This is a genomic window from Pseudomonas mercuritolerans, from assembly GCF_025706525.1.
Classification (GTDB): Bacteria; Pseudomonadota; Gammaproteobacteria; order Pseudomonadales; family Pseudomonadaceae; genus Aquipseudomonas; species Aquipseudomonas mercuritolerans.
Map to the genome: position 1 here is coordinate 972,637 of NZ_JAMSHA010000001.1, position 47,364 is coordinate 1,020,000.

Here is a 47,364-nt window from a genome sequence, read left to right on the forward strand (position 1 = left end):
AGCTGGAAGGCCTGCTCAAGTCCCTGACGACTTGCCTGCTCTACGGACGAGGGTTGCCCCACGATATTGGAGGCAGAAGAGATCTGGGCGGCTTGGGGCATTGGGCTCTCTCGCTTGGCTGACCGTCAGTGAAACGGAACGTTGCGAGGGCTATAGCAATACCCGTGCCTAAAAAAAACCGCTTATAAATGAAGCGCTTGAAAAACAGGCGTCAATCATCCGCCTGTTCGTCTCCTCCGGCCCGGCTCATGCCGTACTTGCGCATCTTCTCGACCAGGGTGGTGCGACGGATGCGCAGACGCTCAGCGGCACGAGCAACAATGCCATTGGCATCGTCCAGCGCTTGCTGAATCAGGCCCTGCTCCAGACCACCGAGGTAGTCCTTGAGGTCGAGGCCTTCCGGCGGCAGCAGTGCACTGGCGCTGAAGTCAGGCGTATGGCCGTTGATGGCCACGCGCTCTTCCAGATCGCTGCGCAGGCTGTCGACCATCTGCTCGTCTTCGTCGTCGACATAGCGGAATTTCTTCGGCAACTCGACCACGCCGATCACCCCGTACGGGTGCATGATCGCCATGCGCTCGACCAGGTTGGCGAGCTCGCGGACGTTGCCCGGCCAGCCGTGACGGCACAGCGACATGATCGCCGCCGAGTTGAAACGGATCGAACCGCGCTTCTCGTGCTCCATGCGCGAGATCAGTTCGTTCATCAACAACGGGATGTCTTCGACGCGCTCCCGCAGCGGCGCCATCTCGATCGGGAACACGTTCAGGCGATAGTAGAGGTCTTCGCGGAACGAGCCGATCTCGATCATGCTTTCGAGATTCTTGTGCGTTGCGGCAATGATGCGCACGTCGACGCTCTGGGTCTTGTTGCTGCCCACGCGTTCGAAGGTGCGCTCTTGCAACACGCGCAGCAGCTTGACCTGCATCGGCAGCGGCATGTCGCCGATTTCATCGAGGAACAGCGTGCCGCCGTTGGCCAGCTCAAAGCGCCCTGCACGGCTGGTGATCGCGCCAGTGAAGGCGCCCTTCTCGTGGCCGAACAGTTCGCTTTCCAGCAACTCGGCCGGAATAGCTCCGCAATTGACCGGCACGAACGGCGCGTCGCGGCGCTTGGAGTGATAATGCAGGTTGCGCGCGACCACTTCCTTGCCGGTGCCGGACTCGCCAAGGATCAGCACGCTGGCGTCGGTGTCGGCAACCTGCTGCATCATCTGCCGCACGTGCTGAATCGCACGGCTGGTGCCGACGAGGCTGCGGAACAGATTGGGTTCGCGATGACGGCCGCGCTCGCGAGCCTGGTCGTACATTTCGCGATAGACCTGGGCGCGGTGCAGCGAATCGAGCAATTTGCTGTAGCTGGGCGGCATTTCCAGGGTCGACAGCACCCGGCGACGCTGGTCTTCAGGCAGGTCAACGGAAGAATTATCGCCCATTAACAAAACCGGAAGGAACTCATCCCAGGTTGCGAGTGTCTTTAGCAAGCCCAAAAGCGCGCCAGGAGCATTAACCGTCCCGATCAGTACGCAAATGACCTCACGACTAGACGACAAAGAGCCGACAGCCTGCTGCCAGTCATGGCTGCCGCAGGGTAAATTTTCTTCGCCAAGAAAATTCAGAATCACCGCCAGGTCGCGGCGGCGGACGCTATCGTCATCGATCAGCAGAATTTTGGTTTCACGCCACATGCAATAGCAACTTCCCTAGTCAACTCAATGCCCGAAAAATGGGGCAAGCGAGACGCTTGCAGGACACCTTGTGCCTGTAGACGCCCTAAACCTGATAATAGCCACTAGTTAAGTCAAAAAACCGTGCACAGTCAAATTTATGGCGCACATCTCTGGTTCAACTGACGGTTAATCAACCAAACAGATGGTAAACCTTTGCAGCCTTTTGCGCTTGGGTGATCTGCGACATCTCGTTGGCTATCGCCTGCCGCTCGCCCATTGCCACCTCAAGAAGCTCCTTGTAGACGAATAGCAGCTCCTCAAGGTTGTCGCGCAGCGCAACTTCGTCCAGCGAAGCTTCCGCCATGACGTCTTCCATGCAGGAACGGCAAGCCAGATCCAACTCACCAATGGCTTCCCAGTTTCGTTCGGCCAATGCTCCGACCAACGCTTCGCGGGTATCGGCAATTCGCTGCAATACAAGACTCATGGTGCTCTCCTTCAGAACTGCGGAGCCGGCACAGGCGCGATGGCGTCCCAGCCTTCTTTTACCGTTGTCAGCAGGCCGGCCACTTCATCGAGGACACGCGGATCACTGCTGATGTTGGCCTCGGCGAGGCGCTTCATCATGTAGATATACAGGCCATCCAGATCGGCCAGTGCCTCTGCATTGTTTTCAAGATCGAGACCTTCACGCAGGCCACTGACAATGCCGATGGCCTTGCTGATCGCCGTGCACTTGCCGGGAATGTCCTTGCGCTCGATGGCGCCCTTGGCCTGCGCAATCCGGGCCAGACCACCTTCCATCAACATTTGCACCAGGCGGTGCGGGCTCGCTTCGGACGTCTGCGCATGGGCGCCGACTTTCTGGTACTGCCGAAGGGCTAACATCGGGTTCATGTTCTACCTCATTGCCACGTTGACTCGTATAACCAGTGTATCGCCAACCGGTCCGAAAACTTTAGATCAAAAGACAAAAACCCGGCGCACGCCGATAAAGCGTAGCCGGGTTTTTGTCGTTACTGACTGTTACTTCGCGGACTGCTGAGCGTTAAGCGAGCTGAAGAACGACGTGATGCTGCTCGCCGTGGCCTTCATCTGCCCTACCAGCAAGTCCATGGCGTTGTACTTGGCCGTCAATGTCGACGTCAGGTTGGCAACGCGCAAGTCCAGTGCCGTCTGCTGCTTTTGCAGGCTCGAAGCCAGATTGGTCAGGTTCGAGCTGCGCTGGTCGAGCAACCCGCCGGTTTTCACATAAGGGTCCACCGAAGCGCTCATGCGCGCCAACAGACCGTTCTTGGAATCGGTACCGGTGAACATCTGCTGAACCTGACCGGCCATGCCGGGGGTTTCCATACGCTTGTTGAAGACCGAAGCATCAAGCGCCAGCAAACCGGTCTTGCTGTCGGTCATGACACCCAACTGCGACAGCACCGCCAACTGGCCGCCTGCACCGGTCTCGGTCAGCTGTTCACGGATATCGGCCATCAACGAGCGTGGCAGCGAGTCACCGGTGAACGCAGCGGAAACGGTGAGGTTGCCATCCGCGTCCGGGGTCGCCTTGGACAGCGCGTCGATGGTTTTCTTCAACGTGTTGTAGGAGTCGACGAACGTCTGCAGCGACGTCTGGATGCCTGCGGTGTTGGTCGCCACAGTCACAACCGCCGCGGTTTGCGCCCCGGGAGCGCCCGGGCTGACGGCGGTCAGGTTCAGCGTCATACCGCTGATAGCGCCGGTTACCGTGTTGGTCTTGCTGGTAACAGGCAGCCCATCGATGGTAATCGTCGCGTCGCTGGCCAGTTCGCCAACCGTACCGGATGCGCCGGCCGCCGGGTTGTCACCCATTTTCTGCGAGCCGTCGATTTCGAGGCCGGCGATGCCGCTGACGCTCAGGTCCATGCCCGCGCCAGTCTTGCTGGAGCTCAGCACCAGGCGCGACGCACCGGAACTGTCGGTCACGATGTTGGCGGAAATACCGTTGCTGGCCTGCGCGGTGTTGATCGCGTCACGGGTACTTTGCAAAGTGGCATTGGCCGGAATCGCGACATTGTAATCAATGCCATTCTGACTGATTTTCAGAGTACCACTCGGAATGGCACTGGCGGCACCGCCGGCAAAGGCGGCACTGGCTACTTTCGAGCCGGTGGCCAGGTTCTTCACGACCACGTTGTAAGTGCCCGGAACAGCAGTGCTGTCGGAGGTTGCACCGAGAATCGTCGGAGAGTTGGAAGTAGCGGTGTAACCGGCGAAAGCCGGGCTCGATGCCTTGTTCAGGTCAGCCATCGATTTTTGAAAGGCAGCCAGGGCGCTCTTCAGCGAACCAACGCCGGAGATCTTCAGCGAGTTGGTTTTGGTCTGCGTATCGATCTGTGTCTGCTTGGCAGACTTGTCGGCGTTGACCAGCGCGGTCACGATCGCGCCGATGTCCAGGCCGGAACCCAGTCCGGAACCCGGTAGAATTGGACTTGCCATGTGCATCTCCCTTCAGATTGTTGCCATTCTTTTGACCGTTACCCGCGTCCTGAGAACGAACAAACACTATTCATGCCATTTATCAGACTTTGGCGTCGAACAACACATGACTTGCGTTGGCGAGGCTGTCAGCCAGCTTGAGGGCTTCGGCGGAGGGAATCTGTCGAACCACTTCACCTGTCTCGCTTGCGATCACCTTGACGATGACTTTGCCGGAATGCTCGTCAATCGAGAACTCCAGATTACGCTTGATCGACTGGACGAACTTTTCGATCTCTTGCACCGCCAGTTTCAACTTGGCGCTGTCCGAATCCTGATCCTTGACAGCGACCGGTGCTTCAGTCTTTTGGACTTTAGGCAGCTCTGACGGTTTGTCAGCAACCGGTGGCACTGGTTTGGGAGCCGGATAAGACACGTTAAGCTTTACGCTCATGTCCATGCCCATCACCTCTTAACGTAAAAAAGCGAGAGAGCACGACCAGCGCACTCCCCCGCTCAAACTTGTTCCGAATTACTGAAGCAGTTTCAGTACAGCGGAAGGCAGTTGGTTGGCCTGGGCCAGAACCGAAGTGGAAGCTTGCTGCAGAGTTTGCTGCTTGGTCAGGTTAGCAGTTTCTGCGGCGAAGTCGGTGTCCTGTACACGACCCTGGGCAGCGGTGGTGTTTTCAGTGATGTTCTGCAGGTTGGAGATGGTGCTGGTCAGACGGTTCTGCGAAGCACCGAGGCTGGCACGAGTTGCACCGATTGCAGCGATTGCCGCGTCGATTGCAGTGATCGCGCTGTCGATGTTCTGAGCAGCACCAGTAACGGTAGCGCCAGTCAGGGACAGAGTGCCGCTACCAACCGACAGGCTGACGGCGTCGAACTTGGAGCTCAGTACCAGGTCGATGTGGTTGGCCGAACCGGTGTTTGCGCCAACTTGCAGGGTCACAGTACCAGCCGAACCGTCCAGCAGGTTCTTGCCGTTCAGGTTGGTCGAAGCGGAGATACGGGTGATCTCGTCCGACATCTGAGCGAATTCAGAGTTGGTAGCGGTCTGGTCAGCAGTACCGTTGGTGCCGTTACGGGCTTTAACAGCCAGTTCACGCATACGCTGCAGGATGTCGGTAGTAGCTTGCAGAGCGCCTTCAGCGGTCTGGGCAACGGAGATACCGTCGTTGGCGTTCTGGATGGCCTGGGTGTTACCGCGGATCTGCGAAGACATACGGTTGGAGATCTGCAGGCCAGCGGCGTCGTCTTTGGCGCTGTTGATTTTCAGGCCGGAAGACAGGCGCTGCATCGAAGTGGACAGAGCGTCGGAAGCGCGGTTCAGGTTTTTCTGAACGTTCAACGATGTGGTGTTGGTGTTTACTGTTAAAGCCATGACGAATTCCTCGTTGGTTGGGTACTGCGGCTTCCGGCCCTGGCAACCGCCGGGTATGGCCTAGAGAACCTTCGTAATAGTTATCGTCGGGTTTGCAGGTTGCTTGAGGGCTTTTTGAAAAAATTTTGCCATCACCACGCCACCCCCGAGAAAACAAAGACTTAGCAGCACATCCAGCGCGAAAAAATGACGCCATAAAACCGCCTGTAACGCGAAGCCGCGGGCCAGTGCTGCGCAGCGGTTCAGCGCCGGACACTTTCCAGCAATTCAACCAGTTCGTATTCCATATAGTCAGCCAGGCCCAACCAGTCCTGGCGCTCCTGACAATCGAGCATTTGCGTGAGCACCTGTGCCCACGCCTGCTGGATATCCACTGAGGCAGACGCCAGACATTGCTGGGCCTGTTCGAACACATCGACCATGGTCAGCGCCGCCTCGACGTCACGCCCCAGGCGAAACAACGCCGCGCATCGGCGACACTGATCCTGACTCTGACTCAGCGCACTCATTGCACGAACTCCGGATTGAATGCGGTACCGGCGATCAGCGCACCGGCGCGACTGCTGTTGAGAAATTCGACCTGCGGATGCGCGGCGATATAACGCTCGAGCACACACAGATAGCCGCGAAAATTCAGCTGCGTGCTGACGCGCTGACCGTGACCATCGCGCACCCAGTGCCGCGCCTGGGCCAGCGGCGGGCCCAGATCGCCGTCGCCCCAACCCGCGTGGGTCTTGTTCATCGGGAAGGCGAAATCAGCACCAAACAGGGTGATTTGCCCGGCGCCCATTTTCACTGCGAGATCCACCGCCGGATGAATCACGCTGCCGCCGACGTGCAGCTCACCGCGTGGATACTGTTCTCGCAGGTCGCTGTAGATCGGGCTGGCCGAGTAGCCGCCATAGCGCTTGCCCTTCCATGCCTTCAATACCTGCGGGTCGCTCATCGGCAGGTACACCAGCGTAATGCCGTCAGACGTCTCGAAGGGCAGATGCCGAAAGCCGATGCGCTGATCAATACTTACCACCACGTCAGGCACGATGCCGTGTTCACGCAACGGCCGATAGGCTGTATCAACGCAGATGAACAACGGCCGCTCGGTACGCTGACGGATCGCCGCCAGACGCTCGAAATGCTGTTCAAGCGTCGGCCCGGTGGCGATCACATAGACTTCCCGCCCAGCGCAACTGCCGAATAATTGCGCCACATCGGCATCGCCAAGCAACACCGGCAGGCATTGCTGCAAGCGCTGCCGGATTTCCGGTGACTGCGGATCGAAATCGCGATTGTTGAACGTCAGGTGTACTTCATTGATCAGCCGGTCGCGAATCTTCGCATTGAAGTCGTCGGCCAATAGCATCTCGGCCGGCAGGGCAAAAAACGGCGTGAAAAAGTCCGGGTGATCACCGGCGTAAAACAGTTCGACCCGAGGATCCTCCAGCCACTGGCGCTGATCGAGCAGTTGCAGCACCAGCGCGAACAGCGCGCCGTTGAGAATGTGCACGTACAGACGCTCCAGCCCCGCGCGCTTAAGCAGCACAACGGGCAAGTCGCCCAGGCCAGTGCCATAGACGTGCAGATGCGGTTTTTCCGGCAGGCTCGCCGCCTGGATCTGCGCCTCGTGCAGACGGTCATGGCGGCTGGTCAACTGAATGCCCTCAACGCTCAGCGTCGAGCCCAGCCCTTGCACGAGTTCGGCCTGTACGGACGCGCTGTCTTCGGCCATCAATCGCTCGAACAGCGCCGGCCAGCGCCGTTGCAACACCTCGGCATTGGCTTGGAAAAACTCGCTCATGGCGCCTCGCGCTCCTTCTCGGGCAAAAAAATAGCGTTCAAGGTTAACCTTGAACGCTATTTTTGTATCAGTGCTTTTTGCTCGGGCTTACGGACGATAGATGATCGCCGAGCCCCATGACAGGCCGACGCCGAAACCGCTCAGCGCAACGCGCTGCCAGTCGGAATCGAGCACGTGTTTTTCCAGCAGCAGCGGAATGCTCGACGACACGGTATTGCCGGTCTCGACCATGTCCTTGATGAATTTCTCCGGCTCGCCTTCGAAGCGTCGCGCCACGGCGTCGACGATCGCCGCGCTGCCCTGGTGAATGCAGAATGCGTCGATGTCATCGGCCTTGAGGTTGGAATCGTCGAGCAACTCGTGCAAGTGCGCCGGGACTTTCAGCAGAGCGAAGTTGAACACCTGACGACCGTTCATGAAGAACACGCCGTTGCTGACTTTCAAGTGCGGTGCGCCGGATCCGTCGGTGCCGAACTTGGCCTTGCCCAGCGCCCAGGTCGGGTTTTCGCCCATCCACGTAGCGGTGGCGGCATCGCCGAACAGCATGGTGGTGTTACGGTCTTCCGGGTCAACGATTTTCGAATACGGGTCAGCAGTGATCAGCAGGCCATTCTTCAGGCCGGCGGCTTCCATGAAGCCCTTGATCGCGTAGATGCCGTAGACGTAACCGGAGCAGCCCAGAGAAATGTCGAACGCTGCGACATTGGTCGGCAGGCCGAGTTTGTCCTGGACGATTGCCGCAGTGTGCGGCAAGCCTTCCTCGTCACCGTTCTGGGTGACGACAATCAGTGCATCGATCGATTCACGCTTCAGTTCCGGGTTGCTGGCAAACAGCGCATTGGCCGCTTCCACGCACAGATCGGAGGTTTCCTGCTCAGCGTCTTTGCGCGGCAGGAACGCCGAGCCGATCTTGCCAAGGATGAACTCTTCATCCTTTTCGAATTTTGCACCTTGTGCGTAATTGTCCACGCCGGCTACAGGAACGTAGCTCGCAATGCTTTTTATGCCAATCATTACGGCTTCCCAATAAAAAACAGCCCAAAACCACCGCTCGCAAGGATTCGAGGGGCGCCGACAAACAGAAAACGGCCGCCACAACGGGCAGCCACGGGAAGCGCAAAGGGCTATCACTGGAACCGCAAAACGGGCCAGGCGCCATCTCCCCGGTCAATACAATACAGTGAAGATGCGCGTTATGACTCGCAGGTCACGCTATTTTGCCGAATCGATGGCAGATTGGCCTATTCGACCAGCGACCAATCCAACGGCGTGCCACGCTTGATTGCGGTGCGCGCGCGGCGTCCGAGGACGGCATCGGTGTGCTTGGGCGGCAGACCGAGGCCGGGACGGATGGCGCGCAGATTGTCCCCGGTAAAGGCTTCACCGGCGGCCATGTCAGCGGTGACATACAGCGAGCGACGATAAACCAGCGACTTGCGCTCGGCCTCGGTCGGCCCGTACTGAACACGCCCCAGCGCCTGCCAGGCACGCTCGGTCTCGACCACCAGACTGGCCAGCTCCGCCGGTTCCAGGGAAAAACTCGCGTCGACGCCACCGGCCGAACGGTCGAGGGTGAAATGCTTTTCCACCACCGTCGCGCCCAGCGCCACCGCCGCCACCGACACGCCAACGCCCATTGAATGATCCGACAGACCGACCTCGCAACCAAACAGCTCGCGCAGATGCGGAATCGTGCGCACGTTGCTGTTGAGTGGCGTCGCTGGATAAGTGCTGGTGCACTTGAGCAAGACCAGATCCTTGCACCCGGCCTCGCGTGCGGCACGCACGGTTTCATCCAGTTCGGCGATGCTGGCCATGCCGGTGGAGATGATCAGCGGTTTACCGGTCGCTGCCACTCGACGGATCAGCGGCAGATCGGTGTTTTCGAAACTGGCGATCTTGTACGCCGGCACCTCGAGGCTTTCGAGAAAATCCACCGCGCTGTCATCGAACGGCGTCGAGAAGGCGAGCATCCCCAGTTCCTTGGCCCGAGCAAAAATCGGCGCGTGCCATTCCCACGGTGTGTGGGCTTTTTCGTAGAGATCGTAGAGCGACGTGCCGGCCCACAGACTGCCCGGATCCTTGATGAAGAATTCACCCTCGGCCAAATCCAGGGTCATGGTCTCGGCGGTGTAGGTTTGCAGCTTCAAGGCATGCGCCCCGGCCATGGCCGCCGCCTCGACGATTTGCAGAGCGACGTCGAGGGACTGGTTATGGTTGCCGCTCATCTCGGCAATGATGAACGGCGGCGCATCGGCACCGATGCTGTGGTGACCAATCTTGAAACTAGACATGCGGGTGATCCTTCAGAACACGGCTGAACGCGCAGGTCTCTTGAGTGAACCCGGCGTCGCGAAAGACTTTCAATGAGGACTGGTTGGCGGGCATGACCCGCGCAGTGATGCGTGTTAATTGCGGCCAGTGCGCAGCAACAAACGCCTCGCCACGGCTGAGCACTGCCCTGCCCCAACCGAGGCCGAAACGCCCCTCCAGCAGATAGATCGACACTTCGGCTTCGAACCCGCGCAAGTCGTAGCGCAGCACCCCGACCGGGCCGTCATCCGCCGCGGCGATCAACAGCAGCCGTTGCGGATTGCGCAGGGTCGCTGTCAGCCAGTTCAGATGCTGCGCCCAATCGATCACGCCGGTTTCCAGCGACCAGCGCCGCACTGCTTCGGCATTGCGCCCATCGAAAAGCAACTGCGCATCGTCCAGCGTCGCCGGGCGCAGCTTGAGCACCGCACCGGCCAGCGCCGCCGCCACGCGCTCGGCACCACGGCCGTCGACCAGTTGCCGCGAACGCTCGGCGAGGCTCTGGCGCAGAAAATAATTGTCCACGACAAAGCCAACCGCATCGCGCAGCTGCTCGACGCTGACCTGCTCGCGGGCGCCCATGAATACATGCGCGCCGGCGGCGGCCATGACTTCGCCGTTGGCCTGCTGATTGTTCGCCACGGCGATGCAGATCGTCGGCAAACCCAGCGCCGCGCGTTCCCAACTGGTGCCACCGCCGGCGCCGATAAACAGATCCGCTTCAGTCATGCGCTGATGAAAATCGCTGACGAAACTGTGCAGGCGCCAGTTCGGCCGCATCTCGGCCAACGCCTGCATCTGCGTCCATGCCGGGTTGTCGGCGCCAGCGACGAAATCCACCTGCAATTGAGTGAAATCAGCGAGGGCGAGCATCGCGCGATGCGTCTGCATCGCCGCGTCGAACCCGCCGAAATTCACCAGCACCCGGCGCGCCTTCGGTCTGATCTCGATGGCCTCGCAGTTGAATTCTTCACGCAGCATGGCGTAGCGCGGGCCGAGCAAGGTGCGACAGCCTGGCGGCAGCAGCGGCGCGTAGTTTTCACTCAAGCCAGAGAGGTTCTGATTGAGCAACAGATCGACGCTGTAGCGCCGCGTGGCCAGATCATCCACGGCGGCGATTCGGTGCGCCCAGCGCCGGGCAGCGGTTTGCCAGTGATGATCAAGGCCATAATGGTCGACGATGATCCAGTCGAACGGTGCCTGCCCGTCCAGCAGCAGGCCCAGTGCATCAATATCGAACTGCCACGGCAACATCGATTCGATGGCCTGCAGCGGGTCTTCATCGCGATAGCGCTCGGGCAGCGCTAAGGTCTCGAAGCCTTCGGCATTCAAGGCTTCGAGTCGATGCCCCGGCAAACGCCGACAGGCAAACGCAACATGACTGCCCTGCCTGCGCAACACTCGCGCCAGTGTCAGGCAGCGGGCGATATGGCCGCTGCCGATGGTCGGCGAGGCGTCGGCGCGAATCAGCACTCTCATTGCAGTTCTCCGCCGGCCTTGAGCGCGGCGTACAGGTATTCGGCGCGTTGCCAGTCCTCGGGCGTGTCGATGTCCTGGACCAGATGACGCGGCAGGATCACCGGCAGGCTGGCTGGCGAGAACAGCGTCTCGCCACGCAACCAGGCTTCGCTGCGGCCCCAGTAAAACTGCCCGGCGTCCTGAAACGCTTCGGGCAGATCCTGCGAACGGGTCGTACGAAATTCGGGGTACAAAGACGTCAACGCGCCCTCCTCGTCGAGGGTCAGTGCGCGCTGCACCGGGAAGCCGAAGCCGCACACCGAAAAGGCAAAAGACTTGTGCGGATGCTGCTTGAGCAAATCCAGACCCTGACGCAGATAACGCGCCTGTAACAACGGTGCAGTCGCGTATACACAACAGGCGTAATCGAACGTCGGCAATTGCTGCAAGGCATGCACGATCACCGCAGCGGTGCCGGTGAAATCATCGGCAAGATCGACCGGTCGCATGAACGGCACCTCGGCGCCATTTGCCCGCGCGACGTCGGCAATTTCATCATCGTCGGTGCTGACCACCACGGCGTCGAACAGCCCTGACTCCAGCGCCGTGCGAATCGAACGCACGATCATCGGCACGCCATCGAACGGCTTGAGGTTCTTGCGCGGGATGCGCTTGCTGCCACCACGGGCGGGGATGATCGCGACGCAGCTCACGGTGCCTTACTCCTCAAGCAGCAGCAGCCGCAGTTGCTCGACCACCTGATCCTGTTGTGCCTCGCTGAGCAAAGGGAACAGCGGCAAGCTGATCGCCTCGGCGTAATAGCGCTCGGCCTCGGGGAAATCGCCCTCGGCGAAACCCAGCTCGCGATAGTACGGCTGCAGATGCACCGGAATATAGTGCAGATTCACGCCGATACCAGCGGCGCGCAGACCTTCGAACACCTGGCGATGGCTGAGATTGCAGCGCTCGGCCTGCACGCGCACGACGTACAAATGCCACGCTGATTCGGCTTCTGGCTGCGCACTTGGCAAGGTCAGTGGCAGGTAAGCGAGGAGTTGATCGTAACGCGCGGCCAGTTCCCGGCGACGTGCGACAAACTCATCCAGTTTGCCCAGTTGCGACAGGCCCAGCGCCGCTTGCAGATCGGTGATCCGGTAATTGAACCCCAGCTCGATCTGCTGGTAATACCACGGCCCGTGGCTGGGTTCGGTCATGTGCTCTGGATCGCGGGTCATGCCATGGCTGCGCAGGCGTCGCAGGCGTTCGGCCAGCGCCGGGCGATTGGTCAGGACCATGCCGCCCTCGGCGCTGGTGATGATTTTCACCGGGTGAAAACTGAACACCGTCATCGCCGCAAATTCGCCACAACCGACCGGGCGGCCGGCGTAGCTCGCGCCCACTGCGTGGGAGGCGTCTTCAATCACGGTGAAGTTGTAGCGCACCGCCAGGTCGGCAATCTTGCGCATATCGCAGCTCTGCCCGGAGAACGCGACGGCGACGAGGACTTTGGGCAGCGTGCCGTCGCGCTCGGCCTGTTCGAGCTTCGCTTCAAGGGCAAAGGCGTCGAGGTTCCAGGTCAGTGGATCGATGTCGACGAAATCGACCTCGGCGCCGCAATAGCGCCCGCAGTTGGCCGAAGCCAGAAAGGTATTCGGCGAGGTCCACAAGCGATCGCCCGGCCCCAGGTCAGCAGCCAGACAGGCAATGTGCAGCGCCGCCGTGGCATTGCACACCGCCACGCCGAAATCGGCCTGACAGCGCTCGGCCATCGCCTGCTCGAAGCGTTCGATGGTCGGCCCCTGGGTCAGCCAGTCCGATTGCAGGACTTCGACCACCGCATCGATGTCCGCCTGATCAAGGCTTTGCCGACCGTAAGGGATCATACCGACAGCTTCGCGTGCAGATCGGCGATCTGCCCGACCGAAAGGAAATGCGGATTGGTGTCCGAGCGATACTCGAAATCCTCGCCCACCGCATGGCCGCGCTCGCCAAGTTTATCGACGGCAAAATCGACGTCGACGCTGGTAAAACGAATCGACGGCTGAATCGTGTAGTGATCCTCGAACTCCAGCGTCATTCGCGCATCGTCCAGCGGCACCATCAGCTCGTGCAGCTTCTCGCCAGGACGGATGCCGACGTTCTTGTGCGGCAGATGCTCGGCCATGCCACGCGCCAGATCGACGATGCGGATCGACGGAATTTTCGGCACGAACACTTCGCCGCCGTGCATCCGCGCGAAGCTGTCGAGGACGAACTGCACGCCGTGATCGAGGGTGATCCAGAAGCGGGTCATGCGCTCGTCGGTGATCGGCAATTCTTGCGCGCCGTCAGCGATCAGCTTGCTGAAAAACGGCACCACGGAACCGCGCGATCCCGCCACGTTGCCATAGCGCACCACGGCGAATCGGGTCTGCTGTTCACCGGCAATGTTGTTGGCGGCGACGAACAATTTGTCCGAAAGCAACTTGGTCGCGCCGTACAGATTGATCGGGCTGGCCGCCTTGTCGGTGGACAGCGCGACGACTTTCTTTACGCCGTTATCGATCGCCGCAGCGATGATGTTTTCCGCGCCGTTGACGTTGGTGCGGATGCATTCGGTCGGGTTGTATTCCGCCGCCGGCACCTGCTTCAACGCAGCAGCGTGCACCACGTAATCGATGCCGCGCATGGCCTGACGCAGACGATCGGCGTCGCGCACGTCACCAATGAAATAACGCATGCACGGCGCGTTGAACGTCTGCTGCATTTCGTACTGCTTCAGCTCGTCGCGGGAGAACACCACCACGCGCTTGGGCTGGTACTGCTCGAGCAGCCGGCGGATGAAGTTACGGCCGAACGAGCCGGTGCCGCCGGAGATGAAAATCGATTTTCCGTTGAACATGTTGTGATTCCTGTCCGGCCTGCTCAGGCGAGCAACTGCGCCCAATTGATCGAGGCGTTTTCGCCCAAAGTGAAACCTTTGCCGCTCAGGGCCAGGTTGGCGTTGTACGCCGGATCCTGGGCGAACGCGTCGGGCCATTTTTCGCGCAGTGCCGCCAGTGCCGCTGGCGCCTTCGGCAGCTCGCCGGTATGCAGCACCTGCACCAGTGGCGTCCACACGGTGAGGTAACCGGCCTGACCGGCCTTCAGGCACAGGTCGACATCGGCATAGCCGTCGGCGAAGGTCGCTTCGTCGAGGCCGCCAAGGGCGTTGAACAGCTCTTTGCCAACCATCAGGCACACCTTGGAAACAGCCGAGTAATTCTGCTCGACAGCCAGACGCTGCATGTAGCCCTCAGCCTTGTGTTTTTCGCCGATGAAGGGCGAACCCACACCGTCGTTGAGGCCGAGAATCAGACCGGCCTGGGCAACCTTGCCGTCACGATCGACCAGTTTGGCGCCGACGATACCGACTTCCGGACGCTGGGCATGGTTGAGCAGCGAATCGATCCAGTTCGGATTGACCACTTCGCTGTCCGCCGCCAGCAGCACCAGGTATTCACCCTGCGCCTGCTCGCTGGCGGCGTTGAACAAGGCAACTTCGCTCAGCGGCTGGTCGGCACGCAACACGTTGACCTTGGCATGGCGCAGCGTGCCCAGCCAGTCGTTGACCTCTGCCGACTGGTTGGCGTTGGCTGCCAGCAGCACTTCGTAGCGGCTGTAGCGAGTACGCAGCAACACGCCTTCGAGGCAGCGACGCAGCACCGGCAGATCATCGATGACCGGCACAATGATCGACACCAGTGGCTGTTCCGTGTGGCGATAATCGATCTGCCAGGTGCCCGGCGTTGTCGATGTGACTTTGGCCTTGTAACCGCGATTGCCCAAGTGACGCAGCAGCGCCAGACGCTCATGGGCGTTTTCTTCCAGAGGCGCCTGCTCGGTGATCAGCAGCGGCTCGTCGAGATGCGCGAGGCCGTCGAGGCCGCCCTGTTCGATGATGCGCAGCAACAGATCGAATTCCAGCGCCTTGCTGAAGTCGGCCTGATAGCCACCGGCCTCGAGCAGGACTTCACGACGGATCAGCCAGTGCCGCGCCATCAGCGACGGCACGCTTTGCAGCAGATCCAGGTTGAAACCGGGGCGGAATACGTCGACCAGTGCGCCGTTTTCCTTGCGCTGGATTTCATCGGTGGCCACCGCACGCACACCTTGGGCGCCGATCAGCTCAAGGCTGGCGCGCAACAGGCCACTGGCGGTGAACAGATCTCCCGCCTCAGCCAGCATCAGCCAGTCGCTTGGCGACTGCTGGGCGCTCTGGTTAAGTTTGTCGACGACGTTGCCGGGCGTGACGCGGACAAAGTGCAGGGTGTTCTGCGCAGTGGTCGCCGCTGGTGCTTCACCGGTGGTGAACACAACAATCCTGAAGGCTTTGCAGTGTCCCTCGAGCAAGCTGTCGAGCGACACTTGCAGCTTGTCGATGTCGTTGTCCAGATCAAGCAGGAAGATGCCGAATTGCGGGCCACCGCCATCAGCCGCCAAGTGCTGGCTGATCGACTCGAGCTGCTCGATGGCGGGCGCGCGCGCAGCCAGCCATTGCAGAAGACGGCCGGATTTCATTTTGTCGAAGCTGGCCTGATGATCATCGACCGTCAGCGCCTCGAGGCGGGCGATCCATTCATGCATGGCTTGCGCCGCCGCCTCGTCACCAAGCACTTGCAGCTGCGCAGCCAGACGCTTGGCAACCACCTGGTTGAACGCGTTCAGGTCATGTGCTTGCCACAGCCGGTCAACCACACTCTCCGGCGTATCGTTGTTGCGCGCCTGCAACAGGTGCGCCTGACGCGTCCAGATTCCTTCCAGCCCTTCCAGTTGCACACGGCCTGCGGGCATGGCGTGCAGCATGAATTCGAACTGTTCCAGACGATCGAAGAACGCCTGGTTGTAGAACGGCATTTCGACGTATTGCAGAGGCCCGAAACGACGATCCGGCAGCTTCAGTTCCTGGTTCCAGGTGGACTCGAAAATCAGTTCGGCGGTCAGCGAACGATTGGACTTCAGACAGTCGGCCATCGCCTGGAAGCTTTCGAGGACGAAGGCCTTGGTTTGCCTGGCATCGAGCCCCTCGATAGCGGAAGGCAACGACACGAGCAAATCGGCGAACGCCTCGCGCTCGGCCACCGATTTCGCATCGACGTAGGTCAGCGAATGATAGACGTCGGTGCTGTGCTCGGACGTGCCATAGTTGATCTCGCGCACGACATACGGCGTCGGCAGGATCCGCGCCTTGGCATTGGCCAGCAGGAAGTAGACGTGACCGATTTCCTGCCATTGGAAATTCGTCCCCGGCGGCAGAGAGGAGTGCCAGGTTTTCATCAGGTCGGTACGGGTCACCGCGTAGAACGGCGGGATGTACTGGCTCATGTAATCGATGACGCGTTCCTGCGCACGGTCGGACGCATAGTCCTCCTGGACCTTCTTGTCACGACGGTAGTAGTTCACCCCACCGGCCAGCGTCAGGTACATCAGGCAATACCCGTGGCACATGCCGTAATCGGGGTTGGCCTGCAGGAAGTCCACGGACTCGGCGAGCGAGTCATGCAGAATGAAATCGTCATCGGCTGCCAGCACCATGTACGGCGTGGTCAACTGCTCCACGCCATAGGCCAGCTTCGCCTGCATGCCCCAGTAAGCGAACTGCGGTACGTGGTGATAGTCGACGGCGGAAAAATCGTCTTCCGGCCGTTCCGGCGTGGAATCCAGCACCATGATCCTGCAGGGCAAGCTGCTGTAGTACTTGACCGCCCGGCGCAGGAACGCCGGCCGATTATGCGTAATCAGCACCACGGTCAACAGCTCGCTGAGTGATCGTTCAGAACTGTACTTGCCTTGCATAACTTCTCTCCACAACCGGCGACTCGCCGAAACAACGCTGGGTAAATGTTGCGAATTAACGGACGCGACGCAGGTAGCCGTCCGGCGCCACGGTGATCAGCAATTTGTTCTGCAATTGCTGGTCGATTTCGAAGTCCCGGTTCTCTTCCAGGTACTTCCACACGGCGGTTTTCGGGTTGTCGCCCGGGCCCCATGGACGATCCGGGAAGAAGTCGGCCGGCATGTCTTCAACCACGGTGTCCATGACCACGCAGTAGCTGTCGACCGACACCAGCGGCGCGTAGAGGCGCAGCTCTTCGAGCACGTGGTCGTGGGTGTGGTTGGAGTCGAGAACCAGAATGACTTTCATGCCTTTGGCGGCGGCCTGCACCTGAGCGGCAATGGCCGGGTCGATGCTCGAACCTTCGATCATCTTGATGCGCTTGGCCATCGGGTGGCTTTCGATGGCTTCGCGGTTGTGCGGACGAATGTCGAGGTCGATGCCCAGCACTTCACCGTGGCCTTGCAACTCCAGCAGCGAGGCGTAGTAGATGATCGAACCGCCGTGGGCAATACCGCACTCGATGACCAGGTCCGGCTTGACCTGCCAGATGATCTCCTGCATCGCCATCATGTCTTGCGGCAGCTGGATGATCGGGCGGCCCATCCACGAGAAGTGGTAGCTGTATTTGTGCTTGGCCGATTCGTTGAAGAAATCCCGGGCCAGGCCGGTCAGTTTCTGGTCGTCACCCTGTTGGGCGATCTGCTCGCGGCACTCGGCTTCGAAAGCCTGGTTGATGCTGTTGTCGGTCATGTCGGTCATCTCAAGGGTCACTGGAACGAAGCGCTGTCGACGGCGTGATAGACGTAGCGTCCACCGGTCATCCGCTTGATCTCTTCGAGGTAATTGGAATTCATCACAAACAGGTGCGCGCCTTCGGGCAGCGCATCCATCGCCTCTTGCGGCGATGACACTCGCGCACCGCTCAGGGGCAGATAACGCCCCTGCTTGGCCGGGTTGATATCGATCACGCGATCGACCGCGACGCCGGCGCGTTGCAGGAACAGCGAATAGATCACGCCTTTTGACGAGGCGCCCCAGATCGCCGAACCCTGTGCAGGCGCCGAGCGGATGATCTGCACAGCGCGGTCGAGGCTGGCGCTGAAATCTTCCGGCAGGGCCAGGCGCGCCACCGGTTGCTCCGGGGTCAGGCGCAACGTCGACAGATCGGCGACGATGTACAGATACTGGCCACCGAACAGATGCCCGGCCTCATGCACCGTGCCGAACATCCGGCGCAAGTCATCGAGGCGGAAATAGTTGACGTGTTCGTAGAACAGGTCGAACCACGCCTTGTGCTCAAGGATCCAGTCCAGGCACGGGACTTCGATGTAGATCTGCCCGCCCTGATTGGCTTCGGCGATCACGGCCAGAAAGCTCACCGGGTCCTCAATGTGCTCCAGCACATGACGCAACACGATGGCATCGGCCGACAAGCCGAGACCGCGCGTAAACGGCGCCTTGATCACGTCAGGGTTTTCGCCTTCGTAAGCCGGGTCGATGCCGGTGATCGAATAGCCAAGGCCTTTGAGCAACTCAAGAAAATAGCCCTTGCCGCAGCCGACTTCGATCAGTTCCTGGCCCTTGAAGTGCTTGGCGATGATGCCTTCGACATCGCTCAGGTGTTGCTGGAACTGGCCGGAGTGCGCCTGCTCGTTCTGATAGTCGGCGTCATAGCTGAGCTTGTCGGCGTCGAACGCGGCGTTGAAAACCAGACCGCTGCGTTCGTCCTGCACCAGCAGCATGTCGGCGCTGGCCGAGGCCCGCGCCGATTCGGCATCGGCGAAAGTGCGGTTCTGCAACACCGGCAGGCCGGTGGCCCGGTACAACTCGTGCCTCATGGCGACTCTCCCAATAACTGTTGCAAGCGCTCGGTGACGGCCCAGAACGCCAGCGGTTCGTGCGTCGGATACGGGTAGTGGCCGAGGTTCAGAGCCAGTGTTGCGCCACGCTCACGCAAGCGCTGTTCGACCAGCGCACGCACCGACACCGGCTGGCCGCTGGCACAGTTGACCACGCCATCGAAGTCGCGCTGATGGAGGATCGCGGCGAGATGACTCGCGGCGGTTTCAATCGCGAGGAAATCGCGCAACTGCTCACCGGCCGACATGTTGAACGATGCCTCGCCGCTATCGATTGCCCGATCCAGCGCGGCCAACAGGCTGTTGGGGTTCTGCCCTTCGCCGTGCAGGTAGAACAAGCGCGCCCACTGCAGGGTGAACGGCTGCTCCTGCTGCAGGCTCTGCAGAAACAGGTGCAGCGTGTGCTTGGCCAGACCGTAGGGATTACTCGGCCGTGGCCCGGTTGCTTCGCTGAGCGGGCCGCTTTGCATGCCGTATTCAAAGCAGGTGCCGGTCACCAGAACCTGCTGCACGCCCGCCTCGACCGCGCTTTTGATAAAGCGGTAATCGGCCATCAGGTTGTGCTCGAAATGAAACAGCGCCCGATAGTTCGGCAGCCCCGGCCAGGCCAGGTGCGCGAGTGCGTCGATGCCTTCGGTCAGCGCGACGACGTTCAGGTCGGCCGCGTGAATATCTGCTGCGATGAACTCGACGTCATTGATCCACGGCATGCCCTGCGCGGTTCCTGCGTTGCGCGCCACGGCGCGAATCTCGCAGCCACGCGCCAGCAATGCGGCAACCAGATGCCGACCGACAAAGCCTGTGGCGCCAGTGACCAGAACCTTCACAGCACTTTCAACTCAGGCACGGCGATGACGAAGCGCCCGTCCCACTGACGCACCTGCGCCAATTGCTGACTGACTTCGGGCAACAGGTTCCACGGCAACACCAGCACGTAGTCCGGCCTGTCGATTTCGATCTGCGCCGGCGCCACGATCGGAATGCGGCTGCCCGGCAAGAACTTGCCCTGCTTGTGCGGATTGGCATCGGCCACCCAGGCCAGCAGATCCGCTTTGACTCCGGCGTAATTGAGCAAGGTATTGCCCTTCGCCGCGGCGCCATAACCGACCACACGTTTGCCGTCGGCCCTGGCCTGCAACAGGAAGCGCAGCAGGTCATGTTTGATGCGTTCGGCAGCAGGCGCGAGGGTCGCGTAGTACTCGGCGGTTTTCACCCCGGCATCGAGTTCGGCCTGCAATTGTTGCTGAACTGCCGGGAGGACAGCGCGGCGCTGGCCGTCCTTGCGCTGCACGAATACGCGCAACGAGCCGCCGTGGGTGCTCAACTGGCCGACATCAAACACTTCCAGGCCATTGCGCTCGCACAGGGTCTGCACGGCGGTCAGCGACAGGTAGGAATAATGTTCGTGATACAGCGTGTCGAACTGCGCGCCGGCCATCAGCGTCAGCAGTTGCGGAAACTCGAAGGTGGCGACGCCGGTCGGCTTGAGCAACGTCGCGAAGCCGGCGAGGAAATCGTTGATGTCGGGCACATGGGCCAGCACGTTGTTGGCTGCCATCAGGTCGGCGCTCCAGCCTTCGCTGCGCAATTGCGTGGCGGTGTCGCGGCCGAAGAACAGCTCACGAATCTCCAGGCCTTTTTCCCGTGCAGCCTGTGCGGTGCTGCGGGTCGGCTCGACGCCCAGACACGGGATGCCGCGCGCGGCGACGTATTGCAGCAGGTACCCGTCATTGGCGGCGACCTCGACCACACGGCTGTCGGCGTTCAGACCGAAACGCTCGCTCATCTCGGCGACATAGCGCTCGGCGTGATTCAGCCAAGTACTGGAGAACGAACTGAAGTAGGCGTATTCGGCATCGAACAGGCTGTCGGCACTGGTGTAGTCCTCGGTCTGAACCAGCCAGCATTGCTGGCACACCGCGACTTTGAGCGGCACCCATTGCTCGGCCTGCTCCAGGCGATCGGCATGCACGTAGGCGTTGGACGGAGGCGAAGTGCCGAGGTCGATCAGCGGCAGGCTCAGCGGTGCGGCGCACCCACGGCAATTCATAGACGCACTCCAGCAAAGTGTTGATCAAGCGCGGGATGGCTGGAGTCACGCGCTGACAAATTATTGACAGGCAACGGCCAGGCAATCGCCAGCCGTGGATCGTTCACCGACAAGCCGCCCTCGTGCTCCGGCGCGTAATCGGCGCTGTGCAGATAGAGCAACTCGGCGTCGTCAGTGAGCGTCTGAAAGCCATGAGCGAAACCGGCCGGAATCAGCAGGCTGCGGCCATCACCCGCCTTCAAGTGCTCGGCGTGCCAGTGCAGATACGTCTCCGACTCGGGACGCAAATCCACCGCAACATCCCAGACTTCGCCACGCAGGCACGTGATCAGCTTGGCTTCCGGGGCGTTGGCATTCTGATAATGCAGGCCACGCACACTGCCCTTCTCGCGGGTACAGGAATGGTTGATCTGGCGAATGTGAAACGCGCTGCCGAACGCACTCAGGCTGCCCTCGCAGAACAACCGGGCGAAGTGCCCGCGCTGGTCTTCGAAACGTTTGTGCTGAACGCTGAACAGGCCGGCCAATGGCAACGCTTGCAGGGAAAACTCGCTCACAGCGCGCCTCGGTACAGATTCAATTGGCCCAGAGTCACGGCGCGCATGTCATCGCCGTTCTGCCACGCCAAGTGCCAATCCAGGGTCTGCGCAAGGCACGCTTGCAACGACCAGCGCGGCTGCCAGCCGAGCACCTGTCGCGCACGACTGCTGTCCAGACGCAGCAGACCGGCTTCGTGCAATTCACTCGGTTCGATACGCAGCCCACGGGCCTGCGGCCAACGGCTGGCGAGCAGTTCGACCACTTCGCCGACGCTGCACATGTCCGCCTCACCGGGGCCGAAGTTCCACGCACCGGCGTATTCCGGGCCGTGTTCGTAAAGCGCGGCAGCCAGTTGCAGATAACCGGCCAGCGGTTCCAGCGCGTGCTGCCACGGGCGCACGGCTTGCGGATAGCGCAGGGTCACTGGCTCGTCGGCGGTCCATGCTTTCAATACGTCGGGAATCAGTCGCTCCGGCGCAAAATCACCACCGCCCAGTACATTGCCAGCGCGTGCGGTCGCCAGGGCCAAACCATGTTCGGCATGTTTGTCCGCCGGGAAAAACGACGCGGCATAGGACTGCGCGAGCAATTCGCAGCAGGCCTTGCTGCTGCTGTAAGGATCGTGGCCACCGAGCGCTTCGTCTTCGCGGTACGGCCACAGCCATTCCTTGTTGGCGTAGACCTTGTCGGTGGTGACCAGCACGCAGGCACGCACGCCGCCGATCTGACGAATCGCTTCGAGCAGGTTCAGCGTGCCCATGACGTTGCTGGAATAGGTGCCGAGCGGATCGCGATAGCCCTCGCGCACCAACGGCTGCGCCGCCAGATGCAGGACGATCTCCGGTTCGGTCTCGGCAATGATTTCGAGCAAGGCGCCGAGATCGCGCAAATCGCCGCGTTGATCATTGATGCCTTCGTGCACGCGCGCCAGTTCGAACAGACTCGGCTCGGTCGATGGGTCCAGGGAAAAACCGCTGACTTGCGCGCCGAGGCTTTGCAGCCACAGGGTCAGCCAACTGCCCTTGAAACCGGTGTGCCCAGTGACCAGGACGCGTTTGCCACGCCAGAAATCCGCATTCAAGCCCATTGCTTCCATGGGGCCTCCCCGCTCTGCCACAGCGCTTCGAGATGGTTCTTGTCGCGCAGGGTGTCCATTGGATGCCAGAAACCTTCGTGTTCGAAGGCCTTGAGTTGTTCGTCCTGCGCCAGACGGGCCAAAGGCTCGGCTTCCCAGGTGGTGCTGTCATCGCTGATGTAGGGCAGTACTTTTGGCGAAAGCACGAAGAAACCGCCATTGATCCAGCCACCGTCACCACGGGGTTTTTCGGTGAAGCCCAGCACTTGATCGCCCTGGCGTTCGAGCGCGCCGTAACGGCCTGGCGGCTGCACGGCAGTGACGGTCGCCAGGCGGCCGTGGGCTTTGTGGTAATCGACAAGCTGGGCAATGTTGATGTCGGAAACACCGTCGCCGTAGGTGAAGCAGAACGCTTCTTCATCCTTGAGATAACGCGCGGCCCGCAACAGGCGGCCACCGGTCATGGTTTCCTCGCCGGTGTCGATGAGGGTCACACTCCACGGCTCGCTGTAGTTTTGATGGACGTCCATGCGGTTGTTGCGCATGTCGAAAGTGACATCGGAGGTGTGCAGAAAGTAGTTGGCGAAGAAGTCCTTGATCGCGTAGCCCTTGTAGCCCAGGCAGATGACGAAGTCGTGGATCCCGTGAGCGGAATACTGCTTCATGATGTGCCAGAGAATTGGCTTGCCGCCGATCTCGATCATCGGCTTGGGCTTGAGGTGCGACTCTTCACTGATGCGCGTGCCGAGGCCACCCGCCAAAATAACTGCCTTCATCGTCTCCCCTCTCGTACGTCACCGGGCTGCGCACAGCTTTCTTGAGCGTTGCAGGCCTTCTGGCTAAACCTTCTGCCGGACCGGGCGCCGCTGGAAAGACCACGAGCGCTCGTTTTATGGCGATTTGCGGGGCACTTGCAGGAAACGCGCCAGCTCAGAGTCGACGTGGTGGGGACGGGCTAGGGATTTTGATTGGGGACATATCCCTTATCGCGGGTGCTGCCGCTGGCGGTTTGGTCTCCGAATCAGTCCCGTAACGAAGCCTGTCGCCGGGGCAAAATCAAAAAGCCAAATCAAAGGCCAGATCAAAAGCCACAGCCAGATCAAGAGCCAGAGCCGAAGCAAGAGCAAAAGCCAGATCAAAAGATCGCAGCCTTCGGCAGCTCCTACAGGTGGATCGCATACCACTCAAGAAAAGGTCGGCTGTCAGGCCGCCTTCGCGAGCAGGCTCGCTCCCACAAAAGCAAAGCAGCGCAGCTGCCCGCGGCAAAGCCGCCCCACTCAACAATGAGCGCAAGCTCGAGTGCTTTTGATCTTGCCTTTGATCCACGGGCGACGTCGGAAGGCTGAGTGGAGGGATTGATCCGGGGGTGGGAGCGCAGCGACCGTCTGGCGCAGCCAGACACAGCGGAAGGAGGTGCAGCGAAGCAAACCGTAGCCGCTGCGCCCGGATCAGTCCCGTAGCGAAGGAACCCGAGCCTGCGAGGGCCGAACGCAGGAGCAAGCCTTTTCGGTTACCTTTTCGGCGTCTGGAAAAGGTGACTCGCCGTAAGGGCGAAACCGCCAGCCGCAGCACCGCAAAAACGGATATACCCCCAAAACCCAAGAGCCTGGTCGGCCCAGAGGCCGCCAAGCCCCCCAAAAAAAGGCGACCCAAAGGTCGCCCATCTGAAAGATCAATCCGCCAGCCAGCCATATTCCCAATACCGCAGGTTATCCCCGCGCAACACGTAATCGCGCAACACCACCTCGCGCAACTCGTCACCCATGCGATAACTGGCATCCGGGTCAGCCAGATGCATGCGAATCGCCTGCAGCCACTCATCGGTACTGTTGGTCTTGACCCGCGTGCACGGCAAGTAGCCGCGATAAGCCTCGGTGTCGGTGCAGACCACCGGGAAACCGCAGGCGCCGTACTCGAGCAGCCGCAGGTTGCTCTTGCAGTCGTTGAAGATGTGGAACTCCAACGGTGCCAGCGCCAGATCCAGGTTCAGGCTGGCCAGTTTTGCCGGATAGACATCCAGCGGGATCACTCCGTGAAACTCATGCATGTACGGCAGCAGTTCATCCGGGCACATGCCGAAGAACACCCAGTCCACTTCATTGGCCAGCTCGCGGACCACATCGGCGATCACGGCCAGATCACCGTGGTGACTGGTGCCGCCGCCCCAGCCGACGCGCGGCTTTTTCGAGGTGCGGCGCTGGCTGCGCAGGTGCCCCCAGAGGTCCTTGGCCAGCATGTTCGGCACCACACGAATGTCGTGGTGCATGTCCGACAGCGCGTTGGCCAGCGGCGCGGTCGAGACCACCACGCGATCACACAAGCCGATCGCCCGGCGCACCATGCGCTCCATGTCCTGCTTGCTCGGCATGTTGCGGATGTGTGCGTTGCGATGAGGAACGTCGATCACATAATCGTCGAGTTCGAAGATCCGCCGGGCGTTGAAGAACTTCTTCAGCGGCGGGATTTCATCAATCGCATGTTCCGAATAGCGCCCTTGCAGGACGATCACATCGGGCGATTGCCGCTCGATATCGATGATCGACGGCAAGCCGTAGCAGATGCGCCCTTCCACCCGATTGGCCGCTTCCAGCTCGATCATCGGCTGGCTCATGCGGTAGTGGCCGATGGCAGAGGCATTGATCGGCACCGCCAGCACGTTGGGCAGTTGCGCCTTGGAAAACGCACTCCAGCCGGTACGCAGGCCAGGCTCCAGACTGAAGTTGGTAGCGCCCACGCCCTGCAACGTCAGGTTGACGTTGTAGGCGGGGTCGCGTGCAATCAGTGGCAGCCAGCGCTGATAAAAGGTGTCCTTCTCCTCGGCGTGCAGCGCTTCCTCTTGCGCGGTCGCTGCGGCACTTGGCCGCGCGCCCACCGCCAGCACGGCGTTCGGGTTCATCACCACCAGATAGCCGTCGCGACCGACGCGCAGACACAGGTCCACGACATTCAGCGTCTGCTTGAGCTCCTGCTCGTCGAGGCCGCCAGCGGCGTCGAATACCGACTTGCGAATCATCAGGCAGTCACCGCCCACCGCGCTCAGGTCATGCACTGCCTGCAAACGGTACATGTAACCTTCCGACTGCATCTGCTGGCCGTAGAACGGCAGCCCGACCGGCCCGTTCAAACCGAGAATCAGGCCGGCGTGCAGCACGCCGCCGTCCGGGTTGAACAACTTGGCGCCGACCACACCGACTTCCGGCCGTTGCGCATGATTGAGCAATTCGTCGAGCCAGTCCGCCTGGGTGATCACGGCGAAGGCATTGAGCATCAGCACGTATTCACCACGCGCCTGTTGCACGGCGAAATTGTGCACGGCGGCGGCATTGCCCTTCTGCGGATACTTGAGCACGCGAATGCGTTCACCGCCCAGTTGCGCCATGCCATCGAGCCATGCCAGCGCTTCCACGCTTTCGCTGCCGTTGTCGACCAGGAGCAATTCGTACTCGCTGTAAGCGGTCTTTTCCAGCAGCGTCTCGACACAGCGCTGCAAGGCTGCGGTCTGGTCCTGGGTGACGATGATCACCGAGACCAAGGGACGACGGGCGTGGTGATAGTCGACACGGTTGAGCAGTTCCCGGCTGCCGCGGCGGATGTCGTGAGCGATTCCCAGACGTTGCAGATGCGCTTGGAGAATGCGCGGGCTTTGCTCGACGACGCCCGGTTCCGTCAGCCATTGCGACAGGTCGAACTTGGACTCCAGCAGTACCTCAGCGATGTGTCCGACGACCTGCAAGCCATCGCTTTCGACCATCCTCCAGAGCACATCATGGGGCGCCAGTTCGGCGAACGTCGGGGCGAAACCGCCGAGTGCCAGAAAGCGCTCACGCTGGAACGCCAGCGCGCGGCCGACATACGGATAACTGCGCATGAGGTCGAGGTTGAAATCCGGCTTGAATGCCGGCTCGGCCGATTCACCGTCGCGCAAACTGCCTTCGTCGCTGTAGAGGCAGGTCAGCGCGCGCGAATGCGCAATGCGGTCAGCCATCACCAGCAACGCCGGCGCCACCGGGCAGTCACCGGGTTGCAGCAGGTAGAACCAGTCGGCGCCTTCCAGCTGCGGCAGCAGCGTGTTGATCTGCTCCAGACCGTCATCCTGCAACGGCATGTGGAACACGCGCTCGTGCAACTGCGCTTCGGTACAGGCTGCGGACAGCACCAGCACAAGTTCCGGCGGGTAATCCTGGGCAGCGAGGGCCTCAAGGGTACGCTGAAGATTGTCGCGACTGCCCTGCGCGTCGATGATGATCGGCACGATGCGCGGCTGCTGTGGCCAGCCGGCGAGGGTCTCCGGCAGCCACTGGCGCTGCGCCTCGGTGAGCACCCGACACGCCAGCCACTGCGCATAGAGTTCGCCGAAACTGAAGCTGTCGACACCCACGCCCAGCTCCTGACGGCTCTGCTTGGAACCCAGGGTGCGGCTCAGCGGCAGCTCTTCCCAGACCCGTGGCGACTCGTCGGCCTTGGTCAGTTGTACATAGCGAACCCAGCCCTGTGCGGGAGCCGATTCACCGCTACGGACCTTGAGCATTTGCGAAATCCACTCGCGCTCGATCTCTGCCGCGTCCTTCATCGCTTGCTGTGCGCTCAGGCGTTCCGGATACAGGCGCTCGGCGCTCAGGACATTGTTCGATGTCACCAGATTGCCGCGCCGCAGCAGGCAGACGTACAGGGCAAAATCCAGGGTCGCAACGAAGCACGCGCCGTCTTCCGTCAGGGCTGGCAACAGCTCGGCGACGTCGGCGCGCCGGAACAGCGCACTGCTGAAACCGCCGAGGACGTTGACCGGGAATTTTTCGAAAATGCTCAGGACATCGTCGCCCTTGAGCAAGCCGCTGACCGGCGACAACGAACTGTTTTCCAGACGCGCCGGCAGGATGATGTCGTTGGCGTCCCACAACAGCCGCTGCGCGACCACCAGACTGACTTCTTCGCGCTGCAACTCATGGGCTTGCTGTTCGATACAGGCCGAGTAGAGCAAATCATCGTCGCAGAGGAATTTGATGAACTCGCCGCGCGCCTGCTCGAGGCAGACCTTCAGGTTGCCCACCAGTCCCAACGTCTGTGGGTTGCGCACGTACCGCACCGCCACGCCCGTCTGCTCGATCACCGTGCTGACGACGGTCTCGATTTCATCACCACGACTGTCATCGCACACGACGATCTCGAGATTGCCGTAAGTCTGGCTGACGGCACTGTTGAGCGTGCGCTCGAAAAAGCGCGGATTGAACGCAGGAATGGTGATGCTGACGAGGGGAAGTGAATTCACGGCGGGCTCACAGGCGGTACGAGCCCGCTCGGAAAAGCGAGCCCTGGGTACCGCGAAAAAACATTGACTGAAAACGGGCGCTCACGCGCCCGGCAACCATCAGATCTTGTTGAACAGGCCCAACTGGCTGATCTTGCTGAATGCCAGTTGCGCGGCTTGCAGCATGGTCTGTTGCAGGGTCAGACGGGTCATGACTTCGGCCGGATCGGAATCACGGATCGAGCCTTGGGTCGTGCTGTTGGCCGTGGTCAGGCTGTCATTGGTGATGGTCTGCATGTCCAGCGCCTGACCGCGCGCACCAATGGTGGTGACTGCGGTGCCGATCTGATTGGCGGCAGCGTCGATGTTGCCGAGGCCTGCTTCCATCGCGCCCTGCAATTTCTGCTTGGCAACCGGGTCACCGTCGACCGGCGTGTTCAGTGCAGTGATCATCTGGCCCAGGGTGTCGAGCACGTTCTGGGTCTGGTGATTGTTCGGCTGGATCGAGAACTGATCACCCGCAGCCGGCGTGTTGCCCAGAGCGAAAGTCACCCCGGCAGCAGTCGCGTTACCGCCGGCCACCGTGCCCGACGAAACCGGCTTGCTGTCGGCCGTCACTGGCGCGGCATACAGATCGAACGCAGTAGCGCTGGTGAACTTGAGCACTGCGCCGCCCTGCGGAAACGCTGCAGTGTAGGCCGCCTGATCGGTGATGGTCGAACCGGTGATCACGCTGGTGGACGGGTTACCCGGATTACGCGTGGTCGTGAACGAGTCCGGCGACGCGGACAGCTGAAAACTGTGCCCTGCGATAACGGCGTCCGGATTGCTATCGCCGGCCTTCAGGTTGACGTTCAGCTTGAGGTCGACGCCACGGAAGCTGACGGTCTGGTTGGCGCCGCTGCTGTTGCTGATCAAGCCATTCTGGCTCGCTTCGGCCGTCACATCGTTGCCCAGGGCATCGGTGATTTTCAGCTGCGTGCTGCTGACGAAATCGATGGTATACGGCTGCCCGGCGGTGAACTTGGCGTCGTAAGTGGCGGCAGTGCCGACGGTGCCGTTGGACAGCACGACACGGCCGTCATCCACAGCAGGCGCAGTCATCTTGGTGTTGGTGCGGCCAGTATTGATGGTCTGCTGGAACGCATCCCAACCAGTGGTGTTGGTACCCACGGTCATGCCGTCGCCGATGCCCAGATCGATGGTGGTCTGGTCGCCGTTGTAGCTGAATGTGCCGTCAGAATTCTTCGAGTACGGTGCGGTATCGGTTTTCGAACCGGAGAACAGGTAGTTGCCGTTGGCATCCTTGGCGTTCATCAGGCCCAGCACTTGTTGCTGGATCTCGCCCATCTCCGAGGCGTAAGCCTGGCGGTCCTTGTCGGTGATCGTGCCGTTGTTCGCCGCCAGCGCAAGTTCCTTGGCTCGTGCCAACGCCGTGGTGATCGAATCCAGCGTGGACTCCTGCACGGTCAAGGCACTTTTGGTGGTGTTGACGTTGGTCTTGTACTGATCGAGCATCGCGGCCTGCTGGCCCAATTGCAGCAAGCGCCCGGCCCCGACCGGATCATCGGCGGCGGTGTTGATGCGCTGCAGGCTGCTCGCCTCGCTCGCGGTGGCGACGGCCTTGTTGAAGTTACGCTGATAATCCGAAGCTTGCGTTCCGTAATACTGGGCGGTGGAAATGCGCATGAATTACGACTCCTTAAAGGCTGTTGATCAGCGTGGCGAAAGTTTCCTGCGCAGCTTTGATGATCTGCGAAGACGCTGTGTAGTACTGCTGGTACTTGACCAGGTTGCCGGTTTCTTCGTCCAGGTTGACCCCGGAGAGCGAATCGCGGGCACCCTTGGCGTTCTCCAGAATCGCCGTGGTCGCGGCGCTGTCGGACTTGCCTTGGGCGGTCTTGGTACCGACGTTGGTCACCAGGGTGTTGTAGGCGTCGGTCAGGCTGATGCCCTTGCTCGCCGAACCGGTGTCCACGGTCTGTTTGGTTTGCAACGCGACCAGTGCCTGGGCGTTGCGGTTGTCCGAAGACGCCGCGCCAGTCAGGTTCATGGTGAAGGTCTCGCCGGATTTCGGCGTGCCGCCCACGGTGGTCTGCACGGTGAAGGTCTTCTGCACGTTCGGCGTGACCGTGGTGTCCATCACCGGATTGCCGCTGGCATCGACGATGCCGACTTTCAGGTTCAGCGTGTTCGACTGGCCGGGCACGATGGTGCCGGTGCCAATGGTCGCGCCCTTGGCGTCGACCAGGTTGTACGACTGGCTGCCGCCGCTGGCTGCGCCGAACACCAGTTTGACCGGTGTCGAATTCTTCAGCGCCGCCTGCATGTCGGCCTGGGCAGTCGGGTTGTAGATGTCGATCTTGTCGCTGAGCGTCGGCTGGGTGTAAGTGCCCAGACCGTTGGCGCTGGCAACGCCGGTCAGCGGACCTGCCGCAGCGATTTTCTTCGGATCGCTGAGCACGGTCTGAATGCTCGCCGCCGCGTTGCGGGTCGGCGTGACTTTGAACGAGTCACCGGCACTCAGCGCGCCGCCCTTCAAGGCCAGGGTGAAGCCATCGATCACTGGCGGCGGATTGGTGTTGGTGCTGAATGCGCCCAGATCGGTGCCGTCGGAACGTTTGACGGTGTAATCGGTGGCGCTGGTGAAGGTCACCTGATAGTCGCTGGTGGTCAGTTTGCCGGTGTCCTTGATGGTCACATCGAGGTTGCCGGAGCCGGCGCTGTTACCGTCCTTCGCAATGCTGCGCTGGCTGATCAGGGCGGCACTGTTGATGTTGTTGAAAATCGCCGCGCCGAAGTCACCGTTCTTGTCGATGCCCTGGGCTTGCTGGCTGTTGACCTGATCGGCAATCACCAGGGCCACGCGCCCGAGCTCGTTGAGCGACGGGTCGAGGACCTCCTTGCGATAGGTCAGCAGACCGCCGATTTCGCCGCCGCTGATCACCGAAGTGATGTCGATGGTGCTCGAACCGCGATCCATCTGGATCGACATGCGCGACGGGTCGGTCTTGCTCGCGACCATGCTCAGGCTGTTGGTGGTGTTGCCGATGACCAGCGGCTGGCCGCTGCCGACATAGATGTCGAAGCTGGTGCCGCGTTCGACGACCTGGGCACCGGTCAGTTCGGAGAGCTGACGCACGGCTTCGTTACGGCTGTCGAGCAGGTCGTTCGGCGCCCCGCCACTGGTGGAGATTTCGCCGATCTTCTGGTTGAGATTGGCAATCGAGGTGGCAAGTTTGTTCACCTGGGCGGTCATGTCGCCGAGGCTGCCGTTGATCGTGGTGTTCTGATCGTTGAGCTGCTTGGCCAGGGTATTGAAACGGCTGGTCAGCGCCTGCGCACCGGTCAGCACCGACTGACGCGAAGTGTCATCGGTGGCCGAGGTCGATACGCCCTGCATCGAGGTGAAGAATTTCTGCAGCACGCCGGTCAGGCCGGTGTTGGTGTCCGACAGCATGGCGTCCAGCGGCGTCGCCTGCTTGAGAAACGCAGCCGATTCGCTGTCCAGCGAAGTCGCGGTGTGCAGTTGCGATTCCAGGTACGAGTTGTACACCCGACGCACGTCAGCCAGGGTCGTGCCCGTGCCGATGAAAACGCTGCCGTACTGCTGCGAGGACTTGGTGCCCTGCACGGTTTGCTGACGTGAATAACCGGCGGTGTCGACGTTGGCAATGTTGTTGCCTGTCGTAGCCAGAGAGGACTGGCTGGCCGACAGTCCCGACATCCCGATATTGAGCAAACTCATGGTTCAGACCTTATTACCTGGTGCCTTATAAAGGCGTGGTGGAGACACCCGCCGCAGCGTAGTTTTCAAAACTGTTCATCTGCTTGGCAATTTGCGAAATCTTCGTCGCGTAGTTCGGGTCGGTGGCGTAACCGGCCTTCTGCAACTCGCGTACAAACTGTTCTGGGTTATCGGCCGACTTCAGCACTTCTTGATAGCGATTGTTGCTCTGCAGCAACGTCACCAGATCGTGGAAGCTGTCCTTGTACGAGGCGTAGGAACGGAACTCGGCCGCCTCCTTGACCATCGCACCATTGCGGAACTCGCTGGTGATCGCGCGGGCCGAATCGCCCTTCCAGTTGCTGCTCGCCTTGATGCCGAACAGGTTGTGGCTGCTGCTGCCATCCTGGGCGCGCATGACCGATTTGCCCCAACCGGTTTCCAGTGCCGCTTGCGCCACCAGATAGCGTGGATCGACGCCGATGCGGTCGGCGGCTTCCTTGGCCATCGGCAGCATGGTGTTGACGAATTCGTCGGCGGAACTGAAGGCCTTCTTCGCCGGTGCCAGCGGAATCTGCGCCATGGCGCGACCGTAGACCTGCATCTGCCCGCCGGCAGCTTTCTGCTCTTCGGCACGGGCCAGCCAGTCGCCGTTGTACAACGCGCCGGAGCCTGTGACGGCGGTAGTCGCAGCCCGTTGCGGCAAGGCGTTGGTCGCCGCTGCTGCAGTGGTCGCAGTGGCCGCGCTCGGCGCCGACGGCACCAGACCAGCGAGCAAGCGATCGGCCAGTTTCGGCGGCAATGCCAGACGCCGCTGATTGAGCAGTGCCATGTCATTGCGATGGGAAATATCGGTGTTGTTCGGCGCATGCACCGAACGCGATGCCCACAACGGACGCTCGCCATTGACCCGCGACAGCGGACCGGTGGCGACGGTGCCGGCGGCAATCGGCGTCGGCACGGCGGCGGCCTTGGCCAGCGCTTCCTGTTGCTTGGCGGCGGACGCGGCCGCAGCCTCGCCCGGGGCCATCGGCTTGTTCTTCGACATCTGCCGGATCAGCACGTCGGCCAGGCCGATACCACCGCCCTCGCGGGACATGGAAACCGCCAGTTGCTGGTCGTACATTTCCTGATACTGCTTGGCCGCCGGCGTGTTCAGCGGGTTGTCCTGGCCGAGCGCTTCGGTGGCCGAACGCATCGACTTGAGCATTTCGCCGAGGAACAGCGACTCGAATTCCTGCGCCACCTTGCGCATGTTTTCGTCGCTGTTCTTGTCGCCGACCTTGAGCTGGTTCAGACGATTGAGGTCGGAGTAGGAACCCGAATCGCTGCTGCTGACCAGACCGCTTTTGCGCATATCCATGGGGGCCGGCCTCAGATCACGATCAGGTCGGCTTGCAATGCGCCGGCCTGCTTCAGAGCTTCGAGAATCGCCATCAAGTCACCCGGTGCTGCGCCGACCTGGTTCACCGCACGGACGATCTCGTCGAGGGTGGTGCCAGGGCCGAACTTGAACATCGGTTTGGCTTCCTGTTCGGCATTCACTCGCGAGCGCGGTACGACGGCGGTCTGGCCGTTGGACAGCGGACCTGGCTGGCTGACGATCGGGTCTTCGGTGATGGTCACGGTCAGGCTGCCGTGGGTCACGGCGGCTGGCGACACTTTCACGTTCTGGCCGATGACGATGGTGCCGGTGCGCGAGTTGATGATGACTTTCGCCACCGCCTGACCCGGATCGATTTCAAGGTTTTCCAGGATTGACAGGTAGTCGACGCGCTGGCTCGGATCCAGCGGCGCAGTCACGCGCACCGAACCGCCGTCGATGGCTTGGGCGACGCCAGGGCCGAGCATGTCGTTGACCTTGTCGACGATGCGCTTGGCGGTGGTGAAGTCGGAGCGATTGAGGTTCAGCGTCAGGCTGTTGCCCTGGTTGAAACCGCTCGGCACTGCACGCTCTACCGAAGCACCGCCAGGGATGCGACCGGCCGACGGAACGTTGACGGTGATCTTCGAACCGTCACGACCTTCAGCGTCGAAACCGCCGACCACCAGGTTGCCCTGAGCGATCGCATAGACGTTGCCGTCGATACCCTTGAGCGGCGTCAGCAACAAGGTGCCGCCGCGCAGGCTCTTGGAGTTACCGATCGAAGACACAGTGATGTCGACTTGCTGACCTGGCTTGGCGAACGCCGGCAGATCGGCACTCACCGACACCGCCGCGACGTTCTTCAACTGCACGTTGCCCGATCCCGGCGGCACCTTGATGCCGAACTGCGAGAGCATGTTGTTGAAGGTCTGCAGGGTGAACGGGGTCTGCGTCGTCTGGTCACCGGTGCCGTTAAGCCCGACCACCAGGCCGTAACCGATCAACTGGTTGGAGCGCACGCCGGAAATGCTGGCGATGTCTTTCAGCCGCTCGGCGTGTGCAGTGAACGCCGCAGACATCAACAACGCGGCCACCATAAGGCTTTTCAGATTCAACGTAGCCACCTAGAAAGGGAACAGCGGGCTGAGGAAGAAACGGTCGAACCAGCCTGGCTGACTCGTATCGGCAAACGCGCCGGTACCCGAGTAGGTGATGCGCGCATCGGCGACACGGGTCGACGACACGGTGTTGTCGGTCGCGATGTCATCGGCGCGGACCATACCGGCGATGCGTACCAGTTCGTCACCGGTGTTGAGCGTCAGCCACTTCTCGCCACGCACGGCGATGATGCCATTGGGCAGCACGTCGGCCACGGTCACGGTGATCGAGCCGGTCAGGCTGTTGCTCTGCCCGGACTTGGCGTCGCCCTTGGTCGAACGGTCGGCGCTGTAGCCGGCGTTGAGGCTCAGGTCACCGCCACCAATCGGGTTGTTGGTGGTCAGGCTGGAGCCGAACAACGAGGTCAGGCCGATCGAGTTATCGCTGTTCTTGTCCATCTGCGAGTTGGCGTTCTTGCTCGCCTGGGTGCGCTCGTTCAGGGTGATGGTGATGATGTCACCGACCCGGAACGCCTTGCGGTCGCTGTACAGGTTCTGCTCGAAGCCGGCCTGATAGATCGAGCCGTTGTTGGCAGCCGCCGGCAACGGTGTGCGCGGCAACACCGGGGCGTAGTAAGGGTCATTGGGCTTGGGCGTCGGGGCGACGCAGCCCGCGAGCGAGACGACCCCACTCAATGCCAGAACAGATACAAAGCGCTTCATGACCCTACCTCACGGTGTTGCTGGCGACCTCAGGCCGCCCCAAAGACTGGATTACAGATTCTGCGTTACGAACGAGAGCATCTGGTCGGCGGTGGAGATCACCTTGGAGTTCATCTCGTAGGCGCGTTGAGTGGTGATCATGTTGACCATCTCTTCAACGGTGCTGACGTTGGACGTTTCCAGGGTGTTCTGCAGCGTAGTACCGAAACCGTTGAGGCCCGGGGTGCCGATCTGCGGCGCGCCGGAAGCCGCGGTTTCCAGGAACAGGTTGTTGCCCACGGCTTGCAGGCCGGCCGGGTTGATGAAGTCGGCGGTCTGCAGGTTGCCGATCACTTGCGAGGCCGGGTTGCCGGCGATGGTGATCGACACGGTGCCGTCACGGCCGACAGTGAAGGTCTGCGCATCGTTCGGGATGATGATCGCCGGCTCCAGTGCGAAACCGCTGGCGTTGACGATCTGGCCATTGGAGTCGAGGTGGAAAGTACCGTCACGGGTGTAGGACGTGGTGCCGTCCGGCTGCAGGATCTGGAAGAAACCGCGACCGTCGATGGCCATGTCCAGCGGCTGCTCGGTGGTTTGCAGGCTGCCGGCGGTGAAGTTTTTCTGGGTGCCGACAATGCGCACACCGGTACCCACTTGCAGACCCGACGGCAGTTCGCTGTCCTGGGTCGACTGGGCGCCTGGCTGACGCTTGATCTGATAGAGCAAGTCCTGGAACTCGGCACGGTCACGTTTGAAACCCGTGGTCGAGACGTTCGCCAGGTTGTTGGAAATGGTGGTCAGGTTGGTGTCCTGGGCGGACAGACCGGTTTTGGCAACCCATAGAGCCGGAAGCATTCGATTCTCCTCGTGCGCCTGTTTTACGGCGCGACGTTCTGATAATTAGCTGATCTGCAAGACCCGAGCCATGGCCTGGTCGTCGTCTTTGGCGGTGTTCATCATCTTGACGTGCAACTCGAACTGCTTGGCCAGGGCCAGCACCGAAGTCATTTCTTCCACGGCATTGACGTTGCTCGACTCGAGGAAACCCGAGACCAGTTTGACGTTGGCGTCGGCTTGCGCCGGCTGGCCGTCCTTGGTGTAAATCGAACCGTCGAGGCCTTTGTTCATGTTCTTGATGTCCGGGTTGACCAGTTTGATCCGGTCGACTTCGGCCATGACGCGCGGGCCTTCGCCCATCGCGCGGATGCTGATGGTGCCGTCTTCGCCGACTTCGACCTGCTGCTCGGGCGGCACGGCGATCGGGCCGCCATTACCGATCACCGGCATGCCGTTGCCGGCGCGCAATACGCCGAGGGCGTCGATGTTGAGGCTGCCGGTGCGCACGTAGCTTTCGCCGCCATTTGGGTTCTGCACGGCGATGAAACCGTTGCCGGTCACTGCGACGTCGAGGTCGCGACCGGTCTGCACCAGCGAGCCCGGGGTGAAGTCGGTGGCGGGACGTTCGCTCATGGCAAACGCGCGCGCCGGAAAGCTGTCACCAAACACCGGCATCGAACGCGCCTGCTCGAGGTCGCGCTGAAAGCCGTTGGTGGAGATGTTCGCCAGGTTGTTGGCATGCGCCCGCTGCGCAAGTGCGTTCTGACTGGCGCCGGTCATTGCCACATAAAGGTACTTGTCCACTGTGTTTCCTCTGCATGCCGGACGTTTGCCGCCCACCGCTGTACTGCTCAGCCATAAGCAATTTGCAGACCAACTTTTTATTGGCGAGCGAAGGCCCGGTAAACAGGGGACTTGAGGGTATCGGAGGGGGAATTTGAAATGGGCAGAAGACGAAAAACCGGCGGTGTCATGCCGCTTCGCGGCAAGAGATCAAAAGATCGCAGCGTTCCGCAGCTCCTACAGGAAACCGCGTTCCAAATGTAGGAGCTGCCGAAGGCTGCGATCTTTTGATCTTAAGCTCCGCTGTCTTTACCCACCTCATACTCACGCAGCTTGTTGGCAATGGTGGTGTGCGACACTCCGAGCCGCTTGCCCAACTGCCGACTGCTCGGGTGCTCGGAATACAAGCGCTCCAGCACGGCCTTCTCGAAACGCCCGACGATCTCGTCCAGACTTCCGTCCAGGGAGAAATCGCCAAGCGGCTGACGCACGCCGTAATCCGGCAGGCGAATATGTTCGGCCTTGACCGTGCCGCCGTCGCACAGGGAAACCGCCTGGAACAGCACGTTCTCCAGCTGCCGCACGTTGCCCGGCCAGTGGTAATGGCTGAGGCGATCCATCGCCGCCGGGGCCAGTTTCGGCAGCGGACAGCCGATCTGCCGACTGGCCTGATCGAGAAAGTGTTCAACCAGCGGCGTCAGACCGTCGAGGCATTCGCGCAGCGGCGGGATGTGCAGCGACAGCACGTTCAAGCGGTGATAGAGATCCTGGCGAAACTCACCGCGCGCGCACAATTCGGACAAGTCCACCTGGGTCGCGCAGATCACCCGCACATCCAGATACACCTCTTCATCACTGCCGACGCGACGGAAGCAACCGTCCTGAAGAAAGCGCAGCAATTTGACCTGCAAGCGCGGGCTCATCTCGCCGACGCCATCGAGAAACAGCGTGCCGCCAGCGGTCAACTCCAGCAGGCCGAGCTTGCCCTCAGCGCGAGCGCCCTCGAAGGCGCCGGGGCCGTAGCCGAACAGCTCGGTCTCGGCCATCGACTCCGGCAACCCGGCGCAGTTGAGTGCCATCAACGGCGACTGTCCACGCGGGCTGGCGAGGTGGCAGGCGCGCGCCAGCAGTTCCTTGCCGGTGCCGGTTTCGCCTTCTATTAATAGCGGAGCATCCAGCGGCGCCATGCGTCGCGCTTCGCGGACCACGGCAGCCATGACTTTCGAGCTCTGGAAAATACTGTCGAAGCCGCGCAGCTCTTGCTTGCGCACATTGTAGATACGCTCGCCGACGCGGTCGGCGCGGTGCAGCGTCAGTACGGCGCCGGCCATGGCCTCGCTGTCATCGTGCTCCGATTGCAGCGGCGCGATGTCGGCGAGAAAGATGTCGCCCTTGACCTTGACGCGCATGCCGTTGATTCGAGACTTGTTGGCGCGCACCAGTTCCGGCAGGTCGAAATCCTCGGCGTAGCGCGACAGCGGAATCCCCGGCACTTCATCGACGCGCACCCCGAGCAACTGCGCCGCCGCGCGGTTGGCCGCAACGATCGAGCCGCCCATGTCGATCGACAGCACAGGAAACTCCAGTGCGCCGAGCAGTGCGTTCAATTCCATGTGCCGGCGTTCACTGGGCATCAGCCCGACGCGCTTGACCCCAAACACCCCGCCGATCGCCTCGAACTTGGGGCGCAACGCCTGGAACTGGATGTTGATCAGGTTCGGGCAGTGCAGATAGATTGCATTGCCATGCTCACCGCCAACTTCACCACGGGCAACGTTGATCCCGTACGCCACCAGCAGATTGAGAATGTCGCGCAGGATGCCGATGCGGTTCTGGCAGTGGACTTTGATGCGCATAGAAAAAGGCCCGACAGGTTTGAAAGGTAAACACATGTCCTTGTGGGAGCGAGCCTGCTCGCGAAGGCGCCAGCACATCCAGAATCGATGTGTCAGACAGACCGCTTTCGCGAGCAGGCTCGCTCCCACAGGGTTTTGTGGCGCGCCCGAGGCAGAGTTTTCTGTCGAGGCACGCAGATAATTGTCAAGATTATGTGACAGCCCCTGCCCTTTTCAAACCCGCCAATCACCGTAAATGCGCATTACCCGACAAAGCGTAACGATAACTTTACGAAATACGCAGAATTTTCCTACGCGCGCACCGGTCAACATGCTGCACGCCCTGTCACTCTGGGGTATTCCTTTACCCATCGCTGGACATAACAAAAACGAATTTCCTAGCAGGAGAGCAGCATGAAGCAGACGCAATACGTGGCTCGCGAGCCCGATGCGCAAGGTTTTATCGACTACCCCGCCGAAGAGCATGCGGTGTGGAACACGCTGATCACTCGCCAGTTGAAGGTGATCGAAGGTCGCGCGTGCCAGGAATACCTGGACGGTATCGAAAAACTCGGTCTGCCCCACGACCGCATCCCGCAACTGGCCGAGATCAATAAAGTCCTCGGCGAGACCACTGGCTGGCAAGTTGCCCGGGTGCCAGCGCTGATTCCTTTCCAGACCTTTTTCGAGTTGCTTGCCAGCAAGCAATTCCCCGTCGCCACCTTCATACGTACCCGCGAAGAACTCGACTACCTGCAAGAGCCGGACATCTTTCACGAGATCTTTGGTCATTGCCCGTTGCTGACCAACCCGTACTTCGCTGAATTCACCCACACCTACGGCAAGCTCGGCCTGCAGGCGACCAAGGAAGAGCGCGTGTATCTGGCCCGGTTGTACTGGATGACCATCGAATTCGGCCTAGTCGACACCCCGCAGGGCAAGCGCATCTACGGTGGCGGAATTCTGTCTTCGCCGAAAGAAACCGTTTACTGCCTGTCGGACGAGCCCGAGCATCAGCTCTTCGATCCGCTGGAAGCCATGCGCACGCCGTATCGCATCGACATTCTGCAACCGCTGTACTTCGTCCTGCCCAATCTCAAGCGCCTGTTCGATGTGGCCCATGAAGACATCATGGCCATGGTTCGTCAGGGCATGCAGCTGGGCTTGCACGCGCCGAAATTTCCGCCGAAACCGAAAGCCGCCTGAACCGCGACTTTTGCTGACAATTGCGTCTGTCCGTCGCCGCCACTTTGCTTTAGCGTGACGGCATTGGCGGCACACGCGCTTTAATAAAAAACACACTCGTTTTCAGGAATACACCATGTCGACTTTGAACCAAGCCCACTGCGAAGCCTGCCGCGCCGATGCGCCACAAGTCAGCGACGAAGAACTGCCGATCCTGATCAAGCAGATCCCTGACTGGAACATCGAAGTACGCGACGGCATCATGCAGCTGGAGAAAGTTTTCCTGTTCAAGAACTTCAAGCACGCGCTGGCGTTCACCAACGCCGTGGGCGAGATCTCCGAGGCCGAAGGTCACCACCCGGGCCTGCTGACCGAGTGGGGCAAAGTCACCGTGACCTGGTGGAGCCACTCGATCAAAGGCCTGCACCGCAACGACTTCATCATGGCTGCGCGCACTGACGAAGTGGCCAAGACCGCAGAAGGACGCAAGTAATGCACTTCGACGCCATCGGCCGGGTCCCCGGCGACCCGATTCTCGGTTTGATGGAGGCCTATGCGCAGGATGCCAATCCGCGCAAGTTCGACCTCGGCGTTGGCGTCTACAAGGATGCCCAGGGCCTGACGCCGATCCCGGAAGCGGTGAAAATCGCCGAAGCGCGACTGGTCGAAAGCCAGGACACCAAGACTTACATCGGTGGCCACGGCAACCCATTGTTCGGCAAGGTTATCAATGAACTGGTGCTCGGTGCCGACTCGCAACTGATCACCGAACAACGCGCCGGCGCCACCCAGACCCCGGGCGGTACCGGTGCCTTGCGGCTGGCGGCCGACTTCATTGCGCAATGCCTGCCGGGCAAAGGCGTGTGGTTGAGCAACCCGACCTGGCCGATCCACGAAACCATTTTCGCCGCCGCCAAGGTCAAGGTCAGCCACTACCCGTACGTGGGCAGTGACAACCGCCTCGACGTCGAAGCGATGCTCGCCGTGCTCAAGGAAGTGCCGAAGGGCGACGTGGTGCTGCTGCATGCGTGCTGCCACAACCCGACCGGTTTCGACCTGAGCCATGACGACTGGAAGCGCGTGCTTGAAGTGGTGCGCAGCCGCGATCTGCTGCCACTGATCGACTTCGCTTATCAGGGTTTTGGTGATGGCCTGGAACAGGACGCGTGGTCGACCCGGTTGTTCGCAGCCGAAGTGCCAGAGCTGCTGATCACCAGTTCCTGCTCGAAGAACTTTGGTCTGTATCGAGACCGTACCGGGGCGCTGATCGTCTGCGCGACCAGCGCCGACAAGCTCATCGACATCCGCAGCCAACTGGCCAACATCGCCCGCAATCTCTGGTCGACGCCGCCGGATCACGGCGCGGCGGTGGTCGCGACCATCCTCGCCGAGCCAGAGCTGAAAGCGCGCTGGGCCGATGAAGTGGAAGCGATGCGCTTGCGTATCGCGCAGTTGCGCAGCGGTCTGGTCGAAGCGCTGGAACCCCACGGTTTGCGCGAGCGTTTTGCGCACATCGGCGTGCAACGCGGGATGTTCTCCTACACCGGCCTGTCGCCGGAACAGGTGAAAACCCTGCGCGAGCGGCACAGCGTGTACATGGTCAGCTCGGGCCGGGCCAACGTCGCCGGCATTGATGCCACCCGCCTCGCATTGCTCGCGGACGCCATCGCTGACGCCTGCAAGTAGTCAGACACTGCAATAACCTGTAGGAGCTGCCGAAGGCTGCGATCTTTTGATTCTGCTTTTAAATACAAGATCAAAAGATCGCAGCCTTCGGCAGCTCCTACATTTGTATCTGCGGTGACCTTCTGGCCTCCTCCCTGCGGCCATCTGTCGCATTAATTTGAATTAAAAGTCTGATTGTCATTTTTCCTGCTGTATCCTGCGCAGGCTTTGTAAAGCGCGGAGCACCTGATCTATCAACAGACTTAGCGAGGAGCGCAACCATGCACGAGATTCCCAATCTCCCCTTCCCAAGCCTGCACGTACCTGAGCAGACGACCCCGCAACACGCCGGTGCTGAAAAGCCCGAGCCGCAAGAAGCCGCTGACAGCCGCAAAGCTGACAGCGAAGAGTAAGACCCGCCGTACAGACCGTGTGGAAAGCGCTAACATGCGCTTTCCACACTGCCTGAAACCCGAGCCCGCCATGACCGACGAATTCTCCGAAAGCCAAGCTGCCGTGCTGATCGGCGCCACCGAGAAAATGATCGAGATCTGGAATCGCCTCTCACCCGAGAAACAGGCCGCCCTGCTCGAGCGTTTCGGCAGCGAAGAAAACGCCCTCGCCGCCCTCGTCACCACGCAACTGGTCGCTCCGGCAAAATCCTGAACGCGCCGCCCGGCAAATAGTTTTACTTTTCCCCGCCCCTGAGCGGTTCACGCCGGTATCATGAGCAGCCTATCTAATCTGCTGCTCCCGTGGATCGTTACCCATGTCGTCTATACCCGAGCCCCAGCGTCCGCTGACGGTTACGCTGCAAGTAGTCTCCATCGTCCTTTTCACCTTCATCGGTTACCTGAACATCGGCATCCCGCTCGCCGTGTTGCCGGGCTACGTCCACAGTGACCTGGGTTTTGGCGCCGTAATCGCCGGGCTGGTAATCAGCGTGCAATACCTCGCCACCCTGCTCAGTCGCCCGTACGCGGGCAAGATCATCGACAACCAGGGCAGCAAACGCGCAGTGATGATCGGCCTCGCTGGCTGTGGCTTGAGTGGCGTGTTCATGCTGATTTCCGCGTGGACGCCGAACCTGCCGCTGCTGAGCCTGATCAGCCTGTTGATTGGCCGCCTGGTGCTGGGCAGCGCGGAAAGCCTGGTCGGTTCCGGTTCGATTGGCTGGGGCATCGGCCGAGTTGGCGCGGCGAATACGGCGAAAGTGATTTCCTGGAATGGCATTGCCAGTTACGGCGCCTTGGCGATCGGCGCGCCGTTCGGTGTCTGGCTGGTAAGCAGGCTGGGGCTGTGGAGCATGGGCGTGAGCATCATCCTCCTCGCTCTGCTCGGTCTGGCGCTGGCATGGCCAAAAACCGCTGCGCCGATTGTTGCCGGCGAGCGTCTGCCGTTCATGCATGTGCTCGGCAAAGTCTTTCCTCACGGTTGCGGACTGGCGCTGGGCTCGATCGGTTTTGGCACCATCGCCACGTTCATTACCCTGTATTACGCGACCCAGCACTGGGACAACGCCGTGCTGTGCCTGAGTCTGTTCGGCGCCAGCTTCATTGGCGCGCGGCTGCTGTTCGGCAACTTGATCAACCGCCTCGGCGGCTTCCGCGTGGCGATCGCCTGCCTGTCGGTGGAAACCTTGGGTTTGTTGCTGCTATGGATTGCACCCGATGCGCATTGGGCATTGGCCGGTGCGGCGCTGAGCGGCTTTGGCTTCTCGCTGGTATTCCCGGCGCTGGGCGTGGAAGCGGTGAATCTGGTGCCGGCATCGAGCCGTGGCGCGGCGGTCGGTGCCTATTCACTGTTCATTGATTTGTCGCTGGGGATCACCGGGCCGCTGGCCGGGGCGATCGCAGCAGGATTCGGTTTTGCTTCGATCTTCTTGTTCGCCGCATTTGCAGCGTTGAGCGGACTTGGCTTGAGTGTCTATCTGTACAAGCACACGGCGAAGTATCGCGAGGTTTAGAAGTCCACCTTGCCGCGCCCGGCCTTGATACTGCCGCGCTTGGTTTTCGACTCCAGCCGACGCTTCTTCGAACCGAGGGTCGGTTTGGTCGGGCGGCGTTTCTTTTCCACTTTGGTGGCGCTGAGAATCAGTTCGACCAGCCGCTCCAGCGCGTCGGCGCGGTTGGCTTCCTGGGTTCGATATTGCTGCGCCTTGATGATCAGCACGCCATCGCTGGTGATGCGACTGTCACGCAGCGCCAGCAGGCGTTCCTTGTAGAACTCCGGCAATGACGAGTTGGGAATGTCGAAGCGCAAATGCATGGCGCTGGAAACCTTGTTGACGTTCTGCCCACCGGCGCCTTGCGCGCGGATGGCGGTCAATTCGATCTCGGCATCCGGCAGATGCACATTGTTGGAAATCACCAGCATGGAAAAGCGTCCGTAATCAGAGGGTGCAGGATAACCTGATTCACTCAACCTCTGTGGGAGCGAGCCTGCTCGCGAAGGCGGTGTGTCAGTCGGCATTTATGCAAGCTGGTACGACGCTTTCGCGAGCAGGCTCGCTCCCACAGGGGAATCTTTCGGGACCTCTGGAAACAACAAACCCGGCACTCTGGCCGGGTTCGTCGTTTCTACCTGCTAGGTTATTTCGCCGTCGCAGCCACCACCGGCTGCACACTGCGCTTGTTCTTGATCACGTAGCAGACCCACATGAACACGACCCAAACCGGAATCGCGTACACCGAGATCTGAATCCCCGGAATCAACAGCATCACGCCGAGGATGAACACCACGAACGCCAGGCAGACGAAGTTGCCGTACGGGTACCACAGCGCCTTGAACAATGGCGTCTGTCTGGTCTGGTTCATGTGCTGGCGAAACTTGAAGTGCGAGAAGCTGATCATCGCCCAGTTGATCACCAGCGTCGCAACCACCAGCGACATCAGCAGTTCCAGCGCGTGCTGCGGAATCAGGTAGTTGAGCAACACGGCAACCAGCGTCACTGCCGCCGACGCCAGAATCGAACGCACCGGCACGCCGCGCTTGTCTATCTTCGCCAGACCTTTCGGCGCATCGCCCTGCTCGGCCATGCCCAACAACATACGGCTGTTGCAGTAGGTGCCGCTGTTGTATACCGACAGCGCAGCGGTCAGCACGACGAAGTTGAGGATGTGCGCGGCGGTATTGCTGCCGAGCATCGAGAACACCTGGACGAACGGGCTACCGCTGTAGGAATCGCCCGAGGCGTTGAGGGTTTCCAGCAGGCTGTCCCACGGGGTCAGCGACAGCAGGATCACCAGGGCGCCAATGTAGAAAATCAGGATGCGGTAGATCACCTGATTGATCGCTTTCGGAATCACGGTTTTCGGTTTGTCGGCTTCAGCGGCGGTGAAACCGAGCATTTCCAGACCGCCGAAGGAGAACATGATGATCGCCATGGCCATCACCAGACCGCTCACCCCGTTGGGGAAGAAACCGCCGTGGGACCACAGGTTGGAGACCGAGGCTTGCGGGCCGCCGTGGCCACTGACCAGCAGGTAGCTGCCCAGCGCAATCATGCCGACAATCGCCACAACCTTGATGATCGCAAACCAGAATTCGGCTTCACCGAAGACTTTGACGTTGGCCAGGTTGATCGCGTTGATCAGCACAAAGAATGCCGCAGCGGAGACCCAGGTCGGGATATCCGGCGCCCAGTAGTGAATGTATTTGCCGACTGCTGTCAGCTCGGACATGCCCACCAGAATGTACAGAATCCAGCAGTTCCAGCCCGACAGGAACCCGGCGAAACCGCCCCAGTATTTGTGCGCGAAATGGCTGAAGGAACCGGCCACCGGCTCTTCGACGATCATTTCGCCGAGCTGGCGCATGATCATGAAGGCGATGAAGCCGCAGATGGCGTAGCCGAGGATCATCGACGGGCCGGCGGATTTCAGTACCCCGGCAGAACCGAGGAACAATCCGGTACCGATCGCGCCACCGAGGGCGATCAGTTGAATATGGCGATTTTTCAGGCCGCGTTTCAGCTCGCCTGATTGCGAGGGTTGTCCACTCATGAAAAAGGTCTCACGCAAGGTTTGATGATGTTCAGTAGACGTTGCTGCAAGGTTGCGATTTCAGGCAGCCCCGATCAAACCCCAGCGCAGGCACCAGGAGTTCAGCTCATTTACAACGGTCATGCGTCACCTGTTTGTTTTTATCTGTGACGAAATCGAACCCGGCACGCTTGTGGCGCGGCGGAGTGAACAAGGCGGATAGCCTCGAGATTTTTGCGATTACGCAGAGGGTCACAGTTAAAACGCGGCGCATTGTACACCGCTAACCCCCTGCTGCCAGACCCGCCTGATCAGCGTGTCGGTTGCCGGGATTGCGTGTGTCCGCCTCGACAGTCTCGAGCGGCTGCAAAATGTGAGTCAGGCCTTTGCAGGCCATCGACGGGGACGAGGAGAAAACCGTCCCACGGAGAGAAGTGGAATTCAGTCGCGGCGTTCATTGCGCCTCCTTCTTGTTATTCGCCTGCACGACAGGCATGGGGCGCATCACACCTTGCCTGAGCGCTGGAAACAAGCGCGCCAGAGCCTTGCGTGACGCCCGCACTGTCGGGTTTCGGAAGCTTTTCCTTACAGGGCGCCATAAGCAGGCAAAAGCGCACCGCTGGCGGACCGTTTTGTCACGTAATGTTTACAACGCGTAACGTAAACTTTCCGAATCAGAAATTTCCGAAGGACGTCTGCATCTTGACGGTCGCTAGCTTGCTATCGAATCCGACGACCCATTTTTCTGTTTTAAAACAAGAAAACTCATTCAGAAAAACAGAACAAAAAGTCTATTTAAAAATTAAATGGATAAAATTTTGCATTCGCAAAAAGCCTCAACTAGGTTTTTCACGTCTCACCGGCCACCTCGACCGGTCAGTCATAAACCGTGAAATTCTCTAGGAGATCGACCATGCAAGCACTGGAAAAAGACTTGGATACCGAACTGCAACTGGACGAATGGTTTGAAGCGCCAACCCATGAGGCCGCTGTGGAAATGATGCAAGCCGACGCGGTCGTTCCGTTCGGCACGGCGATGTGGCCTCTGTAAGACATCCCGGGCAGGCACGGTCCGGCCGGTCGTGCCTGCCGCTTCATTCCCCGGTCAGTCAGGGAGGATTCATGGACAAGCCCCGCGCCATCTCGCATTTCCTTTACTACCTCGAACATCACCCTGCCCTTGCCGGGCTCGACTCGGCGAAGGTAATGCTCGGCCATACCGCCGATTACGAAGCCCTGACCGGCGCGATCGCCGAACAGGCCGGCGAACATCCGCGCTTCCGGTTCAGCGCCAGGCGTCTGGATCTGGAAAGCACCGCAGCGCTAGCCGAGGCAATTGCCGACAGCGATCTGTACATTTTCTTCTACGACTCTTCTACCCTGCCCAACCCACGACCCGATGGCCCGGAGTTCGTTCGTGCGCTGCAAGCGGTCATGGCGGAAAACTGGAAGAAGTCGCTGCTGTTCAAGGATTACGGCGACTATTTCTACGACACTTTCAGCATCACCCCGCAACGCATCGCCGGGCTCAACAGTCACCTGATCCAGCGTATGTCCCAGGCGACCACGCTGAGCTTCAAGGATGACCACGGCTCATGGTTCGAAACGCCGATGAGCAGCATCAAGAAGTGGACCGACATCAACGGCGTCGGCAACTTCGACCTCGCTCCCGGCGAAATCGCCACCCACAGCGAAGCCATCAACGGTCATGTAAAATTCAAGGGCACCTTCCTCAGCACCATCCCGTTCGCGCGCAAGTACGGTGTGCTGGAATCGCCGCTGGAGCTGTGGATCGAGAACTCGACCATCAGCCGCATCGCCACCGACGTGCCGGGGCTGGAGCATGATTTCAACAAATACCTGGACGCCAACCCTTCAAACCGGCGGATTGAGGAGTTGGGGATTGGCACCAACGAAGGCGTGAAGGATCTGTATGCGCGTAATGCCGGGTTCGAGGAGCGGCATTGTGGGCTGCATCTCGGACTGGGCGGTGGCGCCAAGGGCAGTCATCACCTGGACCTGATTTTTTCTGGCGGGGTGTTGGCGCTGGATGACAAGCCGGTGTTTGACGGGCGATTTGTGTTTTAGGCGACTGACACCTTCGCGAGCAGGCTCGCTCCCACAGGGGATTTATGTAAGCCGCAGATGATCGTTCCCACGCTCCGCGTGGGAATGCAGCCCGGGACGCTCCGCGTCCCTTCCAAAGCCGAACGCGGAGCGTCCGTTGAGGCATTCCCACGCAGAGCGTGGGAACGATCGGTGGGCGCCAGACGAAAAAAAACGCCAACCCTGAGGTTGGCGTTTTTGCTTCAGCTTGTAGCTTGTAGCTTGTAGCTTGTAGCTTGTAGCTTGTAGCTTGCGGCTTGCAGCTTGCAGCTAGTAACTCACAGCTGCCTTATTCCGGCTTCTTGCGTCCAAACCCCGGGCGCTGACCGGAACCGGCCGGTGCGCCGCGACGCTTGCCCGAGGGCTTGTCGCCTTCGACCAG

General features: G+C 60.7%; 42 protein-coding genes (1 of these 42 only partly in view). 8 read left to right on the plus strand and 34 right to left on the minus strand.

What is annotated here, in order from left to right; translation table 11 throughout:
* The 32 genes from ND528_RS04550 to ND528_RS04705 all read right to left on the minus strand — a co-directional run.
* Positions 1-101, minus strand: partial view of a sensor histidine kinase gene (locus ND528_RS04550; RefSeq protein ID WP_263469777.1) — the 5' end (the start) only. Its footprint begins 1,111 nt before the window's first position; the window shows 101 of its 1,212 coding nt (coding positions 1-101); the start codon lies at positions 99-101; the stop codon falls past the left edge of the window.
* A gap of 110 nt (positions 102-211) precedes the next feature.
* A complete protein-coding gene (locus tag ND528_RS04555) occupies positions 212-1,687 on the minus strand; it encodes a sigma-54 dependent transcriptional regulator (protein ID WP_016771084.1) in 1,476 nt (491 codons plus the stop codon).
* 172 nt (positions 1,688-1,859) lie between these two features.
* A complete protein-coding gene (locus ND528_RS04560) occupies positions 1,860-2,156 on the minus strand; it encodes a hypothetical protein (protein ID WP_016771085.1) in 297 nt (98 codons plus the stop codon).
* 11 nt (positions 2,157-2,167) lie between these two features.
* Complete coding sequence (fliS, locus tag ND528_RS04565) at positions 2,168-2,566, minus strand: flagellar export chaperone FliS (RefSeq protein ID WP_041479013.1); 399 nt, start codon at positions 2,564-2,566, stop codon at positions 2,168-2,170.
* Between the two features lie 129 nt (positions 2,567-2,695).
* A complete protein-coding gene (gene fliD / locus ND528_RS04570; RefSeq protein ID WP_130910457.1) occupies positions 2,696-4,138 on the minus strand; it encodes a flagellar filament capping protein FliD in 1,443 nt (480 codons plus the stop codon).
* A gap of 82 nt (positions 4,139-4,220) precedes the next feature.
* On the minus strand, positions 4,221-4,577 hold the full coding sequence (locus ND528_RS04575) for a flagellar protein FlaG (RefSeq protein ID WP_130910458.1): 357 nt from the start codon (positions 4,575-4,577) through the stop codon (positions 4,221-4,223).
* 72 nt (positions 4,578-4,649) lie between these two features.
* A complete protein-coding gene (locus tag ND528_RS04580; RefSeq protein WP_130910459.1) occupies positions 4,650-5,501 on the minus strand; it encodes a flagellin domain-containing protein in 852 nt (283 codons plus the stop codon).
* Positions 5,502-5,743: 242 nt separating this feature from the next.
* The gene (locus ND528_RS04585) at positions 5,744-6,010 is read right to left on the minus strand and encodes a hypothetical protein (RefSeq protein WP_263469778.1); all 267 of its coding nucleotides are present in this window, start codon (positions 6,008-6,010) and stop codon (positions 5,744-5,746) included.
* Entirely contained in the window at positions 6,007-7,296 is a 1,290-nt protein-coding gene (locus ND528_RS04590) for a motility associated factor glycosyltransferase family protein (RefSeq protein WP_212615581.1), read from the minus strand. The genes ND528_RS04585 and ND528_RS04590 overlap by 4 nt, the downstream gene beginning before the upstream one ends.
* Before the next feature lie 87 nt (positions 7,297-7,383).
* Complete coding sequence (locus ND528_RS04595) at positions 7,384-8,310, minus strand: ketoacyl-ACP synthase III (protein WP_016771093.1); 927 nt, start codon at positions 8,308-8,310, stop codon at positions 7,384-7,386.
* A gap of 227 nt (positions 8,311-8,537) precedes the next feature.
* Positions 8,538-9,590 (minus strand): pseudaminic acid synthase, encoded by a 1,053-nt coding sequence (gene pseI / locus ND528_RS04600; protein ID WP_263469779.1) that lies wholly within the window; start codon positions 9,588-9,590, stop codon positions 8,538-8,540.
* Positions 9,583-11,088: a UDP-2,4-diacetamido-2,4,6-trideoxy-beta-L-altropyranose hydrolase gene (pseG, locus tag ND528_RS04605; protein ID WP_263469780.1), complete on the minus strand. Its 1,506-nt coding sequence runs from the start codon at positions 11,086-11,088 to the stop codon at positions 9,583-9,585. Before pseG ends, pseI begins: the two co-directional genes overlap by 8 nt.
* A complete protein-coding gene (gene pseF / locus ND528_RS04610; RefSeq protein WP_137216048.1) occupies positions 11,085-11,780 on the minus strand; it encodes a pseudaminic acid cytidylyltransferase in 696 nt (231 codons plus the stop codon). The genes pseG and pseF overlap by 4 nt, the downstream gene beginning before the upstream one ends.
* A 6-nt stretch (positions 11,781-11,786) precedes the next feature.
* The gene (gene pseC, locus ND528_RS04615) at positions 11,787-12,950 is read right to left on the minus strand and encodes a UDP-4-amino-4,6-dideoxy-N-acetyl-beta-L-altrosamine transaminase (RefSeq protein ID WP_137216050.1); all 1,164 of its coding nucleotides are present in this window, start codon (positions 12,948-12,950) and stop codon (positions 11,787-11,789) included.
* Positions 12,947-13,948, minus strand: a complete 1,002-nt coding sequence (gene pseB, locus ND528_RS04620; protein ID WP_263469781.1) for a UDP-N-acetylglucosamine 4,6-dehydratase (inverting) — start codon at positions 13,946-13,948, stop codon at positions 12,947-12,949. Before pseB ends, pseC begins: the two co-directional genes overlap by 4 nt.
* Positions 13,949-13,971: 23 nt before the next feature.
* Complete coding sequence (locus ND528_RS04625; RefSeq protein ID WP_263469782.1) at positions 13,972-16,881, minus strand: glycosyltransferase family 2 protein; 2,910 nt, start codon at positions 16,879-16,881, stop codon at positions 13,972-13,974.
* Between the two features lie 55 nt (positions 16,882-16,936).
* Positions 16,937-17,674 (minus strand): cephalosporin hydroxylase family protein, encoded by a 738-nt coding sequence (locus tag ND528_RS04630; RefSeq protein ID WP_263469810.1) that lies wholly within the window; start codon positions 17,672-17,674, stop codon positions 16,937-16,939.
* A gap of 17 nt (positions 17,675-17,691) precedes the next feature.
* On the minus strand, positions 17,692-18,762 hold the full coding sequence (locus ND528_RS04635; RefSeq protein WP_137216056.1) for a class I SAM-dependent methyltransferase: 1,071 nt from the start codon (positions 18,760-18,762) through the stop codon (positions 17,692-17,694).
* Complete coding sequence (locus ND528_RS04640) at positions 18,759-19,610, minus strand: NAD-dependent epimerase/dehydratase family protein (protein WP_263469783.1); 852 nt, start codon at positions 19,608-19,610, stop codon at positions 18,759-18,761. The genes ND528_RS04635 and ND528_RS04640 overlap by 4 nt, the downstream gene beginning before the upstream one ends.
* The gene (locus ND528_RS04645) at positions 19,607-20,833 is read right to left on the minus strand and encodes a class I SAM-dependent methyltransferase (RefSeq protein WP_130910936.1); all 1,227 of its coding nucleotides are present in this window, start codon (positions 20,831-20,833) and stop codon (positions 19,607-19,609) included. Before ND528_RS04645 ends, ND528_RS04640 begins: the two co-directional genes overlap by 4 nt.
* Positions 20,830-21,390 (minus strand): dTDP-4-dehydrorhamnose 3,5-epimerase family protein, encoded by a 561-nt coding sequence (locus ND528_RS04650; RefSeq protein WP_137216059.1) that lies wholly within the window; start codon positions 21,388-21,390, stop codon positions 20,830-20,832. Before ND528_RS04650 ends, ND528_RS04645 begins: the two co-directional genes overlap by 4 nt.
* The gene (rfbG, locus tag ND528_RS04655; protein WP_263469784.1) at positions 21,387-22,469 is read right to left on the minus strand and encodes a CDP-glucose 4,6-dehydratase; all 1,083 of its coding nucleotides are present in this window, start codon (positions 22,467-22,469) and stop codon (positions 21,387-21,389) included. The genes ND528_RS04650 and rfbG overlap by 4 nt, the downstream gene beginning before the upstream one ends.
* Positions 22,451-23,224 (minus strand): glucose-1-phosphate cytidylyltransferase, encoded by a 774-nt coding sequence (gene rfbF / locus ND528_RS04660; protein ID WP_130910933.1) that lies wholly within the window; start codon positions 23,222-23,224, stop codon positions 22,451-22,453. Before rfbF ends, rfbG begins: the two co-directional genes overlap by 19 nt.
* An 896-nt stretch (positions 23,225-24,120) precedes the next feature.
* Entirely contained in the window at positions 24,121-27,714 is a 3,594-nt protein-coding gene (locus ND528_RS04665) for a glycosyltransferase (protein WP_263469785.1), read from the minus strand.
* A gap of 99 nt (positions 27,715-27,813) precedes the next feature.
* On the minus strand, positions 27,814-29,382 hold the full coding sequence (locus tag ND528_RS04670) for a flagellar hook-associated protein 3 (RefSeq protein ID WP_137216245.1): 1,569 nt from the start codon (positions 29,380-29,382) through the stop codon (positions 27,814-27,816).
* Between the two features lie 13 nt (positions 29,383-29,395).
* The gene (gene flgK / locus ND528_RS04675) at positions 29,396-31,441 is read right to left on the minus strand and encodes a flagellar hook-associated protein FlgK (protein WP_263469786.1); all 2,046 of its coding nucleotides are present in this window, start codon (positions 31,439-31,441) and stop codon (positions 29,396-29,398) included.
* Positions 31,442-31,466: 25 nt separating this feature from the next.
* Positions 31,467-32,783: a flagellar assembly peptidoglycan hydrolase FlgJ gene (flgJ, locus tag ND528_RS04680; RefSeq protein WP_263469787.1), complete on the minus strand. Its 1,317-nt coding sequence runs from the start codon at positions 32,781-32,783 to the stop codon at positions 31,467-31,469.
* Positions 32,784-32,794: 11 nt separating this feature from the next.
* Positions 32,795-33,883, minus strand: a complete 1,089-nt coding sequence (locus tag ND528_RS04685; RefSeq protein WP_024012083.1) for a flagellar basal body P-ring protein FlgI — start codon at positions 33,881-33,883, stop codon at positions 32,795-32,797.
* Between the two features lie 27 nt (positions 33,884-33,910).
* On the minus strand, positions 33,911-34,606 hold the full coding sequence (gene flgH, locus ND528_RS04690) for a flagellar basal body L-ring protein FlgH (RefSeq protein WP_016771110.1): 696 nt from the start codon (positions 34,604-34,606) through the stop codon (positions 33,911-33,913).
* Between the two features lie 51 nt (positions 34,607-34,657).
* Positions 34,658-35,443: a flagellar basal-body rod protein FlgG gene (gene flgG, locus ND528_RS04695; RefSeq protein WP_016771111.1), complete on the minus strand. Its 786-nt coding sequence runs from the start codon at positions 35,441-35,443 to the stop codon at positions 34,658-34,660.
* A 45-nt stretch (positions 35,444-35,488) separates the two neighbouring features.
* A complete protein-coding gene (locus ND528_RS04700) occupies positions 35,489-36,229 on the minus strand; it encodes a flagellar basal body rod protein FlgF (RefSeq protein ID WP_137216246.1) in 741 nt (246 codons plus the stop codon).
* Between the two features lie 272 nt (positions 36,230-36,501).
* Positions 36,502-38,064 carry a sigma-54-dependent transcriptional regulator gene (locus tag ND528_RS04705; RefSeq protein WP_122611664.1) on the minus strand — a complete coding sequence of 521 codons (1,563 nt, stop codon included), beginning with the start codon at positions 38,062-38,064 and terminating at the stop codon, positions 36,502-36,504.
* A gap of 393 nt (positions 38,065-38,457) precedes the next feature.
* Between ND528_RS04705 and phhA the strand changes: the two genes are divergently transcribed.
* The 6 genes from phhA to ND528_RS04735 all read left to right on the plus strand — a co-directional run bounded on the left by phhA (position 38,458) and on the right by ND528_RS04735 (position 42,859).
* Positions 38,458-39,249: a phenylalanine 4-monooxygenase gene (phhA, locus tag ND528_RS04710; RefSeq protein WP_016771114.1), complete on the plus strand. Its 792-nt coding sequence runs from the start codon at positions 38,458-38,460 to the stop codon at positions 39,247-39,249.
* Positions 39,250-39,364: 115 nt separating this feature from the next.
* Complete coding sequence (locus ND528_RS04715) at positions 39,365-39,721, plus strand: 4a-hydroxytetrahydrobiopterin dehydratase (RefSeq protein WP_016771115.1); 357 nt, start codon at positions 39,365-39,367, stop codon at positions 39,719-39,721.
* On the plus strand, positions 39,721-40,914 hold the full coding sequence (locus ND528_RS04720) for an amino acid aminotransferase (protein WP_263469788.1): 1,194 nt from the start codon (positions 39,721-39,723) through the stop codon (positions 40,912-40,914). Before ND528_RS04715 ends, ND528_RS04720 begins: the two co-directional genes overlap by 1 nt.
* 260 nt (positions 40,915-41,174) lie before the next feature.
* Complete coding sequence (locus tag ND528_RS04725; protein WP_016771117.1) at positions 41,175-41,306, plus strand: hypothetical protein; 132 nt, start codon at positions 41,175-41,177, stop codon at positions 41,304-41,306.
* Between the two features lie 70 nt (positions 41,307-41,376).
* The gene (locus ND528_RS04730; RefSeq protein WP_039761215.1) at positions 41,377-41,559 is read left to right on the plus strand and encodes a hypothetical protein; all 183 of its coding nucleotides are present in this window, start codon (positions 41,377-41,379) and stop codon (positions 41,557-41,559) included.
* A gap of 112 nt (positions 41,560-41,671) precedes the next feature.
* On the plus strand, positions 41,672-42,859 hold the full coding sequence (locus tag ND528_RS04735) for an MFS transporter (RefSeq protein ID WP_038861083.1): 1,188 nt from the start codon (positions 41,672-41,674) through the stop codon (positions 42,857-42,859).
* Here the strand turns inward: ND528_RS04735 and arfB are convergent.
* Both arfB and ND528_RS04745 read right to left on the minus strand, forming a co-directional pair.
* On the minus strand, positions 42,856-43,269 hold the full coding sequence (gene arfB / locus ND528_RS04740; RefSeq protein ID WP_016771119.1) for an alternative ribosome rescue aminoacyl-tRNA hydrolase ArfB: 414 nt from the start codon (positions 43,267-43,269) through the stop codon (positions 42,856-42,858). The two genes, ND528_RS04735 and arfB, sit on opposite strands and share 4 nt — an antisense overlap.
* 215 nt (positions 43,270-43,484) lie before the next feature.
* Positions 43,485-44,897 (minus strand): amino acid permease, encoded by a 1,413-nt coding sequence (locus ND528_RS04745; protein WP_263469789.1) that lies wholly within the window; start codon positions 44,895-44,897, stop codon positions 43,485-43,487.
* 892 nt (positions 44,898-45,789) lie between these two features.
* Between ND528_RS04745 and ND528_RS04750 the strand changes: the two genes are divergently transcribed.
* Both ND528_RS04750 and ND528_RS04755 read left to right on the plus strand, forming a co-directional pair.
* On the plus strand, positions 45,790-45,927 hold the full coding sequence (locus ND528_RS04750; RefSeq protein ID WP_003222780.1) for a hypothetical protein: 138 nt from the start codon (positions 45,790-45,792) through the stop codon (positions 45,925-45,927).
* A gap of 71 nt (positions 45,928-45,998) precedes the next feature.
* On the plus strand, positions 45,999-46,964 hold the full coding sequence (locus ND528_RS04755; protein ID WP_212615568.1) for a M29 family metallopeptidase: 966 nt from the start codon (positions 45,999-46,001) through the stop codon (positions 46,962-46,964).
* The last annotated feature ends 400 nt before the right edge of the window (positions 46,965-47,364 follow it).

Coding starts and splice junctions, on each gene's coding strand:
- pseG (WP_263469780.1), bottom strand. CDS start 11,088: ATGAGAGTGCTGATTCGCGCCGACGCCTCGCCGACCATCGGCAGCGGC.
- flgH (WP_016771110.1), bottom strand. CDS start 34,606: ATGAAGCGCTTTGTATCTGTTCTGGCATTGAGTGGGGTCGTCTCGCTC.
- ND528_RS04755 (WP_212615568.1), top strand. CDS start 45,999: ATGGACAAGCCCCGCGCCATCTCGCATTTCCTTTACTACCTCGAACAT.
- arfB (WP_016771119.1), bottom strand. CDS start 43,269: ATGCTGGTGATTTCCAACAATGTGCATCTGCCGGATGCCGAGATCGAA.
- ND528_RS04685 (WP_024012083.1), bottom strand. CDS start 33,883: ATGGTGGCCGCGTTGTTGATGTCTGCGGCGTTCACTGCACACGCCGAG.
- pseI (WP_263469779.1), bottom strand. CDS start 9,590: ATGTCTAGTTTCAAGATTGGTCACCACAGCATCGGTGCCGATGCGCCG.
- ND528_RS04670 (WP_137216245.1), bottom strand. CDS start 29,382: ATGCGCATTTCCACCGCCCAGTATTACGGAACGCAAGCTTCGGATTAT.
- ND528_RS04575 (WP_130910458.1), bottom strand. CDS start 4,577: ATGGACATGAGCGTAAAGCTTAACGTGTCTTATCCGGCTCCCAAACCA.
- pseB (WP_263469781.1), bottom strand. CDS start 13,948: ATGTTCAACGGAAAATCGATTTTCATCTCCGGCGGCACCGGCTCGTTC.
- ND528_RS04720 (WP_263469788.1), top strand. CDS start 39,721: ATGCACTTCGACGCCATCGGCCGGGTCCCCGGCGACCCGATTCTCGGT.
- ND528_RS04725 (WP_016771117.1), top strand. CDS start 41,175: ATGCACGAGATTCCCAATCTCCCCTTCCCAAGCCTGCACGTACCTGAG.
- ND528_RS04560 (WP_016771085.1), bottom strand. CDS start 2,156: ATGAGTCTTGTATTGCAGCGAATTGCCGATACCCGCGAAGCGTTGGTC.
- ND528_RS04630 (WP_263469810.1), bottom strand. CDS start 17,674: ATGACCGACAACAGCATCAACCAGGCTTTCGAAGCCGAGTGCCGCGAG.
- fliS (WP_041479013.1), bottom strand. CDS start 2,566: ATGAACCCGATGTTAGCCCTTCGGCAGTACCAGAAAGTCGGCGCCCAT.
- ND528_RS04715 (WP_016771115.1), top strand. CDS start 39,365: ATGTCGACTTTGAACCAAGCCCACTGCGAAGCCTGCCGCGCCGATGCG.
- flgK (WP_263469786.1), bottom strand. CDS start 31,441: ATGAGTTTGCTCAATATCGGGATGTCGGGACTGTCGGCCAGCCAGTCC.
- pseC (WP_137216050.1), bottom strand. CDS start 12,950: ATGATCCCTTACGGTCGGCAAAGCCTTGATCAGGCGGACATCGATGCG.
- ND528_RS04705 (WP_122611664.1), bottom strand. CDS start 38,064: ATGCGCATCAAAGTCCACTGCCAGAACCGCATCGGCATCCTGCGCGAC.
- ND528_RS04590 (WP_212615581.1), bottom strand. CDS start 7,296: ATGAGCGAGTTTTTCCAAGCCAATGCCGAGGTGTTGCAACGGCGCTGG.
- ND528_RS04635 (WP_137216056.1), bottom strand. CDS start 18,762: ATGAGGCACGAGTTGTACCGGGCCACCGGCCTGCCGGTGTTGCAGAAC.
- ND528_RS04730 (WP_039761215.1), top strand. CDS start 41,377: ATGACCGACGAATTCTCCGAAAGCCAAGCTGCCGTGCTGATCGGCGCC.
- flgG (WP_016771111.1), bottom strand. CDS start 35,443: ATGCTTCCGGCTCTATGGGTTGCCAAAACCGGTCTGTCCGCCCAGGAC.
- ND528_RS04580 (WP_130910459.1), bottom strand. CDS start 5,501: ATGGCTTTAACAGTAAACACCAACACCACATCGTTGAACGTTCAGAAA.
- phhA (WP_016771114.1), top strand. CDS start 38,458: ATGAAGCAGACGCAATACGTGGCTCGCGAGCCCGATGCGCAAGGTTTT.
- ND528_RS04745 (WP_263469789.1), bottom strand. CDS start 44,897: ATGAGTGGACAACCCTCGCAATCAGGCGAGCTGAAACGCGGCCTGAAA.
- fliD (WP_130910457.1), bottom strand. CDS start 4,138: ATGGCAAGTCCAATTCTACCGGGTTCCGGACTGGGTTCCGGCCTGGAC.
- ND528_RS04645 (WP_130910936.1), bottom strand. CDS start 20,833: ATGAATTGCCGTGGGTGCGCCGCACCGCTGAGCCTGCCGCTGATCGAC.
- flgJ (WP_263469787.1), bottom strand. CDS start 32,783: ATGGATATGCGCAAAAGCGGTCTGGTCAGCAGCAGCGATTCGGGTTCC.
- ND528_RS04555 (WP_016771084.1), bottom strand. CDS start 1,687: ATGTGGCGTGAAACCAAAATTCTGCTGATCGATGACGATAGCGTCCGC.
- rfbF (WP_130910933.1), bottom strand. CDS start 23,224: ATGAAGGCAGTTATTTTGGCGGGTGGCCTCGGCACGCGCATCAGTGAA.
- ND528_RS04625 (WP_263469782.1), bottom strand. CDS start 16,881: ATGCAAGGCAAGTACAGTTCTGAACGATCACTCAGCGAGCTGTTGACC.
- ND528_RS04595 (WP_016771093.1), bottom strand. CDS start 8,310: ATGATTGGCATAAAAAGCATTGCGAGCTACGTTCCTGTAGCCGGCGTG.
- ND528_RS04585 (WP_263469778.1), bottom strand. CDS start 6,010: ATGAGTGCGCTGAGTCAGAGTCAGGATCAGTGTCGCCGATGCGCGGCG.
- rfbG (WP_263469784.1), bottom strand. CDS start 22,469: ATGGAAGCAATGGGCTTGAATGCGGATTTCTGGCGTGGCAAACGCGTC.
- ND528_RS04750 (WP_003222780.1), top strand. CDS start 45,790: ATGCAAGCACTGGAAAAAGACTTGGATACCGAACTGCAACTGGACGAA.